The following is a 44,309-nucleotide window of genomic DNA, read 5'->3' as shown; positions in this document are numbered from 1 at the left end:
GTCGAGGTTGCCAGTGGGTTCATCGGCAAATAACACATCGGGGTTGGCGGCAAATGCCCGCGCGATGGCGACACGCTGCTGCTCACCGCCGGACAGCTGGCGCGGGGCGTGGCTCAGGCGCTGGCCAAGACCGACGCGCTCGAGCAGATGCTGCGCCTGTTGGCGGGCATCCTTGCTGCCATCTAGCTCCAGCGGCAACATGACGTTTTCTAATGCGTTGAGGCTGTCGAGCAATTGGAATGACTGGAACACGAAGCCAACATGTTCGGCGCGCACCCGGGCGCGCTGATCTTCATCTAATGTACTGAGCGCATGCCCAGCCAAAATGACTTCGCCTCGGCTGGGCAGGTCTAACCCCGCGAGCAAGCCCAGAAGAGTGGATTTGCCGGAACCGGATGCGCCGATAATGGCTAGGCTGTCGCCTTTGCGCAGTTCCAAGCTTAAAGGGTGCAGGATGGTTAACTCGCCTTCCGCGCTGAGAACCACTTTGCTAAGGTTCTGCGCGGTGAGAATACTTTCGCCCATGGAGAATCCAATGCGTACGTGGTTTTTAAGTGCTGCACTTGCCCTGATGTGTATAGCGCAGAATGCAGCTGCGGGAACAATCTTGATCGTTGGCGATAGTATCAGCGCTGCTTTGGGCCTGGATACCCGTCTGGGATGGGCTTCTTTGCTGAAACAGCGGTTGAAGGAGCAAGGCTACAACGACCTAGTGGTCAATGCGTCTATCAGTGGTGACACCAGCGCAGGCGGGCTGGCACGCTTACCAGCGTTGCTTACGGAGCATAAACCGCAGGTGGTGATTATTGAGTTGGGCGCTAATGACGGGCTGCGAGGCCAGCCTCCGGCTCAATTGAAACAAAATCTTGCTGAGATGATAGATAAGTCGCAAAAAGCGGGAGCCAAAGTGCTGTTGCTCGGCATGTTATTGCCGCCCAATTATGGCCCGCGCTACAACCAGGCTTTTGCCAAGGTATACAGCGACCTGGGACGCGAGAAAAAGGTTGCTCTGGTGCCGTTTTTCATGGAGGGCGTGGGAGGGCATCCTGAGTTTATTCAGCTCGATGGACTGCATCCGAAGGCCAATGCACAAGGCCGTTTGCTCGATAATGTGTGGCCAACCCTAAAACCACTGCTTTGATGCTTTTCTAGCGGCATGGTTTCGGCTAATGTGGCGCCCCCCCGATTTGGAGCCCCTGATGTCGCGTCCTGCCTGGTCTTTATATGCTTATCAACTGATCGAGCCCGATGAGCAGCTCGATTTGTTCGCTTGCCAGGAAGTACGGGTGCATTTGGTAACACGCCAATTGGAGCTGGGCGGCACCATTGACCGCACATTATGCGGCTCGTTATTACCCGCCCAGCCGCGTTGGTCAGATGTCACGCGCAAGGTTTTTCAAGATCACCGGCTTTGCCCGCTGTGCCGGGCAATTATTGAGTCACAGCGCCGTGGCACTGAGCCGATCTGGCCTGAGTTGCGCTTTGAATTATGATGTAACGTGTTTGCAACCCTACGACTGGCGACCACGCCTCCCTGCTTTCCAAGGCGGCGTGTACACTCCCTTTTTGTCCCCTGATGATTATGCGAAGGATCTTCCGGATGTTCTCGCGCTTACCTGTTTTCACCCGTTCTCTGTCAGTTGCCGCGTTGTGTGTTGCGGCACCTGTTTATGCGCTTGAGTTTCCTCTACCGCCGCCGGGTGACGACGTGGTCGGGCAGGTGCAAGTCATCAAGGGCAAGTACGAAGACTCCTTCTCGGACCTGGGCAATCAATACGAGCTAGGCTACTCGGAAATGATTGCAGCCAACCCTGGCGTCGATGCTTGGTTACCGGTCAAAAAAAACCTCGATGGTTCGGTCATTGACACGGATATTGTTTTGCCAACGCGGTTCATCTTGCCGCCAGGCAAGCGTGAAGGCATTGTGATCAACCTCGCTGAGTATCGGCTGTATTATTTCCCCAAGGATGAAAACAAGGTTTACACCTTTCCACTGGGCATTGGCCGTGAAGGTTGGGGGTCGCCTTTGGGGTTGACCAAAATTACGGCTAAAACCCCTAACCCAACCTGGACGCCTCCGGCTTCAATCAAAGCTGAACACGCAGCCAATGGTGATCCACTGCCTAACGTTGTACCGGCTGGGCCAGATAACCCGTTAGGCCCCTTCAAGTTCACCCTTGGGATGCCTGGGTATCTAATTCATGGCTCGAACGCGAAGTTTGGTATTGGTACGGGCACCAGCCATGGTTGTTTCCGTATGCTCAATAAAAACGTGCTTGAACTGGCCAATATAGTGCCGGTGGGTACGCCGGTTCGCATTATTAACGAACCGTACAAACTCGGTATCAGTAACGGTAAGGTCTTTCTTGAAGTGCACGAGCCTTTAAATGTCAAAGATGGCTCTTTGATCGCAGAGAGCAACAAATCTCATTTGAAGCCTGAAGACCAGCAGAACATGTACACAGCCTTCATGAACTTCCTGCTCAAGCATCAAGATCCGCAAAACCTCATCCAGATTGATAAAGACAAAGCCTTCCCTGTTGTCGTTGCTGAAACCGGAATGCCTGAAGAGATCGGCGTCGCCAACGCCACAGTGCAACAAGGGCAGTCGCTGGACTACGTTCAGTAGCCCGATAAAGCAATAAAACAGCCGCCACGGTTAACGCCTTGGCGGTTTTTTATGGCCTGCTTAGTTGCTCTAAGGGCATAAAAAAAGCCGACCCATGAATGGGTCGGCTTCGATAATAATCCCGAAGGACTATTACTTGCGGCTAGCTTTTTCAAGCATACGCAGAGCGCGTTCGTTAGCTTCATCAGCAGTCTGCTGTGCTTTTTGAGCAGCAGCCAGAGCTTCGTCAGCTTTGCGGTAGGCTTCGTCAGCACGAGCCTGGGAACGAGCTGCTGCATCTTCAGTTGCAGTCAGACGGGCTTCAGTTTCTTTAGATACGCTGCTGCAACCGGTAGCCAGAACTGCGGCCAATGCCAGAGCAGAGAATTTCAGAACGTTGTTCATCGTGTTCCCCTTCAAGGACTTTCTAATTAAAGCTGCTCCTTCAACATGAGGAAACAGCCGGCGTACATACTACCCATTACTTGTAGTAAGTAAACTGACCTAACGCAAGAACCAAAAAAAATATTTGGCAATCAATGCCCTTGAGCTAGATTTAACCGATTGTGTCCGAAAAACCAGCTCGTTTTTGAGGGGCTTGAGCAAGCGACGAGCAAATATAAAGACAGCCTATAGTGACTTCGCAAGATCGAATGCGTCTTAGCTTCGACCTTGCGAAAAGTGTTAAGTGAGCGTCTCTGTTGCAGTGTCTGGAACATCCTTTGAGAGATGGGTGTGATCCGTTTGTCTCTGCGCACGAGCACACACCGCGCATGAATTGCGAGAGCGACTAATATTAATTGTGTCTGTCGGCGTCCCGACTGCTGTCAATGTGTAGGTTTCGGAACTGTTCCCGTTGTCGTATGACTTCAATGATATGGACCAGCCTCTGGGTTCCCTCGACACAAAAACATGAGTAAGGTAGAGGCCACAGTCCAAGACCCGCGAGGAGTAATGATGAGCGAGGCGCTGTCCATCCACCATGACCAGGCAGGTCACCAGTTTGAGACCACTGTTGACGGTCACCGCGCCTACCTGACCTACATGGATTTGGGTAAGCAGACTTTGGATATATACCGCACATTTGTACCCAACGCCCTGCGTGGCCGTGGTATCGCGGCCGCTTTGACCGAGCAGGCGCTCGACTACGCCGAGAAAATGGGCTACGAGGTGATCCCTTCGTGCTCATACGTAGAGCGCTATATGGAGCGTCACAAGCGCAGTCAGGCTAAGACCTGAAATAGCATAAAAAAACGCCGGGCTTACCCGGCGTTTTTTACGCGCTGATTAATCAGCCGCGCGCCCGCTTAGGCAGCACGTCCTTGAGCTTGGCATGCATGCTGAGCAAGGTGCTTTGGGTGCTCTCCCAGTCAATGCAGGCATCGGTGATCGAAACACCGTACTTAAGATCATCAAGGTTTTTAGGGATCGCCTGGCAACCCCAATTCAGGTGACTTTCGACCATCAGGCCAATAATCGACTGATTACCTTCAAGGATCTGATTCGCAACGTTCTCCATCACCAACGGTTGCAGTGCCGGATCCTTGTTGGAGTTGGCGTGGCTGCAATCGACCATGATGTTCGGGATGATTTTTGCTTTAGCCAACGCTTGCTCGCAAACTGCCACGCTGACCGAATCATAATTGGGCTTGCCATTGCCACCGCGCAATACCACGTGCCCGTAGGCATTACCCTTGGTAGTCACGATTGACACGCCGCCTTCTTGATTGATGCCCAAGAAACGGTGCGGGTTAGAGACCGACTGCAAAGCGTTGATGGCGACGGTAAGCCCGCCATCCGTGCCGTTTTTAAAACCTACTGCCGAAGACAGACCGGAGGCCATCTCGCGGTGAGTTTGTGATTCGGTGGTACGCGCCCCAATCGCTGACCAGCTGATAAGGTCTTGCAGGTACTGCGGGGAAATTGGATCAAGGGCTTCAGTGGCCGTTGGCAGGCCCATCTCAGCCAGGTCCAGCAGTAGTTTTCGGCCAATGTGCAGGCCGTCTTCGATTTTGAAAGAGTCGTCCAGATACGGATCGTTAATCAGACCCTTCCAGCCCACGGTGGTACGTGGTTTTTCAAAATAAACGCGCATCACTAGATACAGCGTGTCGCTGACTTGCTCCGCGAGCACCTTCAGCCGCTCGGCGTACTCATGAGCCGCTTTAAGGTCGTGGATCGAGCAAGGCCCGATAACAACGAACAGGCGATGGTCTTTGCCATCAAGGATATTGCGAATCACCTCGCGCCCTTTGTTCACGGTATGCAGTGCTGCTGCGCTGAGAGGAATCTCGCGTTTGAGCTGTGCAGGTGTGATCAGGGTTTCGTTGGAGGCAACGTTTAGGTCGTCGATCGGTAAATCAGCCATCGTGTTACTCGTCAGGTCACGGGTGCCGGCCGCCAGCGATCCCCGTGCGGCGGAGCACAGCATGATTGAGCGCATCGGGGAGCGGAACCTTAACGCGTTAACCGGTAATTGGACAATGGGCAGCCACTGGTTTAATCCGGCGCGATTTGTATCAGGGTTCAGGCTGATGCATCGACAGTGCCTAATACACGATCCACAGTCTCTTGAGAAAACTCTGCGGCGTGTCGGTTAATCCACTCTAGGGCCAGCGTTTGCTGGCTGTTGGATGGGAGGTTGGACTGATGCTGCAGACGGGAATAGTGTTCGATCTGGCAAACCTGCTCACCCATGCGCGCACCAAATAAGGTTTGATCATCGGTAAAAGCCACCCCTATGCGATAACCCTCGGCACGCTTTTCACACCAGGCTATATAGCCAGGATAATGCGCGGCTTCGCCCAAGGTTGGCATGTACATATCAACTGCCGCGCCGCGCCGCCAGCCTCTATCACTGTTACAAGCGACACCGCCGAGGCTGATAGAGTGCAGCTTCTGGCGCGCAAGAGAGGCGTGTTTACGAGGGGTAATCTGGACAGGCACATCGTCTGGGTGAGGTAAAAAGCGACCCATGTACACACACTCCAAGTGCTAGCAATTTGATGTTGTTTTTCTGAGTATAGTGACTGAAATGCAATTGACTGACTTTGATGCAGACCAGCGCCTGTTGAGCCAACCCGGCACCTCGTTAGTGGTATTCACCAGTACCGGATGTTCGAGTTGCCGTATGGCGCACAACCTGTTGCCCAACCTGCAGTTACCCATCGACCAGTTGTATTGGATCGACGCCGGTGAAAACGGCGGGCTGGTCGAGCGTTATGAAATCTTCCACTTGCCGGCGCTGTTTGTGGTACGTGATGGCGCATTTTACGGTCAGTTGAACGCGCGCCTGAACCAAGGCGAGCTGACGCGCCACATTAAGCTGGTCTTATTGCGCGAGCCTGACGATCTGCCCTGAACCTTTCATCACCTGATGGATTTAGCCTACGGTTAACCCCGCACTTTACCCATCACGCGGGTCATCGAACTTCTCTGAGCGCTGCTAAGCTGAGTTGATCTCGGCCACAACTACTTGTCGAGGAGGTCGCATGATTCGTTCGATACTCTACGCCACAGACCTCGGCATTTATGCTCCGGTTGTGATGCAGCACGCTTTAGGCTTGGCCCGCAGTTTTAAGGCAGATTTGTATGTGCTTCACGTGGTGGAACCAATGGGGCTGTTCGCCGAGTCGGTATTACAGAGCTACCTTGACGAGCAGGCGTTAAATGAACTGCAACGCCAGGGTATGACCACCATGCTGTCAAACATTGAGCAGCGTGTACTCGATAGCCTGCGAGATGAATTACCCGATGATGCTGCTCATTCTCGGCAGCCATGGCCAGCCCAATGGGGGGAATAACCATTTGGGGCGTACTGCAGCCCGCGTCGTAGAGCAGGCGCAGATGCCGGTATATCTAGTACCTCTGCTACAGCGTCGGCGTCGTGGCGATGGGTGAAGGTGGCGAATGGCTAAAAACGATAAAAAAGTTCTAGATTTATTCTTCTGACCTTCCATATAGTTATATATCGCCGCCGATACTCATGGCGCCTATTTGCTCTGAGGGATGCATATGAAGCTTCAACAACTGCGCTACATCTGGGAAGTGGCGCACCACGACCTCAACGTTTCAGCAACCGCACAGAGTCTTTACACCTCTCAGCCGGGGATCAGTAAACAGATCCGTCTGCTGGAAGATGAGTTGGGCGTTGAAGTGTTTGCACGCAGCGGCAAGCATCTGACCCGTGTCACACCTGCTGGCGAACGCATTATCACCACTGCGGGTGAGATTTTGCGCAAGGTCGAGAGCATCAAACAGATTGCTCAAGAGTTTTCCAACGAGAAAAAAGGCACGCTGTCGATTGCGACTACGCACACTCAGGCGCGTTATGCCTTGCCGCCGGTAATCAGTAACTTTATCAAGCAATACCCAGATGTTGCTTTGCATATGCACCAAGGCTCGCCGATGCAAATTGCTGAGATGGCCGCTGATGGCACCGTTGATTTTGCGATTGCAACTGAAGCGTTGGAGTTATTCGGCGACTTGGTGATGATGCCGTGCTATCGCTGGAACCGCTGTGTGGTCGTGCCCCAAGGCCACCCGCTGACTAAGTTGCCCAAGTTGACCCTTGAGGCACTGGCTGAATACCCGATCGTGACCTACGTGTTTGGCTTCACTGGCCGTTCCAAATTGGACGAAGCTTTCAGCCAACGCGGTCTGACGCCAAAAGTAGTTTTCACTGCCGCCGACGCGGACGTCATCAAGACCTACGTACGCTTGGGGCTGGGGGTGGGCATCGTAGCCAAAATGGCTGTGGACACCCAGTTGGACAAAGACTTGATAGTCCTCGATGCCAGCGAGCTATTCGAATCTAGCATCACTAAAATTGGCTTCCGTCGCGGCACCTTCCTGCGAGGCTTTATGTGCGATTTCATTGAGAAATTTGCTCCACACCTGACCCGCGAAGTGATGACAAAGGCAATTGCCTGCCATAACAAACAGGAGCTTGAAGAGCTGTTTGAACGGGTTGAGCTGCCTGTTCACTAAAGCGCCCGAATTGACACCCGGGCGCGGGGCTGTGGCTGTTACTGCTCAGCGTTACGAGCATGGCGGTATTGGCTGACCGAGTCGTAAACGGCTTTACGTAAACGATTGATACCGCCAATCGGTCGATGTTCCTCGAGCCCGTGCCAAGGGTTAAACGACAGGTTGTCACAGGCTAAGTTTTGGCTTGGCGTGTCGAAGTCTTGAGGCTCTACAGTGATCCGCGCCACGGTCTGGAAGGCCGCATCTGAGGCTTTCCATTCGATGCTGGTGTCTTCAATAGGCATGTACCGATTGGCGTTCTGGCGCTGGATCTGCAACACAAAGCAGGCGGGCATCCGGTCTGTAGAGAGCTGCTGAGCCAAGGCATTGCGCAAGAAGTTCGGCAGTGCCTGATTCTGTTTGGGCAGGTCGTACGCCGGGCAGTTGTCTGCGTCCGGCGCAACTCTGAATTTGGCATTGGCCGTCCCGAACTTGTAAGGCGACACCGAGTAGTAGGTGGTCTGTGTTGGGCTTGCAGGCGCGGGAGCCAGGGTAGCCAATGCGATAAACAGATGGCGTACTTGCCAACTGCGCGGGTCCCAAGACGGGAAAAACGCCAGCACTTTTTTACCGTCGGCTTGGGCCGCGATGTTCTGACGATACTCTGCCACGTCGCTGACGAAGAAGTTGGGATGGTTGAACATCACAAAGTCTTGCTCGGCACGTCCTTGCTGACTCGGCATCAATTGCGCTCCCGGCACGTCCTGCAATTTGATCGCCATGCCGCGAGCGTCGCGAATGCTGTCAAATTGCGGGTAAGCGTTACCGTTGGACAGGCGCATGACTGCTTGCCAGGTCTGGCCTGGCGTCTTGAATACGCCTTGGCGCAACGAAGGGTCGAGGTCTTCCAGTACCTTGACTTGGGCTTTCACACAGCCATGCGCTTTGGCGTGGGCGTCACGCAAATAACGCGTGTTATCGCGATGTTGATCGACGATTCTGATTGCTGTCTGGATCGTGTCTTGAGTCATCGCCGCCTCATCAGCCGGGATCTGCTCTTGGGCCGAAACCGGGCCGCGGTACTTCCAGGCATACCAGCCTGTAGTCAGCGCCCAGCCCAGTAGCCCCAGCACAATTAGGGCCAGCAACAGCTTGCCCAGCCAAGTGCCGAGTCGAAGCCATATCGTGGTTAACATGCACACTTCCTTTTAAATCGTTATGGGTTGGGCAACTGGTGTTCGAGCGGGCTGCCAAGCACTTTTAAGTACTCGATCAATGCCCAGCGCTCTTCGGGTTGCAACTGCCGACCAATCACACCGTGACCCCGTGGCCCAGCGCGAAACTCATGACCGCTGTTGTGGTTACCACTGATGCGCGTGTCGAGCAAAAAGCCGCCTTCAAAGGCTTGTGTGCGGTAGCCCAAATGGCGCGGATCGTACTCAACGTTCCCGCGATAAAAACGTTGGTCGCGCTCTGATTGCGGCGAGAGTAACTGATACACCGTCGGTACAGAGCCGTTGTGCAGATAGGGCGGCGTAGCCCAGACGCCATCCAGCGGTCGTGCCTTATAGGCGCGCAACTCCATGACGCCAATCGGCAGGCCAAAACCGTTGAGGCGAGCCTGTTCCTCAGGGCCGACAGTGGCGTCTTTGTAGGCACGCTTTTCGACAAAGGCAGTGACGTACGCTAAGCCTTTGGCCACTGACAGTTGGTGCAGGTCTATTGGCTGCTCTTGCTTGGGCAGCAGCTCTACGTTCAGGGCGGCCAATTCAGCTGGGTCCCATTGCAGGGCACTCAGGTCATAGCGATTGTCTGCGATGTTGCTGGCGCTGTTGGGATCGGTGCCGATGACGTCAATCGGTAACATTCTCAGTTGCTTGACCTTACGACCCTTTTCTTCAAGCACGGGCGGGACATGACAAGCCGCGCAGTTTTCGGCAAACAGTGCGCGACCTTTAGCTGCCAGCGGACGATCTATATTGCCGAACAGATCTTCTGGCCAGACGGGTGGCTTAAGTTTTTGCAAGGTTTCTTCAATCAGATTCAAGTCATGTACCCTCACACTCGACGGGTATCGTTCATCGCCTTGCAGTGGCTGGCCATGGCTGTCGAAGAAATTCAGCGTGGCGCCAACGCCCAAGGCTTCGCCAATGTTACGTGCCATCGGTTGTTGGGCTGAGCCATTCCACTGCACCCAATCAAACGTCCAGATATCCCACAGGTGTGGGTAGTCCACTGGCGCATTGGCAATGCGATAGTTGTCGGGTGAAATCGCATCACCGAAGCTGGCATTGGCGATACGGCCAAAGGCATCGGTGCGGCCAGGCCCTTCTAGAGTGGGATACAGCCCGCGGTGAGTGTCATTCCAGGCCACCGTCAAAAACGTGTTCAGCGAGGTTTTGAAGTCTTTGCGCAACTGTTTGTGCTCGGCTTCATAATTGTCGCCCAAGACCTTGCGAGCAAAGCGTTCAAATTTCCACGGGTTGTAGTAGGTCGCTGCTAGGCTCGCGACCAACGCCTGACCAAAGCTGCCGCCGCGCAACGTCGGTACGCTGGAGGGCAGCACGTGATGTGCCGGGCCACCGTCTATGCGCAGCGCTTGCCCCTTGAAGCGCAGTTCGCCGGTATGACACGCGGCGCAGGTGATATCCAGGTACTCAACGTTACTGCCGGGGTTTTGGTGGCGAGTGAAGCCTACAGGTAAGTTGGCGGGATTCGCCACGCTGGGCTGTTGCTTAGGGTCGACCAAAAACCCAAAGCGGGCTAAATACTCTGGCGCAGCAAAGCGTTGTGTTGAAAACGGCAGTTCAAGGGCGCTGAACCAGTCGTAATGCAAGCCTTTAACTTGCGTGCCCTGTGGGGTGTAGTAATAAATTTGCCGGTCAGCCTCACTCCACTGGTCTTGGTAGTGCACATGCTGGGGCGCGGTGTAGAAGGGGAGTCTGGGGTTGGCGATATAGTAAATAACAATACACAGCCCTAGTGCCAAGATCAGTGCAATCCCTGAAAGCACACGGTAAAACAATCGCAAAGTAACGCTCCTTGTAGGATTTTTTCCAGTCTTATGCCTGAGCCCGCGACTAGCATCAAGCGCTGGCGGCGTGTTGGGCGAGATGAGCGATAGCTTGCTAGATGTGTAAGCAATAATTGCGGTAATTATGAATTGTGTTTTAAGCCTGAACTTATCCGCGATTTGCACCTCTCATGCCGGTAGCCATTGGTTGCGGCCGCCTGATAAGCTCGCGGCTTTATTCGATTGCCCATTTGGCGCATGAACAAGGAAATAGCATGAAACAGCATCGGTTGGCGGCAGCTGTGGCTCTGGTAAGCCTGGTACTGGCGGGTTGTGATTCGCAGACCAGCGTAGAGCTGAAAACCCCGGCGCAAAAAGCCTCTTACGGCATTGGCCTGAACATGGGCAAAAGTCTGGCTCAAGAAGGCATGGATGATTTAGATTCCAAAGCCGTCGCCTTGGGCATCGAAGATGCCGTTGGCAAGAAAGAACAAAAGCTTAAGGATGACGAACTGATCGAAGCGTTCGCCGCCCTGCAAAAACGTGCTGAAGAGCGTCTGACCAAGATGAGCGACGAGGCCTCTGCAGCAGGTAAAAAGTTCCTAGAAGAAAACGCCAAGAAAGCTGGGGTTGTAACGACCGCTTCTGGCTTACAGTACGAAGTGATCAAAAAAGCCGATGGCCCTCAGCCTAAAGCGACTGACGTGGTGACCGTTCACTACGAAGGCAAGCTGATTGACGGCAAAGTGTTCGACAGCTCGGTTGAGCGCGGTACTCCGATCGATCTGCCAGTAAGCGGCGTGATCCCAGGCTGGGTTGAAGGTCTGCAACTGATGCATGTAGGCGAGAAGTACAAGTTGTACATCCCTAGTGAGCTGGCCTACGGCGCGCAAAGCCCAAGCCCGGCGATTCCAGCCAACTCGGTGCTGGTATTCGATCTGGAACTGCTGGGCATCAAAGACCCAACAAAACCAGAGGCAGATGCTGCCAAATAAGCAGCTTTTGTCTTAAAGCAACGCCCCGTACTTAAGGGCATTGCTGTTCACTTAAGTAAAAGTCCTACAGTGTAGGAGCGAGTTTGCTCGCGATCTTTTGATGTTTAACTGATCGCGAGCAATCGAGCGTCGATCGGCTGCTCCTACAGCTGTCGTGCGCTTTTCTTAAGTGAACAGCTTTGCTCTTCTTACGGGGCGTTGTCGTTTCTGGTCGGCCAAGTTGAGCCATTCATCGGCGTACCCGACCAGCGGTTACTGAGCCTCTATCTTCTGCTGACTAGTAGTTGTTGACTACCAAGTCAATGAATTTATGGGTTTTTTTATGTGTGTGAAAAATGCCCGATCTGAGCGCAGCCCTTATAGGGCGTGGCTTTCAGAGATAAAAATCAGCTCTGTTCACAAGGTTATCCACAATTTGTGTGGATAACATTTGCCGCTCATCGGGCTTATTCCAATGTTGATTGCAAATACAGACAGTGAGATCAAAAACCCCGAAGACCTCGTCGGCTGTTAGGATTAAGCTTCTAAGGAAAATTCCGACTTGATATGTGCACGAATCTGACGGGGTTAGCAATGGATCTTCAAATTATCAAGCGCAATGGAGAGCCCGAATACGCGGTTCTTTCATGGGCAAGCTATCAAGCATTACTAAAGGCGGCCGGTATCAATGAGCCGGCAGCAACTCTCACATCCACTGCCTCACCAATAGAGCAAGCGCTACAAGAGCCTGTGCATCAGTTGCTAGGTCTTGATCAGTTGCGTGGCTTGCGCGAAAGCAAGGGTTTAGGTTTAGAGGCGTTGGCACGTACGGTGGGCATCAGCCCTTCATACCTTGACATGATCGAAACCGGTGAACGTCTGCCCGACCTTGCCATCCGTCGTAGCTTGGCTTGGGAGTTGGGTATTGCAGGCTGGAGGGAAGCCTCATGAACGTACGTATCAGTCGTCAACACTGGGATGGGTTACTGGCTGAGCTTGATCAAGCGCGTCGACAGCGGCACTTGGTCACCTACCGTGCACTACTAGAGCGCTTACAACTGCCCAGCCCGGCAATGCTGACCCTAACCAGTGCGCTTGAGCATCTGGCGGCGATGGACGTTAAAGCGCAGCAGCCATTGCGCAGTTCGTTGGTCATCAGCCAAGGTGCGAGCCGGCTACCACGTACCGGCTTTTTTGAGTGTGTGGAACGTCTTGGGCGTTTCTCCGGGCCGCCAGATGGCGTTGCGGCGGCCTCATGGCATGCTTCAGAAGTGGTTCGTGTGTTCGAACATAGCTACGAACACGAAGAAGCGTAAAACAAAAAAGGCGAGTCGCTTTATGCGGCCCGCCCTTTTTATAACCAGATCTGTATAAGCGAGCTAACTCGCTTATACAGTACGGCTTTACTTCTTGCTGGCCTGTGGGTTGAGCTTGAGGTAGTCCAGCAGTACACGCCCGGTTTCACTCAGGTAGGCGTCGTCTTCTGGCTTGGTCTTTTCCGGCTCAACCGGCAGTGCATCCTCGTCTTCTTTTTTCATTTCTTTGAGCGGAGCTTCGCCTTTGGCCTTGCGGCGGGCGTTTTCCATGGTCAACTGTTTGGCATCAATGTCCGCGTGTTGAGCACGACGGTCAGCCTCGTTCAGGCTAACGGTCTTCTCGGCCATCAACTTGTCGGCCAAGGCCAGTTTGTCGCGAATAAAGATGAACTCGGCATCTTTTGCCACGCGGGCATCGTGATCTGCTTTAAGTTGAGGCAAGAAGGGCTTGAACGGGTCAGCCGCAGGCTTGATCGCAGGGCGGATGGTGTCCCACTTCAGCGCTTCTGGCAGCGCGCTTTCACCGATTTCCTTGGTGTCGATAATCGACGGGAAAGCGATGTCAGGCAGCACGCCCTGATGCTGGGTGCTCTGACCGGACACCCGGTAGAACTTGGCCAGTGTCAGTTTCAGCTCGCCATGGTTTAGCGGCTGAATGGTTTGCACCGTCCCCTTGCCGAAGGTCTGGCCGCCGATAATCAAAGCGCGGTGGTAGTCCTGCATGGCTCCGGCAAAAATCTCAGATGCCGACGCTGACAAGCGGTTGACCAGCAACGCCATTGGGCCTTTATAGAATGCCCCTGGGTTTTCGTCTTCCAGCACATCGACTTTACCGTCAGCGTTACGCACCAGAACCGTTGGGCCCTTGTCGATAAACAGACTGGTCAGCTCGGTGGCTTCCTGCAAGGAACCGCCGCCGTTGTTGCGCAGGTCGATAATCACGCCATCGACTTTTTCGTTTTGCAACTCGGTCAGCAGTTTTTTAACGTCGCGAGTCGTGCTCTTGTAGTTCGGGTCACCAGCGCGGTAGGCCTTGAAGTCCAAGTAGAACGCCGGGATCTCAATCACACCCAGTTTGTAGTCCTTGCCGTCTTGCTTGAGGTTGAGGATCGACTTTTTCGCCGCCTGTTCTTCAAGCTTCACCGCTTCACGGGTGATGGACACAATTTTGCTAGTTTGATCGTTAGGCGCGTTGCTTGCCGGAATCACTTCCAGGCGTACGACAGAGCCTTTAGGGCCACGAATCAGCTTGACCACTTCGTCCAAGCGCCAGCCGATGACGTCGACCATCTCTTTGTCGCCTTGGGCAACGCCGATGATCTTGTCAGCCGGAGCAACCTGCTTGGTTTTGTCGGCGGGGCCTGCGGGCACGAGGCGTACGATCTTCACTTGATCGTTATCGCTCTGCAACACAGCACCGATGCCTTCAAGCGACAGGCTCATGTTGATGTCGAAGTTTTCCGCATTATCGGGTGACAGATAGTTAGTGTGCGGATCGTAAGACATGGCGAAGGTATTGATATACGCCTGGAAGATGTCTTCGCTGCGGGTCTGATCAAGGCGGCTCAATTGATTCTTGTAGCGCTTGGTCAGCAGTTCCTGAATTTTTGCAGGCTCTTTGCCGGCGATTTTCAAACGCAGAACTTCGTCTTTTAGGCGTTTGCGCCACAGATCATTGAGTTCAGCTTCGGTCTTGAGCCACGGAGCGTCTTTGCGATCTATCTGCAAGCTCTCCTTGGTGTTGAAGTCGAACGAATCAACGCCCTTGTTCAATTCGCCAAGGGCGAAGTCTAGGCGCGACTTGACGCGATCTAAGTAGCGTTTGTAAATGGTGAAGCCGGGATCGAGATCGCCGCTCTTGAGGAAATCATCAAACTTAAATTTCCACTTGTCGAACTGGTCGATATCACTGGCCAGAAAGTAACTGCGCGAAGGGTCTAGCAGCTTCAGATAGCTGTCATAGATGATCTCGGAACGAGCGTCATCCAGTGGCGGCTTGCTGTAATGATGGCGTTTGAGCAGCTCAACGACGTTAAGACTGGCAATGACCTCATCACGATCGGGCTGAAGGTTATCCCAACTGTTAGCGGCGAATGTGTTGGCTGAAAACGGCAAAACGCTTAAGCCAATAAAGAGTGCAAGTGCGGTGCTAGGGAATAAATGCTTCATGCTGAGTCGACGCGGGGGCAATTGATAACGCATATTAGGCCGTCTTTGAAGTCGCCGGTTCCGTAAGAACCGGTCGCATAATGCAAGAAGCCCGGTGCAGCAGCGCCGGGCTCAGTCCGGACTCACTATGGAGGCACTGTGAAAGCATTGCAAGGCGTTGAGGGACAAGTGACGTGGGTTGAAGAACCAAGCCCACGTTGTGATGTAGGACAAATCCGAATTCGTGTCGCGGCTGCGGGCCTTAACCGAGCTGATCTTTTACAAAGCATGGGCTTGTATCCGCCACCGCCTGGGGCCAGCCAGATGTTGGGGTTGGAATGCTCGGGCGTCGTTAGCGAAGTCGGCCCAGGTTCGTCGTGGCAGATCGGTGACCGTGTGTGTGCGCTGTTGTCGGGCGGTGGCATGGCTGAAGAAGTGGTGGTCGACGCCCGTCATGCCTTGCCGATCCCCGAAGGCTTGTCGCTGATCGAGGCGGCAGCTTTGCCCGAGGTCTACAGCACCGCTTGGTTGAATTTGTTTCAACTGGCCGCGCTCAAGCCGGGTGAAAAAGTGTTGCTGCATGCCGGGGCAAGTGGTGTGGGTTCAGCCGCTATTCAGCTGTGTAAGGCGTTTGGCAGCCCGTGCTGGGTGACCGTCGGCTCGGCTGAGCGTTTGGCCTACTGCCAAGCGCTTGGTGCCCAAGGTGGGGCAGTGCGCACTGAAGGCCTGGAAAGTCTCAAAGCGCTAGGCCCGTTTGATGTCGTCCTGGACCCGGTCGGCGCCAACTATGTTGAGTCCAACCTCAAATTGCTGGCACTGGATGGGCGTTGGGTATTGATTGGTTTGATGGGCGGGCGCAAGGCCGAGCTGGATATGGCCTTGGTGCTGGGCAAGCGTATCCAGTTGCTGGGTTCGACCTTGCGCAGCCGTAGCGATCAATTCAAAGCCGACTTGCTCAGTGATTTGGGCCAGCAGGTATGGCCGCTGTTTACCGAGCGTCGTTTAAGCCCGCAACTAGCCAAAACCTTTCCGATTGCAGAAGCGCAAGCGGCGTTTGCCGAGTTGGCCAGCAATCAGGTGTCAGGCAAATTGGTGTTGGTGATCGACCCAACCCTGGTTTAAACCAGACGCACACAGCCCGTAGGCGCGAGCTTGCTCGCGATCTTTTAACGTTTAAAAGACCGCGAGCAAGTCCACGATCCGCTTATTTCCAATGATGGATCGGCCACCCGGCCTTTTCCGCGTGTTCACGCAAGACTGGGTCCGGGTTAACCACGTGCGGATGATCCACTTTAAGCAGCAACGGCAAATCGTTGCGAGAGTCGGAATAAAAGCTCGCGCCCTCAAGGTTGTCTTCTTGCTCGTCAAGCCACTCCAGCAGCCGAGTGATCTTGCCTTCGCGGTAGGTCAGGGTGCCAACGGTTTTGCCGTTATACACGCCATGTTCAACGGCTAGCTCAATGCCTAACACTTCATCAATGCCCAGACGCTCGGCAATGGGGTTAACCAAGTGCGTGCCCGAAGCCGAGATAATCAAAATGCGGTCCCCGGCCTGACGGTGGGCGGCAACAGTTTTAGTCGCCTCACTGAAAATAATCGGTTCGATAAAGTCTTCAACCCACGGCCCAACCAAATGTTCGATCTCTTGCGGGGTGCGGCCGATCAAGGGCTCCAGGCTGAAGGCCATGTACTCCTCCATTTTTAGTTTGCCTTGGCTATAAGCGTCCATCAGCTCGTTATTACGCGTCATAAACGCTTGCGGGTCGACCCAACCCAAGCGGCCCATTTGCTCGCTCCACAGGGTTGCGCAGTCGCCGTGAATCAACGTTTCATCCAAGTCAAAAATTGCCAGGGCCATCAGTGCAACTCCCTACTCATTGTGCTCAAAAGCATCAGGCTACCTCACATAAGGCGCTGGAATCGATGGACAACGCCACGCGCTGGCCGTCAGGGTACAAATCGGCGGCTGAGCGATTGAGCACGTCTACGATCAGCTCAACGCCGCGCACCTCAACCCGGTAGCGGATCACATTGCCCAGCAGGCTGTGATTGCGGATCAACGTGTCGGGCTCGCCCTGCAGGCTCAAACCCAAGGTTTCTGGGCGAATTGCGATGCGGCTGGCCACTGGGCGCTGCAGCAACCGGCTGGCCGCCTCGGCGTCTAGCACGTTGTAGTTGCCGATAAAACTGGCGGCGAACACATCCACTGGCGCGGCGTAGAGGCTCTCAGCATTGCCGCTTTGTACGATTTTGCCTTGGTTCATCAGGAAGATGCGGTCGCTCATGGTCAGCGCTTCCTCCTGATCGTGAGTGACAAAAATCGTCGTCAGCCCCAGTTCACGCTGAATCTGACGAATCTGTTCACGCAAATGTTTGCGGATTCGCGCGTCCAGTGCAGACAGTGGTTCATCCAGCAACAACAGACGTGGGCGTGTGACCAGCGAGCGAGCCAACGCCACACGCTGGCACTGACCGCCCGACAGTTGATGCGGGTAGCGCTTGGCAAAGTCATTGAGCTCTACCAGTTGTAGCACTTCGCTCACACGTTTCTGGCTGTCATTGGCGTTGACCTTTTGCATGCGCAAGCCAAAAGCCACGTTTTGTTCAACGGTCATATTGGGGAACAGCGCGTAGCTTTGAAACACCATGCCAATCCCGCGCTTTTGCGGGTTTAACGGCACGATGTCTTGGCCGTCGAGGAGGATTTTGCCTTCATCGACCGGGGTTAGCCCGGCGATGCAACGCAGCAGCGTTGACTTGCCGCAACCCGACGGGCCGAGCAGGGTCACGAACTCGCCTTTGCTGATAGTGAAGTTGATATCGCTGAACACCGGCGTGCCGGAATAGGTTTTTTGCAGGTGTTCGATGCTGACAAAACTCATTGGCTTTTGTCCTTGTTCAGGAAGGTGGCAACCCAAGTCAGCACCAGTACAAAGAGGAAGTAAGAGATCACCAGCGCACTGGTGAAATGGCCGCTGCTGTTACGCATGTTGTTGAGGAACACTTGCAACGTTTCGTAGCGCGTGCCGACCAATATGTTGGCAAACACAAACTCGCCAAACAGGAACGAGAACGACAATAACAACGCCACCAGCAACCCTTTGCGCAAATTGGGTAACACCACCAGAAACGCAGCTTGCCACGTGCTTGCGCCCAGCAGTTGGGCAGCGTCCATCAGATCGTGCAGGTGGATAGCTTGCAGGTTATTGGTGATGGCTCGGTACATGAAGGGCAGGGCAACGGTGAAGTAGCAGCCGATCAGAATCCACGGCGTGCCGACCATCGCCAACGGCCCCGAGCCGTACAGTTGCAGCAGACCCACCGATGACACCACCGGCGGTACGGCAAACGGCAGCAGAATCAGAATGTTCATCAGCGCGTCGAGCTTGGGGAAGTGGTAATGCACCACAAACAGCAACGGCAAAATCAGCACGACTGACAGCAGCAAAGAGCCGAAGCAAATCAGCAGCGAATGGCCAAAGGCGGTCAAAAAGCGCGGGTCGCTCCACAGCTGTGAGTACCACTTGAAGGTAAAGCCGCTAGGTAAAACGGTGGCTGACCAACTGCTGGCAATTGAGTACACAAACGTGCCGAGCAGCGGCAATAACAAAATAATGAACAACAGGTAAACCACCGTTCGGTGGTAAACACTGGCCGTTGGGCTTTCAGCGCGCGACATGGTAGCTCCTCTTTAACAGCCACTGATGCACCAGCGTGACGAAGGTCATCAACCCCACCAAAATCACTGCCAGCGCACTGGCCATGTTTGGATCTAGGCTAATATCCCCCGACACCATCGCGGCAATCCGAATCGGCAATACGTTGAAGTTACCGGTGGTCAGGGCATACACCGTGGCGTAGGCGCCTAAGGCGTTAGCCAGCAGAATCACAAATGTACCCAGCAACGCCGGTGTCAGCACGGGTAGGCCGATAAAGCGCCAGAACTGCCAACTGTTGGCCCCCAACAACGACGCCGATTCGCGCCAGTCTTCGCGTAGCGCATCAAAAGCGGGGTACAGCAGCAACACGCCGAGCGGGATCTGGAAGTAGGTGTACAAAATAATCAGGCCGGTTTTGGAGTAGAGGTTGAAGTCCTCGATGATCCCCGCCTGTTTAAGCATGATCGTGATACTGCCGTTAAAGCCCAGCAAAATGATGAAAGCAAACGCCAGCGGCACCCCGGAGAAGTTGCTGGTCATGTTGGCGAACGCATTCACAAAGTTACGCAATTTCGAGTCGACTTTGTGCAGTGAGTAACTCCCCAACACAGCAATCACAATGCCAAACAGGCTGGACCAGAAACTGATCTCTAAGCTGTGCTGAATGGCCTGTAAATAAAACTTCGAGGCGAAAATTCGACTGAAGTTATCCAGCCCCCAGCCGGTTTCTTCTGATTGCAGGCTGTGAATCATCACCCACACCAATGGCGCGATCTGGAACACGACAAAGACCACTGCAAAGGGTGCGAGACACAACAATGCCAGCCATTTACCACGGGTCATGGGGCGGGCCTCAATAAGCGTTGGCACAGCGGTTTGTCATGGGCGACGTCAATGACGTTGTGTTTCATGTACTGCGACTCCGCAGATAAAGCACAGAATCTGTAGGCGCGAGCTTGCCTCGCGATCTTTTAACGATCAAAAGATCGCCAGCAAGCTTCTACAGGGCTCGGCAAACTACAACCCTCAAACTCGGAAAACCTCGTAGGAGCTGCCGAAGGCTGCGATCTTTTGATCTTAAAGATCACAGCCTGCGCCAGCGCCTACAGAGCGAGGGCGGGGCTTATTGCATATTGATAATGACTTCTTCTTGCCATTTTTGCGGCAGGGCCTTCGCGGTTTTTTCCCACGCTTCAGCGTCTTTGATCGGCGTTACATTTTTATACTGCTCGTTCGGCAGCAGTTTTGCTTTTACGTCGTCAGGCAGGGTCAAGTGCTCGGCGCGGATCGGACGAGCGTTGCCACGGGCCAGATTGGTTTGGCCAGCATCACTGAAGATATATTCGCGGGTCAGTTTGGCCGCGTTCGGGTGTTTGGCGTATTTGTTGATGATGGTGGTGTAACCCGAAATCACAGAACCATCAGACGGGATCAGCACCACGTAATCATCTGGGTTAGCCATTTTGGCTTTGTAACTCAGGCCATTGAAATCCCAGACCACGCCCACTTCAACTTCACCTTTTTCCATGGTGGCGATGGTGGGGTTGGCCAGCGACAAGCGACCTTGCTTGGCAATATCCGCAAACATCAGCAGGGCCGGCTGAATGTTCTTCTCATCACCTTGGTTGGCAAGGGCGGCCGCCAGTACACCGTTGGAGGCTTGAGCCGCAGTGCTGACATCACCAATCGAGACTTTGTATTTACCGGTTTTTAAGTCCGACCATTTGCTGGGCACTTCAGAGCCGTGCAGCAGCTTTTTATTGACGATAAACGCGATGGTGCCGGTGTAGGCCAGCGCCCAGTGACCGTCTTTGTCCTTGGCCCAGTCTGGGATCTGCTCCCAAGTGCTCGGCTTGTAAGGTTGGGTCACGCCCTTGGCCACGGCGATGGGGCCAAAGGCTGCACCGACGTCACCGATGTCAGCGCTGGCGTTGTCTTTTTCAGCGGCAAACTTGGCCACTTCTTGTGCCGAGCTCATGTCGGTGTCGACATGTTTGAGGCCATACAATTTGTTCAAGTCTTCCCACGTGCCTTTCCAGTTGGCCCACTCATCGGGCATGCCAACACTGTTCACGGCACCCTCAGCCTTGGCGGCGGTTTCGAGCGCTTTTAAATCGACATCGGCGGCCATGGCCGAGGTGCAAAGGGCGATGCTGGTGCCTAACAGTGATGCCAGAAAAAACTGTTTCATCTGAAGCTCCTGATGTTTTTTGCGCGGTTTTTTTTAGTTTTTTGCAGTGAGTTGGTCTAGGTCAGCAATACCTGAGCCAATTTAAGGACGCTGCATGACACTTTAATGTCGGCATTGCTTATGCAAGCACGATCACTGGCCCCTCGGCAGGTTTGAGCTAAGCGTAGACCATTGCCAAAGCCCCGGCGGGTATGGCGTTGAAGGCTAAAACAGAAGGCAGTGTCATCGAACAGTCATCTGGACTGCCTAGGCTGACGTCTTTAAGAGTTGAGTGTTTTGCAGGCCGAGCCTGCCCACATTTGGTGCTGGACTAGTCCAGATAGGTAACGTTGATGCGTGAAGGTGCGCCCAAAGCGGTGACAGCCATTGGCTTGGCCCTGCAAGAACAAATCGAACACGGCCTGCTGACGTGCGGCAGCCAATTGCCCGCCGAGCGAAAACTCAGCGAGTTGTTTGCCACCACCCGCATAACCGTTCGCGAAGCGTTGCTACAGCTTGAAGCACAAGGCGTGGTGTACCGCGAGGAGCGGCGTGGCTGGTTCATTTCGCCGCCGCGTTTGGCCTATAACCTCATGCAACGCAGCCATTTTCACGCGATGGTCAGCGCCCAAGGGCGAGTGCCGACCACCGAGGTGATTGCTGCTCGCTTGCAGCCGGCCTCCGCGGCGGTGTGCGCACGCTTGCAGTTACCTGCGTTCTCCAGCGTGATCCAGATTTGTCGAGCGCGGCGTATTGATGGTCGTTTGGTGCTGTACGTTGAGCATTACTTGAACCCGCAATATTTCCCGCAGATCCTGCAATTTGACCTGACCCAGTCGATCACCGAGTTGTATGCCCAGCATTACGATCTGCACTACGGGCGGGTACGGTTTGAAATTGTCCCAACCGCCTTGCCTGCCGAAGCGGCGGCAACGCTCAAGGTATCGACAGGCAGCCCAGGGTTGAGGATAGAGCGCATCAACTACGACCAGCACGAGCGGCTGATCGACTGTGACATTGAATATTGGCGACATGACGCGATCCATGTCGGGGTGGAGGTGCTGGAGCGCTGAAACACGACTCTGGCGATCTTTTGATCTTTTTAAAAGATCAAAAGATCGCGAGCAAGCTCGCTCCTACAGAGGGGTGATTACTCTTTTTGTAAATTCCCGCTGCCTGCCGTCATCACCTGTACGTTCAGGCGCGGTGTGGCCAGATCCAGCCCGGCTTCGTCCAAGCTGCGTTTGAGCGACAGGTTAAAGGCCCGCGACACTTCCCATTGTTTGATCGGCGCGGTCTTGAAACGGGCGCGTAAAATCGCACTGCCCGACTCAAAGCTTTCAACCCCTTGAATCTCCAATGGCGACCAGATGTTGCGACGTTGCAGCGGGTCTGTGCGCATTTTTTGCCCCACCTCACGCATCAGCTTGATCGCGTCGTCGATTTCCATGTTGTAAGGGACTGCTACACGGAAGATCGCGTAACCGAATTCGCGAGAATAGTTTTTGATGCTTTTGATTTCGCTGAACGGAATGGTGTGCACGATGCCGTCAATGTCTCGCAGGCGCACAGTACGAATCGTCAGCCCTTCCACTGTTCCTAGGTGCCCGCCCACATCCACGTAATCGTCGATGGCCAGCGAGTCTTCAATGATGATGAACAGACCGGTAATTAGGTCTGCTACCAACGACTGAGCACCAAAACCAATTGCCAAACCGATCACACCTGCACCGGCCAGCAGTGGCGTGACGTTCATGCCCATATTCGCCAGCGCGACAATCAGCGCGATGATAAAAATAGCCGCGAACAGCACGTTGCGAATCAGCGGCATCATGGTTTGTGCGCGGGCGTTGGCCAAGCCTTTGCGTGAGCGGGTCAGCGCATGGTGAATGGCCGTATCGGCCAAAATCCAGATCAGCCAGGCAAACAATAACGTACCCGCCAGGCCGAACAGTTTGACGCTAATTTCATGGCCTTCACCTTCGGTAAAACCGATTAACGACAGGCCCCAGACCCGCAGCCCCAGCTCGATAAACACCAGCCACACCAACAGATGCACCAAGGTGTAAACGAAACTCTTGAGTCGCTCAGAGTAGAGGGCGTGACGTTTGGACCCGCGTTGCGGTTTTTGCGCATGGCGCCGCACCTGCCCGTTAATCACCATGCACAGCACCACCAAGACGGCGCAGATCAGCGACTGGCGTAAAGCCGTACTGGTATCGCCTGCCGACAGGAAGGTGGCGAACAAAGAAATACCCACCAAAATCAGAGCGGCGATGTACCAGTAGGTGCCGAGCGTCTCAATGCTATCGCTCAACGCGCGGCGAGTGAGGCGGCGCGACAAAGGCTGGTTACGGATTAGATGAGCGATGGGGCGACGGAAGCGGATGATGAACAACCCTGTCGACAGTGCCGCCATCACGTTGGCAAAGGTGGCCGCGGTGTGGGCCAGGTGTACGCCCAATGAGGCGACCATTCGCGGGTCGCTGAGGGCTTCACCGAAAGCGGCAAAGCTGCCGATCCACCACAGCGGACGAAACGCTTGATGCCGCAGAATGTGTAAGGCGCGATGACGGTGCGGGCCGTCCAGCAACGAAAACAATATGACGCAGGTGGCCGAGAAGCAGGTGCCGATCACCAAGGCGTAGGCCAATACCATGGCCAAATCTTTGCCCAGCGATGACGGCAACGCGTAGCTCATGTACACCGTGATCACCAGCGCCACCAGCCACGGGCCGAGTTTGCGTAAGGCAAAGCGCAGCATGTCGACCGCTTTGGGGTGTTGTGGCAACTCTTCACTCAAACCAAAGCGCACCCGTACGCGGTGGCTGACCCAAATCAGCAGCGCGGCTAATAGGCTCCAGACCATGATGATGAGCGCGAAGGCAAAAATGATCGGCACCCACTCCTTGGCAGGCAGCATTAACGCTACCAGCTCATCCTTGGCCTGACCGATTTCTTCGGCCCAGCGCGAGGTGGGGCTGTCAGTGCCCGAGAACTGCTTTTCGAGGTCGGAGAGGGTGCTGCCAATCAAGCCCAAAACACCGACTTCGGCTTCGGGTTGAGCTTTTTTGGTCGCATCGCGAAGCTTTTTAAGGTCGGCCAACAACTTGCTGCGTTGCTGGTCGTTTTCTAGGCTTTTAATCACCTCGTCCAACGACTGGCCTAAGGGCTCGGTGGGTTGAGTCTGGGTTTTATCCGAACTGGGAAGCAGGCTGGTGATACCCACGGCCTGAGCTGAACTCAAGGGTAATAAGGTCAGCAGGCAAATCAGCAGAAAGTAGGGCTGTTTAAAAAGACGAAAAAACACTAGGTGATCAACCTCGGCAAGTACGCATGCGTCGAGTGTACGCGAGGCCTCGCGATCATTCATTTTTTGTCATACATAAAACAAGTGATCGCGGACACGGTGCAAAAAGCTGACGTTTATTGATTCAGTTTGGCGAGAATTTTAAAAATGATCGTGCCGAAAATCAGCAGCATCCCGAACCAAATGGATAAGACGCCCGGTTTACTGTCGCGAAAGGTGAAGCCAATGGTCAGCAGCAACATGCCGCACACAATGGGAATCAACATGGAATTGAAGTCAGATATTTCGGGCATGTTCTGAACCTTAAGGAATTAATGCCCTAAGTTTAGGTCTCTTTGCGCAGAAATGGGGTGATGTGTATCAAAAATGAGCCCGGCATGGCGAGACCAACCTACAAAAGATCGCAGCCGTCGTACCTCGGCAGCTCCTACGGGATATTAGCGTTTACGGTAGTTGGGTGGCGACCGCCTGTAGGAGCTGCCGCAGGCTGCGATCTTTTAAGAGATCGCAGCCGTCGTACCTCGGCAGCTCCTACGGGATATCAGCGTTTACGGCATTTGGGTGGCGACCGCCTGTAGGAGCTGCCGCAGGCTGCGATCTTTTAAGAGATCGCAGCCGTCGTTCCTCGGCAGCTCCTACGGGATATTAGCGTTTACGACATTTGGGTGGTTTGCCTACGGCAGTTGCTGGCTGGCGTAGAACGCGCTCAGTACTTTCACCAGATGCGCCAAGTCGTGGCTACCCGCCAACTCGCGTATGGAGTGCATGGCAAAGGTCGGCAGGCCGATGTCTACCGTACGAACGCCCAAGTGGCTGGCGGTAATCGGGCCAATGGTCGAGCCGCAGCCCATATCACTGCGTACCACAAAGCTTTGCACCGGCACTTCAACCGCCATGCACAAATGGCGGAAGAAGCCCGCGGTTTCGCTGTTGGTGGCGTAACGCTGATTGCTGTTGACCTTGATCACCGGCCCAGCATTGAGTTTAGGGCCGTGGTTGGCGTCGTGCTTATCGGCGTAGTTGGGGTGCACGCCGTGTGCGTTGTCGGCCGACACCAATAGCGACTTTTGGATCGTACGTACGAACTCGTCGCCTTCGGGCAACAGGCGCTGAAGGATTTGCTCCAGCATCGGGCCATCGGCGCCGCAGGCCGAGCACGAGCCCACTTCTTCGTGGTCATTGGCCACGAACAAGCAGGTTTCGTCGGTGTCAGTGTTGAGCAACGCTTGCAGGCCGGCGTAGCACGACAGCAGGTTGTCGAGGCGCGCCCCGGCAATGAAGTCACCGTTCAGGCCAATCACCGCCGCACTTTGGGTGTCGTAGAAGCTCAACTCATAGTCGAGCACCACGTCGGCGTTCAGACCGTGTTCGCGGGCCAGTTGATCGGTGAGAAGGGCGCGAAAATCCACGCGCTCATCGCCCGCGACCTGAGCCAGAATCGGTGGCAGCTCGGTTTGCGGGTTAATTGCCCAGCCTTCGTTAGCGGTGCGATTGAGGTGGATAGCCAGATTCGGGATGGTCGCGATGGGCGCCCGGAAGTCGATCAGTTGGCTCTCGACCTTGCCATCACGGCGAAAGGTCACACGCCCTGCGAGCGACAGATCGCGATCAAACCAGGGAGCCAACAAAGCGCCGCCATACACTTCCACGCCCAATTGCCAAAAGCCTTGGCGTTGCAGTTCAGGCTGAGGCTTGACCCGCAGGCAGGGGCTGTCTGTATGTGCGCCGACCATGCGAATACCGCCTTGCAGAGGCGAATGACGGCCCAGCTTAACGGCAACAATAGAGGAGTCATTGCGGGTGACGTAGTAGCGACCGTTGGCTTCGGTGTACCACGTATCGCGCTCATCGAGGCGTTGGTAACCGGCCGCTTCCAGGCGCTGAACAAGGCTGGCGGTGGCATGAAACGGGGTAGGGGAGGCCTTGAGAAAGTCGATCAGGCCTTGGTTCAACTCTTCGCGCATAAGTTACTCCAGACAGCAAGGCCGCGAGTTTAGCGCATTGGTTACAAAAATTGGTCAGTCAAAACCTACACCCCTCAAGGAGCTGCCGCAGGCTGCGATCTTTTAAATGATCGCGAGACGAGCTCGCTCCTACAGGGAGGTTTAGTTAAAACGGGGCCGGGCACTCAAAACGCAGGCGCTCACCGGTTTGCGGGTGGGTGAAGCTCAACATGCTGGCGTGCAGGCATAGGCGTGGGTAGGCTGCCAGCGCCTGTTCATGGGCGTATAGGCCGTCACCCAACAGCGGGTGGCCGATGGACAGCATGTGCACTCGCAGTTGGTGCGAACGCCCGGTAATCGGCGTCAGTTCGACTCGGCAGTAATCACCGCAGCGCTCTAGCACTTTCCAGTAGGTCAGTGCGTTTTTGCCAAACTCGTGATCGACCACATGCCGGGGCTTGGTCGGTGGGTCGTAGCGCAAGGGTAAGTCGATGCTGCCACTGTCTAGCGCAGGTTGGCCCCAAGCCAATGCTGTGTAGGCTTTTTCGGTTTCGCGGTCATGGAACTGGCGTGACAACTCGCGGTGTGTATCCGCATCCCGCGCCAGCAGAATGATCCCGGACGTTTCCCAGTCTAGCCGGTGAACAATGCGCGCCTCGGGGTAGCCGTTTTCTTGCAGGCGGGTAATCAGACAGTCTTTATTGTCTTCGGCGCGGCCCGGCACAGACAGCAGCAAGGTCGGTTTATTGACAACCAGAACGCCCGCGTCCTGATGGATGATGTGAATGTTCGACAACGGCATTAAAACAGCCTCTTAACAAACGCCAACGGCGACTTGGAGACTCCTCTGTGCAGAGAAACCTCCAAGCCGCCGTGGTAGTAGCCGGAACGATTAACGGTCTGGCAATGTGATGTTGAGTTCCAGAATCGAGCAGCTACCCTCGTTTTCAAGGGCGATCTGCACTTGATCGTCGCCAATGTTCACGTATTTACGGATTACCTCAACCAGCTCTTTTTGCAGGGCTGGCAGGTAGTCCGGGGTGCTGCGTTGGCCGCGTTCGTGCGCCACGATGATCTGTAGACGCTCTTTCGCGACCGACGCGGTAGTGGGCGTTTTGCGGGTACGAAAGAAGTCAAAAATGCTCATTGTTTAGTTGCCTCCAAACAGGCGCTCGAAGAATCCCTTCTTCTGTACATCGAGGAACCGATGCTCCACAGTTTTGCCCAGCAAGCGATCAACCGCATCGCTATACGCCTGACCCGCGTCACTTTGGTCATCGAGGATCACCGGCACGCCTTGGTTAGAGGCCTTGAGCACTGCTTGGGATTCTGGGATCACACCCAGCAGCGCAACGGCCAAGATTTCTTTAACGTCTTCAACGCCCAACATTTCACCCTTGCTGACGCGATCCGGGTTGTAACGGGTCAGCAGCAAGTGTTCTTTGATCGGGTCTTGGTTCAGCTCGGCGCGGCGCGACTTGCTGGCCAACAGGCCCAGCATACGGTCCGAGTCACGCACTGAGGACACTTCCGGGTTGGTCACGACAATCGCCTCATCGGCGAAGTACATGGCCAAGTGAGCGCCTGTCTCGATGCCTGCCGGGGAGTCGCACACCACGTACTCGAAAGTTTCTTTGAGTTCCATCAGAACTTTTTCGACGCCTTCTTTAGTGAGCGCGTCTTTGTCACGGGTCTGGCTGGCCGCCAGCACGTACAGGTTTTCTAGGCGTTTATCTTTGATCAGCGCCTGTTGCAGATTGGCTTCGCCATTAACCACGTTCACGAAGTCATACACCACGCGACGCTCGCAGCCCATGATCAGATCGAGATTACGCAAGCCAACGTCGAAGTCGACGATAACGGTTTTGTGGCCGCGCAGTGCAAGGCCGGTACCGATAGCGGCGCTGGTGGTGGTCTTACCCACACCACCCTTGCCGGATGTAACCACTAAAATCTTGGCCAAGGTGCTTCACCCCTAAGGAAAAAGGACTTTTTAGTCCCTGAATAACATCTCTAAATAAACGACAGCAGGTGAACAGTCTTGGTAGGCATCCTCCAGGCCAAGCTTACAAAGCGTAAACGCTGGCTGATTGTTAATCTCCTACCAAGGTTAGTCTGTTTTCTCTACGCAGTTGAGATGGTTGGAAAAATGGCGAGAGTATCCGTTAAAGACGGGTGATGTTCAACATGTCACTTGACAGACTGATTTGAACCCCAGCGCCCCATAAAGGATCGCGCCGCAGGTCTTCAGACACTTTGTACACGCCCGCAATGGACACCAGTTCGGCGCTCAGTTGCTGGCAAAAAATTCGTGCTCGGGTATTCCCCTTATGCCCAGCCAGTGCTCGACCTCGCATTGGGCCGTAAACATGGATGTTGCCATCGGCCATAAGTTCCGCACCGGGGCTTACTGAAGCGATGACAACCAAGTCACAACCCTCGGCATACACCGTTTGGCCACCACGCACCGGGCTGGTGATAATACGGGTTGGTTTGATTGTTGGCTCGGCTGGCTTCTCGGGCTTTTTCGGTTCTACCACCACTTCTACAGGCGGTTCAATCGGCCGCTCGCGCGCACCTGACGGCGGCAATACGGGCAGGTCGATGGCGATGGCTGCGGCAATGTCTTCGATACGGTTGGCGCGAATGGCCAAGGTGCGCAGGCCGTGTTGGCGACACACGCGCATCAGGCCCGGCAAGTCGATAGCCCCGCTACCGGCCGGCAGCTTGTCCAGCGCCAGCACCAAGGGGGTGTTGCTAAAAAAATTGGGCGCCAATGCGACTTTGGCGGCGAGTTGGCGATCAAGGGCTTGAAGGTTGTTATGGGCCAGTTCCAGCACCGTGATGGCGAGCATACTGCCCTTAAGCTGAAACACTGGGGCTTGGTCTTGCGATTCGGTTTGGGTCATGGTCGGTTAACGCGGCTTGTCACTTAAAGTGCAGAGACTTATAACGAGATCGCCCGCGAGCCGCAAGCCGGGTCTAACGATGTAGAATGCCCGGCCCTTGTGTCTGTCCGGAATCATTAATGGATCGCCCGCATTTTCGTGCTGCTTTTTTTCATCCGCGCTTTTGGCTGCTGTGGCTAGGGCTAGGCGTGCTGTGGCTGGTGGTTCAACTGCCTTATAAAGTGCAGCTAGGGGTTGGCCGTTTACTGGGTGCCTTGATGTACCGGGTGGCGGGTGAGCGGCGACGGATTGCAGCGCGCAACCTTGAACTGTGCTTCCCTGAAAAAACCGCCACTGAGCGCAAACGGCTGCTCAAAGAAAACTTCGCCTCAACCGGTATCGCATTTTTTGAAATGGCCATGAGCTGGTGGTGGTCCAAACCGCGGCTGGCCAAACTGGCCCATGTCGAAGGCTTAGAGCATCTACAGCAAGCGCAGCGCGAAGGCCAAGGCGTGATCCTGATGGCGTTTCACTTCACCACGCTGGAAATCGGCGCCGCTTTGCTCGGTCAGCAGCACACCATTGATGGTATGTACCGCGAACACAAAAACCCGTTGTTCGACTTTATTCAGCGCCGTGGCCGTGAGCGGCACAACCTTGATTCGTTGGCGGTAGAGCGCGATGACGTGCGCGGCATGCTCAAGCTGCTGCGCGCCGGGAGGGCGATCTGGTACGCGCCCGACCAGGACTACGGCGCCAAGCAAAGTATTTTTGTGCCCTTGTTCGGTATCCAAGCGGCCACCGTCACGGCCACGAGCAAGTTCGCCAAGCTGGGCAAAGCGCGGGTTGTGCCCTTTACTCAACAACGACTGGCCGATGGCAGTGGTTATAAGTTGGTGATTCATCCGCCTTTGACGGACTTCCCCGGCGCAAGCGATGAGGCCGACTGCCTGCGTATCAACCAATGGGTCGAGCGGGCGATAGGTGAATGCCCCGAGCAATACCTGTGGGCGCATCGGCGCTTCAAAACCCGGCCGCCGGGTGAGCCAAAGCTCTACCCAAAACGCCGCCCGTAACGCTTTCCCTGCTAACGAATGACCGCGTAGGAGCTGCCGCAGGCTGCGATCTTTTGATCTTTAACAGATCGCGAGCAAGTTGTTGTGGCTCCTACAGCTGATTTTGGGTCACGCGCCTGCTTGCACTCAAGCGCGTGCGGCGTCAGTGCGTTGTCAGGCCGTCTAGCGATTAGTCGACATAGGCTTTGTCCAACTCTACTAAATGCCCTATCGACAACACCAAGTCGCGCGCTGCGCCGGGCATGCCATTCCCCACCTCATTCGCCGAAGCGCCCGCACAGCGCAACAAGTCAGACGCCTGGGCCAAAGCCGCTTCTAAATTGACGCGAGGTGTACCTGTCAACTTTGACAGTTTCGCGTGGTTGCAAATAAGCGCTTACTGCTCCCGTTCAGAGCGAATGGAAGCGTTTAGCCACGTGGTAACCATCGCTCTGCTATTCCCGCAGCGCCGTTTTGGCAAAGACTAGGCGGCACGATGTGAACAAGGAGAGCGCAACATGAAGTGTGCAGATAAAAAAGGTCGAACGTTAACCGCTGAGAAGAGCGCTTCTGGTGGAGCTACGCCGCTAGACTTTCCAAGTCCGGACGTGTCGGATTTCGTCTTGCCGGGTGAGCCGGTGGGGCTTATTCCGAGGGCAAGACTTGAATCAGGTTTGATTGTAACAATCGAGAGCTTGGTCCCACCCCCAGTTGGAGAGGTTGACCAGATTCGACTCCAATATGCACGTAAGAACAGCGATGAGTGGACGACGCTCGATGAGCGGGTGGTTGTAGGGGAGCCGGAGGGCTGGAAGCCGCAGGACTTCACAATCCCCAGTACTTTTTTGGTGTCCGCTGAAAACGAAGGTGCTTTTGAATTGAGGTACGAACACTTGCACTGGGCAGGTAATGATTCCATATCACCAAGCGTTCGCATCCATATCGACAAAGTTCCACCCAATGGTGCATTTGCCCCTGAAAGAATGGTGTTCGATTTCTCATCGCCCATCACCGACGCTACGTTTGGTGAACATGATTATCTAGAAGCGCGAATTCCTCCTTGGGCGGGGGATCAAGTGGATGTTCAAGTGAAGTTTGCTTGGTTGAAAGCCGAACTGCCCGAAGGCCCGGGGGACGTTGTTCAGATAGGCCCGTTCCCCATTACCCCGTATGGCACGGTACGAATCCCGAAAGCGCAGGTGATAGCGGCTGGCAATGGTCGCTGCTGTGGTATCTACGTGCTGATCGACAAGGCGGGTAATATCAGTCGCTATTCCAAGTATCAACTGATGGACGTGGCGCTCAACCAGTAGCCAATAGGTCGAACATCCAACGGCTACAAATTCGGTAAACGCGCCTGCTTGCACTCAGGCGCGTGCGGCGTCAGTGCGTTGTCAGGTTATCTAGCGATTTGTCGACATAGGCTTTGGCCAGCTCTACTAAATGCCCGATCGACAATACCAAGTCGCGCGCTGCGCCGGGCATGCCATTCCCCACCTCATTCGCCGAAGCGCCCGCACAGCGCAACAAGTCAGACGCCTGGGCCAAAGCCGCTTCTAAATTGACACTGTCGGGGATCTCGTACGTGGCTGCCGCCACCGGGCGAGCTGGCTTAGGGCCGGGTAGGTAGTAGTCGAGGGCACGATCAGCGGCGGCACGGTCCAGCAACGAAGTTTCGTACTGCGCAGTATCTAGCACAGGTATGGCAGGCGGGTCAGGAACAATCTTTTTCATGGTCAACTCCAGATGCATGTAAAGGAGCTGCCACGTGTCGCTACTAAACGAATAGGTGGCAGCCGTACGCAGGTTAGTAGACCGGTGCATCTGGAACCCGGCGCGCCACGAGGGCGCCCTGCGCACGGCCACCATAAAGCTGCGGCCGAAAAAAAGCGCCTCGCTAAAGGTGGCGCTTATGCGCCAGATGGCATCTGGGCTACTAAACCCGATCGCTGAATGTGCAGCGATGGGCCGAGACTAGCCCTCGAAGTGAGCTGGCGCAAGCGCGCGGGATTTTCTCGGAAAATTCGTATGATTGAAAGGGATGTTTCGTACGAAATGACTGATTTGCGAGGTCTGAGGGGAGTGGGCTGTATGTATAAACACCTGTCAAGTCTGACAGTTTCGCGATTGTTTAAATAAGCGCTAAATGGGTTAAACCGCAGTACGTTGAGGCACATGCAGTGCTCGCCGGACAACGGTCTACTTTTTTAACTCAAGCGCCATGGAACATTCCTGGCCGCATGCAGTGAACACGGAGTGCGACAACATGGCGGGTTCAGATAAGAAAGATCAGGGGTTTAGTTCTAATAAGGGCGTATCGGTTGAGTTGGCGCCGGCTATTGTCCCAAAACCGGATGTTTCTGGCTTAATAGAAGCTGGTTTGCCGGAGGGGCTAATTCTTAGAGAAAAACTGGATGCAGATTTAACCATCACAATGGCTGTTGGGGTGGATAACGAACCACCAAGCGGCGAGACAGATTATTATCGGCTGCAATGGTCACGGGATGTAGGCAGTACGGAGTGGGCTCAGTTTGATGAAAAAACCTTGGCCGGGGGGGGGACGTGGGTGCCACTCACTTTCGTTATCCCTAGTGCATTTTTGCTGGCGACCGAGAACGAGGGTGATTTCTACCTGAGGTACGAACATACGAACTTTAACCTTGAGATCGCGTTGTCAGATCTTGTTCTCATTCATATTGATAAGGTGGGACCCAATGGTACTGACGCTCCCGAAAAGATGGGATTCAGTTTCACACCCCCGATCACTGATGCAACTTTTTCGACGAATGATTACCTTGAAGCAACAATTCCGGCTTGGGAGGATGAAGATACAGCGGATGTAACAGTCTTTTTTGGCTGGTTCAAAGGTGAACTTCCGCCCACTCCTGATCCAACAACGCTAATCGGTCCGGTACCTATTACCCCCGGTGGTACGGTGCAGATCCCCAAAGATAACATCTATGCAGCTGGTGATGGGCTGTGCTGTGGAGGTTACGTGTTGGTCGACAAAGCGGGTAACATCAGTTACCCGTCCGAGTACGAACTTATGTCGGTCGCGCTGGGTAATTTACCTACATCATTGATACCACTCACGGTGATAGACCCTACCAATGGCAGTGATCTGCTTCGTTCGGACATTATTGACGGGCACGTTATCGTTAACGTACCTCAGGTGACAAATGGCAAGGAAACCGACACTATTGTTGTTAAATGGAAGGATCATGAAGTAACACCTGGTATGCCGGTTGGTAGTAATCCGCCAAGCGGGTTCAATATTTTAGTTCCTTGGTCCATTCTTTGGGAGCAGTACACTGATACTGCGGTGGGCCCAGTAGATACCGTTGTTTCTTATTCCGTGAGACGTGGTGTAGAGCCTTTTAACGCTCCGGATACAACGGTCAAATGCAACTTTTCCGGTGCTGGCCCGACAAATCCTAATCCTGATCCAGTTAACCCTAATTTGGAACTTGTTAGGGTGATTGGTGAGTCTGGCGTTGAGAATAAATTAGTTGCATCAGATGAAAATAAAGATGTATTTGCCAAGATCAAATTGGTAGATCCCGTGGTAGCTGATGATACCTATCAAGTGATATGGAACGGTACGGCAATAGGTGCCCCCTATGTAATTACAACTGAAGTTGCAGGGGATGACATCGATATTAAGCTTGACTGGGACGACATTCGTCTTCAGGGTTCTGACGCCGCAATGCCGGTCTGGTATTTGCTCACAAATACTGCGCATTCAAACCCACAAGAACCTAAAGATCGTACCGATGTGGATGTGAGTTTTCTGGTGATTGAGTACATGGAGGCTGAAGCTCTGCATCTCGTTGCTCCGATTAACCGCTTGACCTGTAGTTCACTGCGTTGGAGTAGCGATGGTACTAAATTTGGTGTCGAATACAAAATTCCACCCAGCGCATTCTTGAATGCCGGTGATGAAGTTGTAGTCACTTGGACGGGCTATACAGACTTCAATAATCCGCAGAAGGTAGACAGTTCAGTAAAGACGGAAACATTTACGAATATTTCTGAGGAGCTGGCGACCAACGGAATTGTCTGGCTCGTTGAACCTTACGATGTTCATCTTTTACCAACATGGCTGTCCAGCGCCCAGATAGGCAAAGGCGAAGTGATATATAGCATCACCGGTAAAACCGGCCAATCCAAGCCTACTAATACCGCGATATCGTTAGCTCAGGGCGGAGGGACTTGCACCCTTCCCCCACCACCTAATCCTTGATCACTTATTTATTAGGATAGTACTCATAGAAGGTAGGGGGAGCAAAGCCCCTACTTTCACGGACTGCCTAATTTCTGTCTTTGGATTCGGAAAAGCCCTACAGACTCATCTCGTCTGCGGCCTGTAGCCTCTACGACTTTTCAGTCTTCACTATCAGAGAGTACTTTAAATGCCTAAAGCCAATCCCTTGAAGTTACATCCTTTATTTAAGGCATTAGCGTTGCTCAGCATTGCACCTTTGATGATGTTTACCCAAGTGGGGTATGCGACAGTTTATGTCGGCCCTGGTAATGTCAAAGATATCGATGGCAGTAATGCACTTGATAATTACGTGTTGAACGGACCATCAACGTTGAATGCCAATGGGGCAAACACTCGCGATATTCAGGTTAATAATGCCACCTTGAATCTTACGAACAGCAGCGTACAAGCGGTGGGCGCCAATGGCGTTGAGCTCTTTGGAGGTAGGGCGGATATCAACAGTAGCGCTATCAATAGTGATCGGTTCGGCTTGGCGCTAGGATCTGAGCCTACTGGGGCAAGCGGCTCTGCGACGGTTAGTGACAGCTCAATTAGCGGTGGTATGACTGGAGGAGTAGTCAGTGGAGCGAGTGAGTTAACGCTAGTGAGGTCGACTGTTACGGGTACTGGCGTCACCGCTCGCGGTCTGAGAATCGCTTCCGGCACAGTAACGGCCATTGGAAGTACCATTACCGGAAACGGGGACGGGATTCAAATCGGGGGTAATAGGAATAATTCGGACGCTACGCTGATCTTGGACGATACCAAGGTTGTGGGTCTCAACGGCTCTGCCATCGTGGTCGATACCTTGGCTCAAGGCCCCGTCAAGGCCAATATTGCAGTGCTCAATGGCTCCGAGTTGTCCGCCAGCAATGGTGTGTTGATGGACGTTCGCAATGGGGCGGAGGGTAACTTGCGTGTTGGGGGTAGTAACACCCAGCTAGCTGGCGACATCATCGCGGACGGTACGAGTGTCGCCAATGTGGTGCTGGAAGATTCTGCGACACTGACCGGGCATCTGGAAAATGTACAGAGTCTGGGCGTTAACAGTAATGCCCGCTGGGTGATGGAGGGCAACGGGAGTGTTCAGAATCTCTCACTCGATGGGGGCGGTGTGCAGTTCGGCAAACCGGGAGAGTTCTACACGCTAACGGTGGAAAACTTGTCTGGTGCCGGCGGCACTTTCTATATGTACAACGACTTCACCCAAGGCCTGGTTAATACCTTGACGGTGACCGGCACTGCGACCGGCAATCATTCGATCAAGCTTGACAGCATGGGCACAGAACCCGTGGCCGTGGGGTCGACGCCAGTGGTGCATATTGCTTCAGGCAATGCCTCTTTTGGTTTGGTGGGCGGTGGCGTCAGTCTGGGGGCTTTCGACTACGATTTGGTCCAGCACGCTGGTAATCAGCAAGACTGGTTTTTGGACACCAGTAGCAAGGTGATCAGCCCTGGCACGCGCTCGGTACTGGCCTTGTTTAATACCGCGCCTACGGTGTGGTACGGCGAACTGAGCACGTTGCGTAGCCGCATGGGTGAGCTGCGCACGAATGCGGACAAAACCGGTGGCTGGATACGTGCTTACGGCAACAAGTTCGATGTGAGTGCCAGTTCTGGTGTGGCTTATCAGCAAGTGCAACAAGGTCTGTCGTTTGGTGCAGATGCGCCTTTGCCGTTGGGTGACGGTCAGTGGTTAGTGGGTGTGCTGGGTGGTTACAGCAAATCTGACCTAGACTTGAGCCGGGGCACTAGCGGCACCGTCAATAGTTATTACGTGGGTGCTTACACCACTTGGCTGGACGAGCAGAGCGGTTATTACTTTGACGGTGTGCTCAAGCTCAACCGCTTTCAGAACGCGTCGGACGTTGAACTGACCGGTGGTGATAAGACCAAGGGTCAATACAACAACTATGGTACGGGGGCCTCTCTGGAGTTCGGTCGCCATATCAAGTTGGCCGACGATTACTTCGTTGAACCCTATGCACAAGTGTCCGGTGTTGTAATTCAAGGCAAAGACTACGACCTAGACAATGGTTTGGCCGCTGATGGCAGCCGCACGCATTCGTTACTGGCCAAGGCTGGTGCTACGGTGGGGCGAAACTTCAACTTCGGCGAAGGTAAAACACTACAGCCTTACCTGCGTGCTGCGTATGTACATGAGTTTGCTAATAACAACAAAGTTGAAGTTAACGATTACACCTTCAATAACGACCTCTCGGGATCTCGTGGGGAGTTGGGGGCTGGCGTGGCCATGACGGTGACCGATAAGGTCTCGCTGCACGCCGATTTCGATTACAGCAATGGTGACAAGATCGAACAGCCATGGGGCGCCAACGTAGGCCTGCGCTACCTCTGGTAGTACTGGGCGCCAAGGCCAAAATGCCGGAGTAGGCTCCGGCATTTTGTTGTAAGTACTTAGGGAATAAGGGGACTCTATGCCCACAACGGGCATGCTTTGTTTACGGAGAATATAAAAATGTCATCTGCAAAACTAAACCAATTGCCTCTTACAATGGAAGCGCCCTGGACTCATCCTGAGCCTTTAACGGATATACCGGATGGTGAGACTAACTTATTACATTGTTCTGCGTGGAGTGATGTAAACAACCCTTTGAGGGTTGTGTTCAAAGCATGGTATGAGTTTCCGCATGATTCGGGCACCGAGCGGGTTGATATATTTTTGGATGATGACGAAGATAATATTATCGAATCCAGAACGTGGTCCTTGCCTATAGCGGTGGATGATTACTTTATCGAGATTGGCGCGAACAAACTGCTCGATGGTGAACATAAACTTAGTTATATCATGACTAACTTCAATGGCTTACCAGCGCGATCCTACCCATACACCCTCACCATTGATAAAACCCAACCCCAATTAGCAACCGACAGCACCTTGATTTTCCCCCCCGAAGTCAGCCCCCCCAACAGCCTCACCGCTACCTACTTGGCAGATCAAGTAAATAACGATCAAGTGTTAGCCACCATCCCTGACTACACCGAAAAGAAGGTGGGGGATGTGATTACTTGGTACTGGGCCTCATCAGATACTGATGTTGAAGTGGTGGATACACTTACCTTGAAGATAGACGATATTACTGGGGGGTTACCGCAGTTAGCGTTCTCAGGGAGTATGATTCGAAATAGTGGTGACGGTAAACGCTATGCTTATTATCAAATCGAGGACCGCGCCGGTAACGTGAGCCTAGATTCAGAGCATATTGAGCTGCAAGTGCAGGCAACACTCACCCCTCGCAATCTTCCTGCACCCAAAATAAAAGAAGCAAGCGGCACGGGTAATACAGTTATTTTGGATCCGATGAATGCCAGGCAAGGCGTTACATTTGTAATACCTGAAACGCAAGATATACACCCTGGTGAGAAAGTCAGGGTGTTATGGGGGCGTGAGGGTAAGCCCGGGTATTATGTGAGCGAGTGGGTTGAACTGCCACTTGATAGATTAATCAGCGTGTTGAAAGCGTACATGCCTCAAAACATGGGGTATTCTTTCACCGTGAAGTACCAGGTCCAGATAATGGATGGCAGTGCTAACCAAGGGATTGATTCTAAAACGTTAACAGTCAATATGAACATGGTTCAGAGTAGTGGCCTACCTTACGCGGTCTGTGCTTCAACCAGCGTAAGCATCGGTAATTTCCCGGTAGACGGGCTGGATGTCACACTTGAGCTTGAGTGGTTTTGGATATTGCCAGGGCAATACGTTCGCATTTGGGCTCACGGGGTTAGCGGTATACAGCCAGCGGCTGAGTTCGTGCTTGAAGCGGGCCTAGAGGCAACAGAGGCTAATATGGGGGACACCATCACGTGGAAAATAACGGCTGCGGATCTTGCACCCTTTAAAATACCGAGCGAGCTGACCGTGGTTACCGTATTCAGTTTTGATGATAAAGAAACCTGGATGAAAGAAGATCAGGATCGTAAGTATTTTCTAGATTTGGAAAAATAATCATGTTAGTCGTGTGCCTCCTCGTTTTTCTGAGGAGGCCTATATTTATTGATACGTGATGGTAAACCCAAGGGCGCCCTTGGCGTTTCCGGGTTCTAGGTCTTTGCTGGGGAGGGTTTGAATAAAACGTGCCTTGAAATTCATTACCACTTCCCCTGGCGTGATTTCAATAATGGGTATGACCTTCTGAAGCGCATAAGGTGTTATGCCATCGGTTTGTAATATTTGAATTCCAAAACCTTTTGCTGTTGAGTCGGGGCTGAGACTAAATATACCTTTTTGCGCATCGATGGGGACAGAGCCTTTAGCCCCTTCTAGGTAAATATGAGCAGTGGCTATGTTGGCGTTAGTAGGGTCTGCAATGCAATTATCAAGTTTGATTGAAAACGGGACAGGGGTTGTTCCGCTTTCAGGCCCACTAAAGTCCGCCATCACCCACTCTTTAAGATCGACCGGGTCTGCACTAACGGCTGTGGCCGAAACACTGCACTGGGCTTGGATGACTGTTCCGGAAACTCCGAAATCAAATGCCTTGCCGACATCAGATAGGGTGGATGAAGCCAATAGGCTTCCATCCAGAAGTTGTGGGCCTGCCGTGATCGCACCCGTTTTGATTAGTGTTACTTTGTGAACTAGCAGTGACAGCGTCATTTCTGCTGTCATGCGTTTATTGTGGGTTGCGGTGAACGGTACGATTGGAGGTCCATTGGGTTCAAATACGTTAGTACCTCCGCCGCTGAATGGACTCCCTAGCTCTATATAAGCGCCGACGCCACTGATATTAGTTTCTATGACTTTGCCATTCACGTCTTCGCCGTTCACAGGAGGCAGTATGACCGGCGAAATGTTTTTAACGGCATTAATATTAAAATCGAGGGTTCGATCGCCAGCGTTGGAGCACTTGAGCACTGCGCTGTTCTCATCGTAGCTGACGCCTGTTTTCTTAAACGTCCCAATTACGCTGCCTACTTGAGCATCTCGCGGTATATAAACACTGCCCATGTCGTAACGGTAAAGCTGCGGCCCTTGGGGAACTCCCAGTTGCCAATAACAGTGGCTAGCAGTGTCCGCAGACCATGCGGGCAGCCCGTGAGTGAAAAGCCAAAGACCTAGCAGCCATGAAAGTGAGTGTTTCATGCAGCCTCCAAGCATGTGAAGTAGTTACTAATCATGCAGGCATTGATGCAGGGAGAGTTATTGACATTGCAGGGTTTGCAGGTAGTACCCATTGCGGTGCTCCATTGTTGAGGTGTCCACTTGTAATTGGCAGCCTTGGCTAGCGTCATCGCCCCAACGTATTTGCAGCGTTTTCTTGCCTGTTGCGCCGCTCAGCATGACCTGGCCCCCTTGACCTACCATGCCGATTTCTTGACCAGTAGAGTCACTCACTCGTGCACCGAAGGGCAGTGGGGAACCGGCTGATGTGGAGCCGGTGATGACCATTCGCGTGATTTTTCGGGCATTGAAGGTTGCTTTAACCACCGCGCCACGCCGTGGAATCAGTTGGGTCGTACCGTTATCAATCTCGATTTCCGGCCCCAGATCATCTGTTTTCAACTGCACTTCATTGACCCGATAAGGCCGAAGGTAAGGAACCAAGGCGAATCCCCGTTGGTTGGTGAGTACTCCAGTGGAGTTGACGACGCCGATGTCAGGAATGCCGGGTACTTCGATTAACCCCATGGTTTCACCCAGGTAGGGGCCAAACTCAATACCCGAATCATGCAAGAGCACGGCTCCACTGGCATTGAGGCTGAGGTTGCGATAGTCGCGACCTTGGGTAAGGCCGGCTCCCACGCTGCCGAAGGCCGCTTGGTAACCGAGGGCGATCGCTGCGGATGTTTGCTGGGTATTTTCGTGGCTGACTGATGCGCGATAGCTGAGGCGATTATCAATGGCATTGCCGCCAAGGCTGGCGCGCTGACTCAAGCGATCACCATATTTTTGTGCGTCATAGGTCAATGACGTCGAGCGACCGAAATCAAGCGGCAGTGAAAGACTTAAGCCAATTTGGCGGTGCGTCTTCATGCCATTGCGTTCACTCAGTGCTTGAGAGGCATACAGGTTGTAGCTGATACCTTTATGTTGCGTATTGAGCTGCAATTGAAACTGACGCTGTTCGTAGTCGCTGAACCAATAATCCTGATGGGAAAAAGTCAGGCCTATAGAGCTGCTTTTGCCCACGTTTTGGTAAACCGACGCTTCCAATCGGCTGCGACGACTGCCGTAGAAGCCGTCCTGACGGCGTTGATGAAGTGCTTCGTCGAAGTCGCGATAGCCTTGGGTTGAGTACCGGTACCCGGCAAAGCGCAAGTTAGTGCGGGTTTGAAACGATTTTCCGTATTTGATGGCGTAGCTCATACCTTGGACGGCGTTTGATGTATGTGAGTCCACCTGCGCATTGGAGTGCGTCACATCGAGCGAAAAAGCCCCTACCGAACCGAAATCTCTGGCGAGTCCCAGAGTGCCTGCTCGATAAAATTCGCTGGCGAGCACGCCGCCGTAGAGTGTCGAATTCCAAAGAGTGCCCATCGCCAATGTGCCTTGCCAGAGCAGCGGTTCCTCAAGCTTGTAAGCAGAGTTGTACCTCGCAACAGTGGCGCTGTAGCGCCAAACGCCACGGCGTAGCAAGTTGCCGATGCTGGCGTAGGGCAGGGTTCTGCGTGAGACTTGGCCGTCTTCTTCAGTTAAGACCACCTCCAATTCACCACTGCCCCCGACCGTACTCAGGTCCTCTATTGCATACGCGCCAGGGCTGACATAAGTGGAGTAGATTGGGTAACCATTTTGAAGCACCTCCAATTTGGCGCGACTTTGTGCAACGCCTCGGATTACAGGCGCATAACCTTGTAAAACATCCGGCAGCATGCCTAGATCAGAGTTTATTGACAGCCCCATAATTGGCATGCTGCGAAAAACGTCGCCAGAAGTGAATGTTTCGCCAAGCGTCAGATTGGCATGTGTACCGGGGAGGTCGCGTTGTAGAAAGGTATAAGCCCTCAGCCATTCGCGTTGGCTGTCGTCGTTCTGACGCAGCGATTGGCTGCTGCGAAAGCGCCAAGCTCCAAGGTTCAAGCCGCTGATCAAGTTAATGTCTTGGCTTTCTCGGCTCCCTATGTAACGACTGTTGCCTTGTTGGGCTGAGACTTGATAGTTAAGAAATGCTGCGTTAATTCCTGTTTGCCACTGTTCGACAGGTACATAACCTATGACGTCGCGGCGCATCGCAATGTGAGGAATTGAAATCGAGAGGCGCATTGTGCTGTTGTCCATAGCGCTACTTGCACCGCTGATAAGGCTTGGCAGATCGATACAAGCTTGAGCATTGTGTTCGGCTCTAAATGTCTCGGATCTAACGCCCATTTCTTTTAAAAGCTCGGCACTTAGGCACGGTGAAAGGTTATCGTTTTGATCATTTAATTCGAACGTGATCTCTCGCTCAGCAAAATAGTTTTGATTGACTCTAAGGCTTACACGGTAGCGACCGGGAGGCAGTGCGTTTTGTCCTGATAAGGTTTTTAAAGCTAAGGCGCTGACATCATCGCTGTGCTCGCTGTTTTGGCGCATGAATCCGTATTGGAATTCAACAGATTGAGCCCTAGCGGGCCGAACTTCGATCACGGCGAAAAATGCGATACCGACAGCAAAAAGCTGAGCGACGCGCACACTTGAGGGCAGCGCTCGTTCAAGGGGGCGGATCATGGGTAAGTTCCTGGCAATGAAGGGCTTGTTGCGTAGGCTCTTTAGCGGGCTGTCTGAATAGGTCGAGTCATGGGTTTGGTGTAGGCGCCATAGTCATTGATGGCGGAAAACACGACCTGCATCCCAGGCATGGGGTTTATATCGGGAAGGTCAAAGGTCTGTTCGCCAAGGGGCGTCGCCATGGTTGGCTGTTTCAGTTCAACCGTCTTGCCGTTTACCAGCACCTCAAGGCGTACAAACGACACATGAAAAGGGGTTGGGTTGTTGACCTTTAATAGGGTCTTCCCATCCACTTTCAGTACAGACCATTGCAATTCCTGTAGGCGCGCTACAGAACTACCCTGAAGAGTATGTGGGCGATAAAAGATTTTGATCCGTGTACGTAGAGCAATATTCAGTACGTTAGTAGTAATGTTGTTGGTGTGCGGAATTTCTTGGATGTTGAAGTAGAACAGTGACTCTCGATCCGTCGGCAATGAATTTGGCAATCCGTTAATTTGCACCTGTTGATCTTTGCCAGGATCGAGTCGAAACAAAGGAGGCGAGGCTATAAAGGGAACAGCGGTAGTTGTATCGTCTGCCTCGGTATTCACCCAGGCTTGGGCTGCATAGATGTCTAGGCTTGGATTGCGCACGATAATAGAAACATTGCGTTTATCACTTGTGAACACGACTCTTGTGCCACTAAGGCTCAAGGCTGCTTGGCTAGTACCCGATTGGATGGCGAGCAGTAGCGTTACGCCGATGCTGACCGCGCGACGTATAGATATTAACTTAAGCATCAGAATTACCTTCGACCAGGACGCAGAGGCGCCCTGGTGCGCAGCGTTTACAGGATACTCAACCCTTGAAGTAGGGTTTGCATCCCGTGTTGAAGGGTGTTAGTTGATTTTCACCACGAAGCCAATATTCGCCGACGCTGTACCCGCGCTGACAGGAAGAGAGCTTGAGCGGTAAAACGCCTCAAACTCCATATCAGTTTCAGAGGTTGCGCTTAGGTCGAAGGGAGAGGACTCCACACCGTTCTTCACGATTTCGCCGAGCTTATTCTTGATGACGATCACAACGCCTTTGGCAGGGTCGCCGCTGTCCTTGATTGCATAATGATCACCTGTTAAATCCGCTAGACCACTGAACGTAACAGTCGCAGTGTTTGGGTTAGCGGGGTCTAATGCGCAACCCGCGTCTGGAGACAAGCGAAGGGAGAAGGTTTTACCGCCACGGTCTTGATTAACAGCCGTAAAGCGACTGGCTTCAACATCAACCATGTTGACAAGGTTTCCGATAGTTCCATCGCCCGGGTTAACGATCTCGATAGGGCAGGTGCTACTGGTAATCATGCCTTCGAAGTCGATATTGCCAGAAGTAGCAAAAGCGGAAGAGCCGAACAGGCCCAGCGTGAGTCCGAAGCACACGTGTAATCGTGAAATATTCATATGAGTAAAGGGTCTTCTTGAGTGGGTCCAAGGCGAACAACCCGAAACAAAGCCTGGACGAACATAGGAGTGCTCAATGAGCATGTCTCGGGAGGGGCGAGTCTAAGCAAGTGAGACGCTGGTATATATGAGAGAACTCTCATTTTTTAAGATTGCGAAGTATTAAGTAATAAATTTAATTGAATTCAAGTGTTTCCCACTGCACTTTGTTAGCGTGCAGTGGGTGTAGAGGAGTTATGTAATATCTAATAATCAGGCATGCTTCTTATGCCGGACTGAGTTGTAATAACTGGGACGAAATCTTCAGGTTTGGGCCACTCTCTAGCAGCTGTAGCAATTATAACCCGGCGCTTTTTTTTGATGCGAGGTCGTTTACTCGGCGCGGTCGATTGAGAAGGCGGTGTGTCTATGGCTTTAGGCCTGATGGTTTTATTAGGTCTAGGTATATTAATGATGTCAGAAACAACACTGCGTCCGGGGAGTACATTTAAAGCTGCGGACGATGGATGTGTAAGCTTTACTCCATCTAATGCAGAATCTACCGTACTTTCTACCGAACTCTGTATGGTTTCTGAAAGTTCATTCGCCGCGATGATCGCAGGCACTGGAGTAGTTGGAACTTCCCCGCCTATCCTAGCAGCCCCCTGTAAAGTCGAATCCAGGGTTCCTTGGGCTAGTTCACTAGCAGCACCTGCTGCGGCCTTAGCAGTACCTACCGGAAAAATCGGGATCAATCCGAGGTAACCTAAATTATCAAGGGTCTCGCTCGCTTTACCCCTGTTTTTCATTGCGCCCAAGCTCAAACCCGCGGTTATAATATCGACTGATATCGCTATCAGGGAAATTACAGCAGCTGTTCCTGTACCAAAAGTGGCTACCGTTACA

The 44,309-nt window shown here is 53.5% G+C and carries 42 protein-coding genes and 1 pseudogene (1 of these 43 only partly in view); 17 read left to right on the top strand and 26 right to left on the bottom strand.

What is annotated here, in order from left to right:
- Positions 1-525 (bottom strand): ABC transporter ATP-binding protein (locus AQS70_RS18110; RefSeq protein ID WP_055104126.1); only part of this gene is annotated, 525 nt, incomplete at its 3' end.
- A gap of 10 nt (positions 526-535) precedes the next feature.
- On the opposite strand from AQS70_RS18110, the gene AQS70_RS18105 reads away from it, so the two are divergent.
- From AQS70_RS18105 to AQS70_RS18095, 3 genes are all read left to right on the top strand, one after another.
- Positions 536-1,141 carry an arylesterase gene (locus AQS70_RS18105; protein WP_055104125.1) on the top strand — a complete coding sequence of 202 codons (606 nt, stop codon included), beginning with the start codon at positions 536-538 and terminating at the stop codon, positions 1,139-1,141.
- A gap of 58 nt (positions 1,142-1,199) precedes the next feature.
- On the top strand, positions 1,200-1,493 hold the full coding sequence (locus tag AQS70_RS18100) for a hypothetical protein (RefSeq protein ID WP_003446817.1): 294 nt from the start codon (positions 1,200-1,202) through the stop codon (positions 1,491-1,493).
- A 107-nt stretch (positions 1,494-1,600) separates the two neighbouring features.
- A complete protein-coding gene (locus AQS70_RS18095) occupies positions 1,601-2,629 on the top strand; it encodes a L,D-transpeptidase family protein (protein WP_055104124.1) in 1,029 nt (342 codons plus the stop codon).
- A 132-nt stretch (positions 2,630-2,761) separates the two neighbouring features.
- On the opposite strand, the gene oprI is transcribed toward AQS70_RS18095, so the two are convergent.
- Positions 2,762-3,013 (bottom strand): outer membrane lipoprotei OprI, encoded by a 252-nt coding sequence (gene oprI / locus AQS70_RS18090; RefSeq protein WP_003172710.1) that lies wholly within the window; start codon positions 3,011-3,013, stop codon positions 2,762-2,764.
- Positions 3,014-3,565: 552 nt separating this feature from the next.
- Between oprI and AQS70_RS18085 the strand changes: the two genes are divergently transcribed.
- Entirely contained in the window at positions 3,566-3,847 is a 282-nt protein-coding gene (locus AQS70_RS18085; RefSeq protein ID WP_055104123.1) for a GNAT family N-acetyltransferase, read from the top strand.
- 52 nt (positions 3,848-3,899) lie between these two features.
- Here AQS70_RS18085 and AQS70_RS18080 read toward each other — a convergent pair whose 3' ends face one another.
- Together AQS70_RS18080 and AQS70_RS18075 are read right to left on the bottom strand one after the other, a co-directional pair.
- Complete coding sequence (locus tag AQS70_RS18080) at positions 3,900-4,976, bottom strand: 3-deoxy-7-phosphoheptulonate synthase (protein WP_055104128.1); 1,077 nt, start codon at positions 4,974-4,976, stop codon at positions 3,900-3,902.
- A gap of 158 nt (positions 4,977-5,134) precedes the next feature.
- Positions 5,135-5,584, bottom strand: coding sequence for a PilZ domain-containing protein (locus AQS70_RS18075; protein ID WP_055104122.1), 450 nt, complete (start codon positions 5,582-5,584; stop codon positions 5,135-5,137).
- A gap of 58 nt (positions 5,585-5,642) precedes the next feature.
- Between AQS70_RS18075 and AQS70_RS18070 the strand changes: the two genes are divergently transcribed.
- From AQS70_RS18070 to cysB, 3 genes and pseudogenes are all read left to right on the top strand, one after another.
- Positions 5,643-5,969, top strand: coding sequence for a thioredoxin family protein (locus tag AQS70_RS18070; RefSeq protein WP_055104121.1), 327 nt, complete (start codon positions 5,643-5,645; stop codon positions 5,967-5,969).
- A 130-nt stretch (positions 5,970-6,099) separates the two neighbouring features.
- Positions 6,100-6,508, top strand: a pseudogene (locus AQS70_RS18065) (universal stress protein).
- Positions 6,509-6,622: 114 nt separating this feature from the next.
- Positions 6,623-7,597 (top strand): HTH-type transcriptional regulator CysB, encoded by a 975-nt coding sequence (cysB, locus tag AQS70_RS18060; protein ID WP_055104120.1) that lies wholly within the window; start codon positions 6,623-6,625, stop codon positions 7,595-7,597.
- Between the two features lie 38 nt (positions 7,598-7,635).
- Here the strand turns inward: cysB and AQS70_RS18055 are convergent, their stop codons facing one another.
- Positions 7,636-8,772, bottom strand: coding sequence for a catalase family protein (locus tag AQS70_RS18055; RefSeq protein ID WP_055104119.1), 1,137 nt, complete (start codon positions 8,770-8,772; stop codon positions 7,636-7,638).
- A gap of 20 nt (positions 8,773-8,792) precedes the next feature.
- Positions 8,793-10,607 carry a di-heme-cytochrome C peroxidase gene (locus tag AQS70_RS18050; protein WP_055104118.1) on the bottom strand — a complete coding sequence of 605 codons (1,815 nt, stop codon included), beginning with the start codon at positions 10,605-10,607 and terminating at the stop codon, positions 8,793-8,795.
- 257 nt (positions 10,608-10,864) lie between these two features.
- On the opposite strand from AQS70_RS18050, the gene AQS70_RS18045 reads away from it, so the two are divergent.
- The 3 genes from AQS70_RS18045 to AQS70_RS18035 all read left to right on the top strand — a co-directional run bounded on the left by AQS70_RS18045 (position 10,865) and on the right by AQS70_RS18035 (position 12,879).
- Positions 10,865-11,584 (top strand): BamJ family beta-barrel-assembly machinery protein, encoded by a 720-nt coding sequence (locus AQS70_RS18045; RefSeq protein ID WP_055104117.1) that lies wholly within the window; start codon positions 10,865-10,867, stop codon positions 11,582-11,584.
- A gap of 573 nt (positions 11,585-12,157) precedes the next feature.
- Positions 12,158-12,514, top strand: a complete 357-nt coding sequence (locus tag AQS70_RS18040) for a helix-turn-helix domain-containing protein (RefSeq protein ID WP_055104116.1) — start codon at positions 12,158-12,160, stop codon at positions 12,512-12,514.
- On the top strand, positions 12,511-12,879 hold the full coding sequence (locus AQS70_RS18035) for a hypothetical protein (RefSeq protein ID WP_055104115.1): 369 nt from the start codon (positions 12,511-12,513) through the stop codon (positions 12,877-12,879). The genes AQS70_RS18040 and AQS70_RS18035 overlap by 4 nt, the downstream gene beginning before the upstream one ends.
- 87 nt (positions 12,880-12,966) lie before the next feature.
- Here the strand turns inward: AQS70_RS18035 and AQS70_RS18030 are convergent, their stop codons facing one another.
- A complete protein-coding gene (locus AQS70_RS18030) occupies positions 12,967-15,048 on the bottom strand; it encodes a carboxy terminal-processing peptidase (protein WP_164488194.1) in 2,082 nt (693 codons plus the stop codon).
- Positions 15,049-15,186: 138 nt separating this feature from the next.
- Between AQS70_RS18030 and AQS70_RS18025 the strand changes: the two genes are divergently transcribed.
- Entirely contained in the window at positions 15,187-16,149 is a 963-nt protein-coding gene (locus AQS70_RS18025; RefSeq protein ID WP_055104113.1) for an NAD(P)H-quinone oxidoreductase, read from the top strand.
- Positions 16,150-16,231: 82 nt separating this feature from the next.
- Here the strand turns inward: AQS70_RS18025 and AQS70_RS18020 are convergent, their stop codons facing one another.
- From AQS70_RS18020 to AQS70_RS18000, 5 genes are all read right to left on the bottom strand, one after another.
- Positions 16,232-16,885 (bottom strand): HAD family hydrolase, encoded by a 654-nt coding sequence (locus AQS70_RS18020; RefSeq protein ID WP_055104112.1) that lies wholly within the window; start codon positions 16,883-16,885, stop codon positions 16,232-16,234.
- A gap of 34 nt (positions 16,886-16,919) precedes the next feature.
- Positions 16,920-17,909 (bottom strand): ABC transporter ATP-binding protein, encoded by a 990-nt coding sequence (locus AQS70_RS18015; RefSeq protein ID WP_055104111.1) that lies wholly within the window; start codon positions 17,907-17,909, stop codon positions 16,920-16,922.
- Positions 17,906-18,706: an ABC transporter permease gene (locus AQS70_RS18010; protein ID WP_055104110.1), complete on the bottom strand. Its 801-nt coding sequence runs from the start codon at positions 18,704-18,706 to the stop codon at positions 17,906-17,908. The genes AQS70_RS18015 and AQS70_RS18010 overlap by 4 nt, the downstream gene beginning before the upstream one ends.
- A complete protein-coding gene (locus AQS70_RS18005) occupies positions 18,693-19,529 on the bottom strand; it encodes an ABC transporter permease (protein ID WP_055104109.1) in 837 nt (278 codons plus the stop codon). The genes AQS70_RS18010 and AQS70_RS18005 overlap by 14 nt, the downstream gene beginning before the upstream one ends.
- A 280-nt stretch (positions 19,530-19,809) precedes the next feature.
- Positions 19,810-20,877 carry an ABC transporter substrate-binding protein gene (locus tag AQS70_RS18000; protein WP_055104108.1) on the bottom strand — a complete coding sequence of 356 codons (1,068 nt, stop codon included), beginning with the start codon at positions 20,875-20,877 and terminating at the stop codon, positions 19,810-19,812.
- Between the two features lie 332 nt (positions 20,878-21,209).
- On the opposite strand from AQS70_RS18000, the gene phnR reads away from it, so the two are divergent.
- The gene (gene phnR, locus AQS70_RS17995; RefSeq protein WP_055104107.1) at positions 21,210-21,929 is read left to right on the top strand and encodes a phosphonate utilization transcriptional regulator PhnR; all 720 of its coding nucleotides are present in this window, start codon (positions 21,210-21,212) and stop codon (positions 21,927-21,929) included.
- Between the two features lie 77 nt (positions 21,930-22,006).
- On the opposite strand, the gene AQS70_RS17990 is transcribed toward phnR, so the two are convergent.
- The 7 genes from AQS70_RS17990 to minC form a co-directional block, all read right to left on the bottom strand.
- Positions 22,007-24,166, bottom strand: a complete 2,160-nt coding sequence (locus AQS70_RS17990) for a mechanosensitive ion channel family protein (protein WP_055104127.1) — start codon at positions 24,164-24,166, stop codon at positions 22,007-22,009.
- Positions 24,167-24,282: 116 nt separating this feature from the next.
- On the bottom strand, positions 24,283-24,459 hold the full coding sequence (locus AQS70_RS23875) for a hypothetical protein (protein ID WP_164488193.1): 177 nt from the start codon (positions 24,457-24,459) through the stop codon (positions 24,283-24,285).
- Between the two features lie 381 nt (positions 24,460-24,840).
- Positions 24,841-26,130: a M18 family aminopeptidase gene (locus AQS70_RS17985; protein ID WP_055104106.1), complete on the bottom strand. Its 1,290-nt coding sequence runs from the start codon at positions 26,128-26,130 to the stop codon at positions 24,841-24,843.
- A 145-nt stretch (positions 26,131-26,275) separates the two neighbouring features.
- Positions 26,276-26,911 (bottom strand): RluA family pseudouridine synthase, encoded by a 636-nt coding sequence (locus AQS70_RS17980; RefSeq protein WP_055104105.1) that lies wholly within the window; start codon positions 26,909-26,911, stop codon positions 26,276-26,278.
- A 90-nt stretch (positions 26,912-27,001) separates the two neighbouring features.
- Positions 27,002-27,256: a cell division topological specificity factor MinE gene (minE, locus tag AQS70_RS17975; RefSeq protein WP_055104104.1), complete on the bottom strand. Its 255-nt coding sequence runs from the start codon at positions 27,254-27,256 to the stop codon at positions 27,002-27,004.
- Between the two features lie 3 nt (positions 27,257-27,259).
- Positions 27,260-28,072, bottom strand: coding sequence for a septum site-determining protein MinD (minD, locus tag AQS70_RS17970; RefSeq protein ID WP_019828576.1), 813 nt, complete (start codon positions 28,070-28,072; stop codon positions 27,260-27,262).
- 202 nt (positions 28,073-28,274) lie between these two features.
- On the bottom strand, positions 28,275-29,018 hold the full coding sequence (gene minC, locus AQS70_RS17965; protein WP_055104103.1) for a septum site-determining protein MinC: 744 nt from the start codon (positions 29,016-29,018) through the stop codon (positions 28,275-28,277).
- A gap of 119 nt (positions 29,019-29,137) precedes the next feature.
- Between minC and AQS70_RS17960 the strand changes: the two genes are divergently transcribed.
- Positions 29,138-30,073, top strand: coding sequence for a lipid A biosynthesis lauroyl acyltransferase (locus AQS70_RS17960; RefSeq protein ID WP_055104102.1), 936 nt, complete (start codon positions 29,138-29,140; stop codon positions 30,071-30,073).
- A gap of 169 nt (positions 30,074-30,242) precedes the next feature.
- Here the strand turns inward: AQS70_RS17960 and AQS70_RS23415 are convergent, their stop codons facing one another.
- Positions 30,243-30,416, bottom strand: coding sequence for a DUF6124 family protein (locus AQS70_RS23415; RefSeq protein ID WP_420912359.1), 174 nt, complete (start codon positions 30,414-30,416; stop codon positions 30,243-30,245).
- Between the two features lie 310 nt (positions 30,417-30,726).
- Here AQS70_RS23415 and AQS70_RS17950 point away from each other — a divergent pair, with 310 nt between their 5' ends.
- Positions 30,727-31,365, top strand: a complete 639-nt coding sequence (locus tag AQS70_RS17950) for a hypothetical protein (RefSeq protein ID WP_156355202.1) — start codon at positions 30,727-30,729, stop codon at positions 31,363-31,365.
- Between the two features lie 70 nt (positions 31,366-31,435).
- Here AQS70_RS17950 and AQS70_RS17945 read toward each other — a convergent pair whose 3' ends face one another.
- Complete coding sequence (locus tag AQS70_RS17945) at positions 31,436-31,786, bottom strand: DUF6124 family protein (protein ID WP_055104099.1); 351 nt, start codon at positions 31,784-31,786, stop codon at positions 31,436-31,438.
- Positions 31,787-32,318: 532 nt separating this feature from the next.
- Between AQS70_RS17945 and AQS70_RS17940 the strand changes: the two genes are divergently transcribed.
- The 3 genes from AQS70_RS17940 to AQS70_RS17930 all read left to right on the top strand — a co-directional run bounded on the left by AQS70_RS17940 (position 32,319) and on the right by AQS70_RS17930 (position 38,286).
- The gene (locus AQS70_RS17940) at positions 32,319-34,295 is read left to right on the top strand and encodes a hypothetical protein (protein ID WP_055104098.1); all 1,977 of its coding nucleotides are present in this window, start codon (positions 32,319-32,321) and stop codon (positions 34,293-34,295) included.
- A 169-nt stretch (positions 34,296-34,464) separates the two neighbouring features.
- Positions 34,465-36,678: an autotransporter outer membrane beta-barrel domain-containing protein gene (locus AQS70_RS17935; RefSeq protein WP_055104097.1), complete on the top strand. Its 2,214-nt coding sequence runs from the start codon at positions 34,465-34,467 to the stop codon at positions 36,676-36,678.
- Between the two features lie 117 nt (positions 36,679-36,795).
- A complete protein-coding gene (locus AQS70_RS17930; RefSeq protein ID WP_055104096.1) occupies positions 36,796-38,286 on the top strand; it encodes a hypothetical protein in 1,491 nt (496 codons plus the stop codon).
- A gap of 45 nt (positions 38,287-38,331) precedes the next feature.
- Here the strand turns inward: AQS70_RS17930 and AQS70_RS17925 are convergent, their stop codons facing one another.
- From AQS70_RS17925 to AQS70_RS17905, 5 genes are all read right to left on the bottom strand, one after another.
- Positions 38,332-39,423, bottom strand: a complete 1,092-nt coding sequence (locus tag AQS70_RS17925; protein WP_055104095.1) for a fimbrial protein — start codon at positions 39,421-39,423, stop codon at positions 38,332-38,334.
- 57 nt (positions 39,424-39,480) lie between these two features.
- Positions 39,481-41,988, bottom strand: a complete 2,508-nt coding sequence (locus AQS70_RS17920; protein ID WP_055104094.1) for a fimbria/pilus outer membrane usher protein — start codon at positions 41,986-41,988, stop codon at positions 39,481-39,483.
- A 41-nt stretch (positions 41,989-42,029) separates the two neighbouring features.
- The gene (locus AQS70_RS17915) at positions 42,030-42,770 is read right to left on the bottom strand and encodes a fimbrial biogenesis chaperone (RefSeq protein WP_055104093.1); all 741 of its coding nucleotides are present in this window, start codon (positions 42,768-42,770) and stop codon (positions 42,030-42,032) included.
- Between the two features lie 99 nt (positions 42,771-42,869).
- Positions 42,870-43,418 (bottom strand): fimbrial protein, encoded by a 549-nt coding sequence (locus AQS70_RS17910; RefSeq protein ID WP_082428155.1) that lies wholly within the window; start codon positions 43,416-43,418, stop codon positions 42,870-42,872.
- 251 nt (positions 43,419-43,669) lie between these two features.
- Positions 43,670-44,309 carry the 3' portion of an RHS repeat-associated core domain-containing protein gene (locus tag AQS70_RS17905; RefSeq protein ID WP_055104091.1) on the bottom strand. The gene runs 4,349 nt beyond the window's last position, so 640 of the gene's 4,989 nt are visible here — the last part of the coding sequence; the start codon falls outside the window, past its right edge — the gene reads right to left on this strand; it ends in the stop codon at positions 43,670-43,672.

Origin of the sequence: Pseudomonas endophytica (assembly GCF_001411475.1) — a bacterium.
Lineage (GTDB): Bacteria > Pseudomonadota > Gammaproteobacteria > Pseudomonadales > Pseudomonadaceae > Aquipseudomonas > Aquipseudomonas endophytica.
This window is presented reverse-complemented; position numbering and strand designations above follow the sequence as displayed.

Bases quoted from the DNA above. Each gene is read 5' to 3' on its own strand.
- AQS70_RS18105 (WP_055104125.1), top strand. From the start codon at position 536: ATGCGTACGTGGTTTTTAAGTGCTGCACTTGCCCTGATGTGTATAGCG.
- AQS70_RS18100 (WP_003446817.1), top strand. From the start codon at position 1,200: ATGTCGCGTCCTGCCTGGTCTTTATATGCTTATCAACTGATCGAGCCC.
- AQS70_RS18095 (WP_055104124.1), top strand. From the start codon at position 1,601: ATGTTCTCGCGCTTACCTGTTTTCACCCGTTCTCTGTCAGTTGCCGCG.
- oprI (WP_003172710.1), bottom strand. From the start codon at position 3,013: ATGAACAACGTTCTGAAATTCTCTGCTCTGGCATTGGCCGCAGTTCTG.
- AQS70_RS18085 (WP_055104123.1), top strand. From the start codon at position 3,566: ATGAGCGAGGCGCTGTCCATCCACCATGACCAGGCAGGTCACCAGTTT.
- AQS70_RS18080 (WP_055104128.1), bottom strand. From the start codon at position 4,976: ATGGCTGATTTACCGATCGACGACCTAAACGTTGCCTCCAACGAAACC.
- AQS70_RS18075 (WP_055104122.1), bottom strand. From the start codon at position 5,584: ATGGGTCGCTTTTTACCTCACCCAGACGATGTGCCTGTCCAGATTACC.
- AQS70_RS18070 (WP_055104121.1), top strand. From the start codon at position 5,643: ATGCAATTGACTGACTTTGATGCAGACCAGCGCCTGTTGAGCCAACCC.
- cysB (WP_055104120.1), top strand. From the start codon at position 6,623: ATGAAGCTTCAACAACTGCGCTACATCTGGGAAGTGGCGCACCACGAC.
- AQS70_RS18055 (WP_055104119.1), bottom strand. From the start codon at position 8,772: ATGTTAACCACGATATGGCTTCGACTCGGCACTTGGCTGGGCAAGCTG.
- AQS70_RS18045 (WP_055104117.1), top strand. From the start codon at position 10,865: ATGAAACAGCATCGGTTGGCGGCAGCTGTGGCTCTGGTAAGCCTGGTA.
- AQS70_RS18040 (WP_055104116.1), top strand. From the start codon at position 12,158: ATGGATCTTCAAATTATCAAGCGCAATGGAGAGCCCGAATACGCGGTT.
- AQS70_RS18035 (WP_055104115.1), top strand. From the start codon at position 12,511: ATGAACGTACGTATCAGTCGTCAACACTGGGATGGGTTACTGGCTGAG.
- AQS70_RS18030 (WP_164488194.1), bottom strand. From the start codon at position 15,048: ATGAAGCATTTATTCCCTAGCACCGCACTTGCACTCTTTATTGGCTTA.
- AQS70_RS18020 (WP_055104112.1), bottom strand. From the start codon at position 16,885: ATGGCCCTGGCAATTTTTGACTTGGATGAAACGTTGATTCACGGCGAC.
- AQS70_RS18015 (WP_055104111.1), bottom strand. From the start codon at position 17,909: ATGAGTTTTGTCAGCATCGAACACCTGCAAAAAACCTATTCCGGCACG.
- AQS70_RS18010 (WP_055104110.1), bottom strand. From the start codon at position 18,706: ATGTCGCGCGCTGAAAGCCCAACGGCCAGTGTTTACCACCGAACGGTG.
- AQS70_RS18005 (WP_055104109.1), bottom strand. From the start codon at position 19,529: ATGACCCGTGGTAAATGGCTGGCATTGTTGTGTCTCGCACCCTTTGCA.
- AQS70_RS18000 (WP_055104108.1), bottom strand. From the start codon at position 20,877: ATGAAACAGTTTTTTCTGGCATCACTGTTAGGCACCAGCATCGCCCTT.
- phnR (WP_055104107.1), top strand. From the start codon at position 21,210: ATGCGTGAAGGTGCGCCCAAAGCGGTGACAGCCATTGGCTTGGCCCTG.
- AQS70_RS23875 (WP_164488193.1), bottom strand. From the start codon at position 24,459: ATGCCCGAAATATCTGACTTCAATTCCATGTTGATTCCCATTGTGTGC.
- AQS70_RS17985 (WP_055104106.1), bottom strand. From the start codon at position 26,130: ATGCGCGAAGAGTTGAACCAAGGCCTGATCGACTTTCTCAAGGCCTCC.
- AQS70_RS17980 (WP_055104105.1), bottom strand. From the start codon at position 26,911: ATGCCGTTGTCGAACATTCACATCATCCATCAGGACGCGGGCGTTCTG.
- minE (WP_055104104.1), bottom strand. From the start codon at position 27,256: ATGAGCATTTTTGACTTCTTTCGTACCCGCAAAACGCCCACTACCGCG.
- minC (WP_055104103.1), bottom strand. From the start codon at position 29,018: ATGACCCAAACCGAATCGCAAGACCAAGCCCCAGTGTTTCAGCTTAAG.
- AQS70_RS17960 (WP_055104102.1), top strand. From the start codon at position 29,138: ATGGATCGCCCGCATTTTCGTGCTGCTTTTTTTCATCCGCGCTTTTGG.
- AQS70_RS17945 (WP_055104099.1), bottom strand. From the start codon at position 31,786: ATGAAAAAGATTGTTCCTGACCCGCCTGCCATACCTGTGCTAGATACT.
- AQS70_RS17940 (WP_055104098.1), top strand. From the start codon at position 32,319: ATGGCGGGTTCAGATAAGAAAGATCAGGGGTTTAGTTCTAATAAGGGC.
- AQS70_RS17935 (WP_055104097.1), top strand. From the start codon at position 34,465: ATGCCTAAAGCCAATCCCTTGAAGTTACATCCTTTATTTAAGGCATTA.
- AQS70_RS17930 (WP_055104096.1), top strand. From the start codon at position 36,796: ATGTCATCTGCAAAACTAAACCAATTGCCTCTTACAATGGAAGCGCCC.
- AQS70_RS17925 (WP_055104095.1), bottom strand. From the start codon at position 39,423: ATGAAACACTCACTTTCATGGCTGCTAGGTCTTTGGCTTTTCACTCAC.
- AQS70_RS17920 (WP_055104094.1), bottom strand. From the start codon at position 41,988: ATGATCCGCCCCCTTGAACGAGCGCTGCCCTCAAGTGTGCGCGTCGCT.
- AQS70_RS17915 (WP_055104093.1), bottom strand. From the start codon at position 42,770: ATGCTTAAGTTAATATCTATACGTCGCGCGGTCAGCATCGGCGTAACG.